The 54957-nt window shown below is 54.4% G+C and carries 67 protein-coding genes (2 of these 67 cut by a window edge); 10 read left to right on the forward strand and 57 right to left on the reverse strand.

The features are described 5' to 3' along the window. Positions 1-736, reverse strand: partial view of a peptidase U32 family protein gene (locus tag KNP60_RS07595; RefSeq protein ID WP_084592826.1) — the 5' portion only. Its footprint begins 167 nt before the window's first position; the window shows 736 of its 903 coding nt (coding positions 1-736); the start codon lies at positions 734-736; the stop codon falls past the left edge of the window. Between the two features lie 150 nt (positions 737-886). On the opposite strand from KNP60_RS07595, the gene KNP60_RS07600 reads away from it, so the two are divergent. Next, entirely contained in the window at positions 887-1681 is a 795-nt protein-coding gene (locus tag KNP60_RS07600; RefSeq protein ID WP_235420203.1) for an SDR family NAD(P)-dependent oxidoreductase, read from the forward strand. Positions 1682-1749: 68 nt separating this feature from the next. On the opposite strand, the gene KNP60_RS07605 is transcribed toward KNP60_RS07600, so the two are convergent. The 7 genes from KNP60_RS07605 to rnz are packed head-to-tail and all read right to left on the reverse strand — an operon-like array spanning position 1750 to position 6405. After that, positions 1750-2070 (reverse strand): hypothetical protein, encoded by a 321-nt coding sequence (locus KNP60_RS07605; protein ID WP_214797235.1) that lies wholly within the window; start codon positions 2068-2070, stop codon positions 1750-1752. A 35-nt stretch (positions 2071-2105) separates the two neighbouring features. Next, complete coding sequence (locus KNP60_RS07610) at positions 2106-2651, reverse strand: hypothetical protein (RefSeq protein WP_214797236.1); 546 nt, start codon at positions 2649-2651, stop codon at positions 2106-2108. Next, a complete protein-coding gene (locus tag KNP60_RS07615; RefSeq protein WP_214797237.1) occupies positions 2624-3586 on the reverse strand; it encodes an ATP-binding cassette domain-containing protein in 963 nt (320 codons plus the stop codon). Before KNP60_RS07615 ends, KNP60_RS07610 begins: the two co-directional genes overlap by 28 nt. After that, complete coding sequence (locus KNP60_RS07620) at positions 3555-4223, reverse strand: hypothetical protein (RefSeq protein ID WP_214797238.1); 669 nt, start codon at positions 4221-4223, stop codon at positions 3555-3557. The genes KNP60_RS07615 and KNP60_RS07620 overlap by 32 nt, the downstream gene beginning before the upstream one ends. After that, the gene (locus KNP60_RS07625) at positions 4201-4611 is read right to left on the reverse strand and encodes a DUF4430 domain-containing protein (protein ID WP_138859296.1); all 411 of its coding nucleotides are present in this window, start codon (positions 4609-4611) and stop codon (positions 4201-4203) included. The genes KNP60_RS07620 and KNP60_RS07625 overlap by 23 nt, the downstream gene beginning before the upstream one ends. Next, complete coding sequence (locus KNP60_RS07630; protein WP_214797239.1) at positions 4608-5498, reverse strand: hypothetical protein; 891 nt, start codon at positions 5496-5498, stop codon at positions 4608-4610. Before KNP60_RS07630 ends, KNP60_RS07625 begins: the two co-directional genes overlap by 4 nt. A gap of 1 nt (position 5499) precedes the next feature. Then, positions 5500-6405 (reverse strand): ribonuclease Z, encoded by a 906-nt coding sequence (gene rnz, locus KNP60_RS07635; RefSeq protein ID WP_214797240.1) that lies wholly within the window; start codon positions 6403-6405, stop codon positions 5500-5502. 75 nt (positions 6406-6480) lie between these two features. Between rnz and KNP60_RS07640 the strand changes: the two genes are divergently transcribed. Then, a complete protein-coding gene (locus KNP60_RS07640) occupies positions 6481-6654 on the forward strand; it encodes a hypothetical protein (RefSeq protein ID WP_167491781.1) in 174 nt (57 codons plus the stop codon). Between the two features lie 44 nt (positions 6655-6698). Here KNP60_RS07640 and KNP60_RS07645 read toward each other — a convergent pair whose 3' ends face one another. Next, entirely contained in the window at positions 6699-7829 is a 1131-nt protein-coding gene (locus tag KNP60_RS07645; protein WP_214753147.1) for a M20/M25/M40 family metallo-hydrolase, read from the reverse strand. Between the two features lie 179 nt (positions 7830-8008). Continuing rightward, on the reverse strand, positions 8009-8998 hold the full coding sequence (locus KNP60_RS07650) for an aromatic acid exporter family protein (protein ID WP_034777929.1): 990 nt from the start codon (positions 8996-8998) through the stop codon (positions 8009-8011). A gap of 67 nt (positions 8999-9065) precedes the next feature. Between KNP60_RS07650 and KNP60_RS07655 the strand changes: the two genes are divergently transcribed. Further along, a complete protein-coding gene (locus KNP60_RS07655; RefSeq protein ID WP_353048643.1) occupies positions 9066-10145 on the forward strand; it encodes an N-acetylglucosaminidase in 1080 nt (359 codons plus the stop codon). 93 nt (positions 10146-10238) lie between these two features. After that, a complete protein-coding gene (fadH, locus tag KNP60_RS07660) occupies positions 10239-11003 on the forward strand; it encodes a 2,4-dienoyl-CoA reductase (RefSeq protein WP_034777934.1) in 765 nt (254 codons plus the stop codon). A gap of 32 nt (positions 11004-11035) precedes the next feature. Here the strand turns inward: fadH and KNP60_RS07665 are convergent, their stop codons facing one another. From KNP60_RS07665 to KNP60_RS07700, 8 genes are all read right to left on the reverse strand, one after another. Next, on the reverse strand, positions 11036-11623 hold the full coding sequence (locus KNP60_RS07665) for an HD domain-containing protein (RefSeq protein ID WP_214797242.1): 588 nt from the start codon (positions 11621-11623) through the stop codon (positions 11036-11038). Continuing rightward, complete coding sequence (locus tag KNP60_RS07670; protein WP_214797243.1) at positions 11623-12297, reverse strand: metal-dependent hydrolase; 675 nt, start codon at positions 12295-12297, stop codon at positions 11623-11625. The genes KNP60_RS07665 and KNP60_RS07670 overlap by 1 nt, the downstream gene beginning before the upstream one ends. A 39-nt stretch (positions 12298-12336) precedes the next feature. Next, positions 12337-13059, reverse strand: a complete 723-nt coding sequence (locus KNP60_RS07675; RefSeq protein WP_214797244.1) for an amino acid ABC transporter ATP-binding protein — start codon at positions 13057-13059, stop codon at positions 12337-12339. After that, on the reverse strand, positions 13056-13715 hold the full coding sequence (locus KNP60_RS07680; protein WP_034777942.1) for an amino acid ABC transporter permease: 660 nt from the start codon (positions 13713-13715) through the stop codon (positions 13056-13058). Before KNP60_RS07680 ends, KNP60_RS07675 begins: the two co-directional genes overlap by 4 nt. A gap of 57 nt (positions 13716-13772) precedes the next feature. After that, positions 13773-14561, reverse strand: coding sequence for a transporter substrate-binding domain-containing protein (locus tag KNP60_RS07685; RefSeq protein WP_034777944.1), 789 nt, complete (start codon positions 14559-14561; stop codon positions 13773-13775). 184 nt (positions 14562-14745) lie between these two features. Beyond that, positions 14746-15087, reverse strand: a complete 342-nt coding sequence (locus KNP60_RS07690; protein ID WP_021067681.1) for a DUF952 domain-containing protein — start codon at positions 15085-15087, stop codon at positions 14746-14748. Between the two features lie 55 nt (positions 15088-15142). Next, positions 15143-15571, reverse strand: a complete 429-nt coding sequence (locus KNP60_RS07695) for a BrxA/BrxB family bacilliredoxin (RefSeq protein WP_034777946.1) — start codon at positions 15569-15571, stop codon at positions 15143-15145. Positions 15572-15605: 34 nt separating this feature from the next. After that, positions 15606-16790: a class I SAM-dependent methyltransferase gene (locus KNP60_RS07700; RefSeq protein ID WP_214753141.1), complete on the reverse strand. Its 1185-nt coding sequence runs from the start codon at positions 16788-16790 to the stop codon at positions 15606-15608. Positions 16791-16889: 99 nt separating this feature from the next. On the opposite strand from KNP60_RS07700, the gene KNP60_RS07705 reads away from it, so the two are divergent. Beyond that, entirely contained in the window at positions 16890-17666 is a 777-nt protein-coding gene (locus KNP60_RS07705) for a sporulation protein (RefSeq protein ID WP_214753139.1), read from the forward strand. 83 nt (positions 17667-17749) lie between these two features. Here the strand turns inward: KNP60_RS07705 and KNP60_RS07710 are convergent, their stop codons facing one another. The 8 genes from KNP60_RS07710 to KNP60_RS07745 all read right to left on the reverse strand — a co-directional run bounded on the left by KNP60_RS07710 (position 17750) and on the right by KNP60_RS07745 (position 27369). Beyond that, the gene (locus KNP60_RS07710) at positions 17750-19072 is read right to left on the reverse strand and encodes a dihydrolipoamide acetyltransferase family protein (protein WP_214797245.1); all 1323 of its coding nucleotides are present in this window, start codon (positions 19070-19072) and stop codon (positions 17750-17752) included. A gap of 11 nt (positions 19073-19083) precedes the next feature. Next, entirely contained in the window at positions 19084-20061 is a 978-nt protein-coding gene (locus tag KNP60_RS07715) for an alpha-ketoacid dehydrogenase subunit beta (RefSeq protein ID WP_034777955.1), read from the reverse strand. After that, the gene (locus tag KNP60_RS07720; RefSeq protein WP_034779950.1) at positions 20061-21059 is read right to left on the reverse strand and encodes a thiamine pyrophosphate-dependent dehydrogenase E1 component subunit alpha; all 999 of its coding nucleotides are present in this window, start codon (positions 21057-21059) and stop codon (positions 20061-20063) included. The genes KNP60_RS07715 and KNP60_RS07720 overlap by 1 nt, the downstream gene beginning before the upstream one ends. A 21-nt stretch (positions 21060-21080) precedes the next feature. Then, entirely contained in the window at positions 21081-22490 is a 1410-nt protein-coding gene (gene lpdA, locus KNP60_RS07725) for a dihydrolipoyl dehydrogenase (RefSeq protein WP_214797246.1), read from the reverse strand. Further along, positions 22474-23565: a butyrate kinase gene (gene buk / locus KNP60_RS07730; protein WP_214797247.1), complete on the reverse strand. Its 1092-nt coding sequence runs from the start codon at positions 23563-23565 to the stop codon at positions 22474-22476. The genes lpdA and buk overlap by 17 nt, the downstream gene beginning before the upstream one ends. A 1-nt stretch (position 23566) precedes the next feature. Beyond that, on the reverse strand, positions 23567-24688 hold the full coding sequence (locus tag KNP60_RS07735) for a Glu/Leu/Phe/Val family dehydrogenase (protein ID WP_214753129.1): 1122 nt from the start codon (positions 24686-24688) through the stop codon (positions 23567-23569). 24 nt (positions 24689-24712) lie between these two features. Beyond that, positions 24713-25609: a phosphate butyryltransferase gene (yqiS, locus tag KNP60_RS07740; RefSeq protein ID WP_138859278.1), complete on the reverse strand. Its 897-nt coding sequence runs from the start codon at positions 25607-25609 to the stop codon at positions 24713-24715. Positions 25610-25731: 122 nt separating this feature from the next. Beyond that, positions 25732-27369, reverse strand: coding sequence for a sigma 54-interacting transcriptional regulator (locus KNP60_RS07745; RefSeq protein ID WP_138859277.1), 1638 nt, complete (start codon positions 27367-27369; stop codon positions 25732-25734). A gap of 130 nt (positions 27370-27499) precedes the next feature. On the opposite strand from KNP60_RS07745, the gene KNP60_RS07750 reads away from it, so the two are divergent. Beyond that, positions 27500-27748, forward strand: a complete 249-nt coding sequence (locus tag KNP60_RS07750; protein ID WP_034777970.1) for a DUF2627 family protein — start codon at positions 27500-27502, stop codon at positions 27746-27748. A 613-nt stretch (positions 27749-28361) separates the two neighbouring features. Here KNP60_RS07750 and spo0A read toward each other — a convergent pair. From spo0A to aroQ, 15 genes are all read right to left on the reverse strand, one after another. Next, positions 28362-29093 (reverse strand): sporulation transcription factor Spo0A, encoded by a 732-nt coding sequence (spo0A, locus tag KNP60_RS07755; protein WP_034777972.1) that lies wholly within the window; start codon positions 29091-29093, stop codon positions 28362-28364. After that, positions 29094-30791: a DNA repair protein RecN gene (gene recN / locus KNP60_RS07760; protein ID WP_214797248.1), complete on the reverse strand. Its 1698-nt coding sequence runs from the start codon at positions 30789-30791 to the stop codon at positions 29094-29096. A 13-nt stretch (positions 30792-30804) separates the two neighbouring features. Beyond that, a complete protein-coding gene (gene ahrC / locus KNP60_RS07765) occupies positions 30805-31254 on the reverse strand; it encodes a transcriptional regulator AhrC/ArgR (protein WP_021067696.1) in 450 nt (149 codons plus the stop codon). Between the two features lie 139 nt (positions 31255-31393). After that, complete coding sequence (locus tag KNP60_RS07770) at positions 31394-32215, reverse strand: TlyA family RNA methyltransferase (RefSeq protein ID WP_214797249.1); 822 nt, start codon at positions 32213-32215, stop codon at positions 31394-31396. A 6-nt stretch (positions 32216-32221) separates the two neighbouring features. Further along, positions 32222-34114, reverse strand: coding sequence for a 1-deoxy-D-xylulose-5-phosphate synthase (gene dxs, locus KNP60_RS07775; protein WP_214797250.1), 1893 nt, complete (start codon positions 34112-34114; stop codon positions 32222-32224). Between the two features lie 123 nt (positions 34115-34237). Continuing rightward, positions 34238-35116, reverse strand: a complete 879-nt coding sequence (locus KNP60_RS07780; RefSeq protein WP_214797251.1) for a polyprenyl synthetase family protein — start codon at positions 35114-35116, stop codon at positions 34238-34240. Further along, positions 35113-35343 carry an exodeoxyribonuclease VII small subunit gene (xseB, locus tag KNP60_RS07785; protein ID WP_034777980.1) on the reverse strand — a complete coding sequence of 77 codons (231 nt, stop codon included), beginning with the start codon at positions 35341-35343 and terminating at the stop codon, positions 35113-35115. Before xseB ends, KNP60_RS07780 begins: the two co-directional genes overlap by 4 nt. Continuing rightward, positions 35312-36661: an exodeoxyribonuclease VII large subunit gene (gene xseA / locus KNP60_RS07790; RefSeq protein WP_214797252.1), complete on the reverse strand. Its 1350-nt coding sequence runs from the start codon at positions 36659-36661 to the stop codon at positions 35312-35314. The genes xseB and xseA overlap by 32 nt, the downstream gene beginning before the upstream one ends. Beyond that, positions 36654-37490, reverse strand: a complete 837-nt coding sequence (gene folD / locus KNP60_RS07795; RefSeq protein WP_138859271.1) for a bifunctional methylenetetrahydrofolate dehydrogenase/methenyltetrahydrofolate cyclohydrolase FolD — start codon at positions 37488-37490, stop codon at positions 36654-36656. Before folD ends, xseA begins: the two co-directional genes overlap by 8 nt. Before the next feature lie 84 nt (positions 37491-37574). Continuing rightward, positions 37575-37958 carry a transcription antitermination factor NusB gene (gene nusB, locus KNP60_RS07800; protein WP_138859270.1) on the reverse strand — a complete coding sequence of 128 codons (384 nt, stop codon included), beginning with the start codon at positions 37956-37958 and terminating at the stop codon, positions 37575-37577. Positions 37959-38070: 112 nt separating this feature from the next. Further along, positions 38071-39414, reverse strand: a complete 1344-nt coding sequence (gene accC, locus KNP60_RS07805) for an acetyl-CoA carboxylase biotin carboxylase subunit (protein WP_034777987.1) — start codon at positions 39412-39414, stop codon at positions 38071-38073. A gap of 7 nt (positions 39415-39421) precedes the next feature. Further along, positions 39422-39877 (reverse strand): acetyl-CoA carboxylase biotin carboxyl carrier protein, encoded by a 456-nt coding sequence (accB, locus tag KNP60_RS07810; protein ID WP_214706139.1) that lies wholly within the window; start codon positions 39875-39877, stop codon positions 39422-39424. A gap of 113 nt (positions 39878-39990) precedes the next feature. Then, positions 39991-40557: an elongation factor P gene (gene efp, locus KNP60_RS07815; RefSeq protein ID WP_021067706.1), complete on the reverse strand. Its 567-nt coding sequence runs from the start codon at positions 40555-40557 to the stop codon at positions 39991-39993. A gap of 29 nt (positions 40558-40586) precedes the next feature. Next, complete coding sequence (locus KNP60_RS07820; protein ID WP_353048644.1) at positions 40587-41654, reverse strand: M24 family metallopeptidase; 1068 nt, start codon at positions 41652-41654, stop codon at positions 40587-40589. Beyond that, positions 41650-42087 (reverse strand): type II 3-dehydroquinate dehydratase, encoded by a 438-nt coding sequence (gene aroQ / locus KNP60_RS07825; RefSeq protein WP_034777992.1) that lies wholly within the window; start codon positions 42085-42087, stop codon positions 41650-41652. The genes KNP60_RS07820 and aroQ overlap by 5 nt, the downstream gene beginning before the upstream one ends. Positions 42088-42229: 142 nt before the next feature. Between aroQ and KNP60_RS07830 the strand changes: the two genes are divergently transcribed. Together KNP60_RS07830 and KNP60_RS07835 are read left to right on the forward strand one after the other, a co-directional pair. Then, entirely contained in the window at positions 42230-43174 is a 945-nt protein-coding gene (locus tag KNP60_RS07830; protein WP_214711441.1) for a DUF1385 domain-containing protein, read from the forward strand. Between the two features lie 16 nt (positions 43175-43190). Next, complete coding sequence (locus KNP60_RS07835) at positions 43191-43604, forward strand: SA1362 family protein (protein ID WP_034777995.1); 414 nt, start codon at positions 43191-43193, stop codon at positions 43602-43604. Between the two features lie 55 nt (positions 43605-43659). Here KNP60_RS07835 and hpt read toward each other — a convergent pair whose 3' ends face one another. Then, complete coding sequence (gene hpt / locus KNP60_RS07840) at positions 43660-44187, reverse strand: hypoxanthine phosphoribosyltransferase (protein WP_034777998.1); 528 nt, start codon at positions 44185-44187, stop codon at positions 43660-43662. Positions 44188-44365: 178 nt separating this feature from the next. Beyond that, complete coding sequence (mntR, locus tag KNP60_RS07845) at positions 44366-44794, reverse strand: transcriptional regulator MntR (protein ID WP_034778001.1); 429 nt, start codon at positions 44792-44794, stop codon at positions 44366-44368. Positions 44795-44958: 164 nt separating this feature from the next. On the opposite strand from mntR, the gene KNP60_RS07850 reads away from it, so the two are divergent. Further along, positions 44959-45339: a rhodanese-like domain-containing protein gene (locus tag KNP60_RS07850; RefSeq protein WP_034778003.1), complete on the forward strand. Its 381-nt coding sequence runs from the start codon at positions 44959-44961 to the stop codon at positions 45337-45339. A gap of 91 nt (positions 45340-45430) precedes the next feature. Here the strand turns inward: KNP60_RS07850 and gcvPB are convergent, their stop codons facing one another. From gcvPB to KNP60_RS07915, 13 genes are all read right to left on the reverse strand, one after another. Beyond that, positions 45431-46906 (reverse strand): aminomethyl-transferring glycine dehydrogenase subunit GcvPB, encoded by a 1476-nt coding sequence (gene gcvPB, locus KNP60_RS07855; protein ID WP_214753118.1) that lies wholly within the window; start codon positions 46904-46906, stop codon positions 45431-45433. Further along, positions 46906-48243: an aminomethyl-transferring glycine dehydrogenase subunit GcvPA gene (gcvPA, locus tag KNP60_RS07860; RefSeq protein WP_214797323.1), complete on the reverse strand. Its 1338-nt coding sequence runs from the start codon at positions 48241-48243 to the stop codon at positions 46906-46908. The genes gcvPB and gcvPA overlap by 1 nt, the downstream gene beginning before the upstream one ends. A gap of 25 nt (positions 48244-48268) precedes the next feature. Then, positions 48269-49342, reverse strand: a complete 1074-nt coding sequence (gene gcvT, locus KNP60_RS07865; protein ID WP_214797254.1) for a glycine cleavage system aminomethyltransferase GcvT — start codon at positions 49340-49342, stop codon at positions 48269-48271. A gap of 147 nt (positions 49343-49489) precedes the next feature. After that, entirely contained in the window at positions 49490-49828 is a 339-nt protein-coding gene (locus KNP60_RS07870; RefSeq protein WP_034778008.1) for a hypothetical protein, read from the reverse strand. After that, entirely contained in the window at positions 49825-50310 is a 486-nt protein-coding gene (locus KNP60_RS07875; protein ID WP_034778010.1) for a shikimate kinase, read from the reverse strand. The genes KNP60_RS07870 and KNP60_RS07875 overlap by 4 nt, the downstream gene beginning before the upstream one ends. Then, positions 50303-50581 carry a hypothetical protein gene (locus KNP60_RS07880; RefSeq protein WP_034778012.1) on the reverse strand — a complete coding sequence of 93 codons (279 nt, stop codon included), beginning with the start codon at positions 50579-50581 and terminating at the stop codon, positions 50303-50305. The genes KNP60_RS07875 and KNP60_RS07880 overlap by 8 nt, the downstream gene beginning before the upstream one ends. Then, positions 50581-51063: a prepilin-type N-terminal cleavage/methylation domain-containing protein gene (locus tag KNP60_RS07885; protein WP_161787545.1), complete on the reverse strand. Its 483-nt coding sequence runs from the start codon at positions 51061-51063 to the stop codon at positions 50581-50583. Before KNP60_RS07885 ends, KNP60_RS07880 begins: the two co-directional genes overlap by 1 nt. After that, positions 50999-51235 carry a hypothetical protein gene (locus KNP60_RS07890; RefSeq protein WP_152567771.1) on the reverse strand — a complete coding sequence of 79 codons (237 nt, stop codon included), beginning with the start codon at positions 51233-51235 and terminating at the stop codon, positions 50999-51001. Before KNP60_RS07890 ends, KNP60_RS07885 begins: the two co-directional genes overlap by 65 nt. Further along, positions 51222-51659: a hypothetical protein gene (locus tag KNP60_RS07895; RefSeq protein WP_034778019.1), complete on the reverse strand. Its 438-nt coding sequence runs from the start codon at positions 51657-51659 to the stop codon at positions 51222-51224. Before KNP60_RS07895 ends, KNP60_RS07890 begins: the two co-directional genes overlap by 14 nt. Further along, positions 51656-51967: a prepilin-type N-terminal cleavage/methylation domain-containing protein gene (locus KNP60_RS07900; RefSeq protein WP_034778021.1), complete on the reverse strand. Its 312-nt coding sequence runs from the start codon at positions 51965-51967 to the stop codon at positions 51656-51658. Before KNP60_RS07900 ends, KNP60_RS07895 begins: the two co-directional genes overlap by 4 nt. Positions 51968-51984: 17 nt before the next feature. After that, complete coding sequence (locus KNP60_RS07905; protein ID WP_214797255.1) at positions 51985-52962, reverse strand: type II secretion system F family protein; 978 nt, start codon at positions 52960-52962, stop codon at positions 51985-51987. Next, positions 52944-53750, reverse strand: coding sequence for an ATPase, T2SS/T4P/T4SS family (locus KNP60_RS07910; RefSeq protein WP_214706164.1), 807 nt, complete (start codon positions 53748-53750; stop codon positions 52944-52946). Before KNP60_RS07910 ends, KNP60_RS07905 begins: the two co-directional genes overlap by 19 nt. 58 nt (positions 53751-53808) lie before the next feature. Further along, complete coding sequence (locus tag KNP60_RS07915; protein WP_052090134.1) at positions 53809-54195, reverse strand: Spx/MgsR family RNA polymerase-binding regulatory protein; 387 nt, start codon at positions 54193-54195, stop codon at positions 53809-53811. Positions 54196-54444: 249 nt separating this feature from the next. On the opposite strand from KNP60_RS07915, the gene KNP60_RS07920 reads away from it, so the two are divergent. After that, positions 54445-54708 carry a DUF2626 domain-containing protein gene (locus KNP60_RS07920; RefSeq protein ID WP_021067727.1) on the forward strand — a complete coding sequence of 88 codons (264 nt, stop codon included), beginning with the start codon at positions 54445-54447 and terminating at the stop codon, positions 54706-54708. 38 nt (positions 54709-54746) lie between these two features. Here KNP60_RS07920 and KNP60_RS07925 read toward each other — a convergent pair whose 3' ends face one another. Then, on the reverse strand, positions 54747-54957 hold the 3' end of the coding sequence (locus KNP60_RS07925) for an MBL fold metallo-hydrolase (RefSeq protein WP_034778027.1). 410 nt of this gene lie beyond the right edge of the window; 211 of the gene's 621 nt are visible here — the last part of the coding sequence; its start codon lies off the right edge, out of view — the gene reads right to left on this strand; its stop codon occupies positions 54747-54749.

Genomic DNA, 54957 nt, shown 5'->3' on the forward strand with positions numbered 1-54957 from the left:
CCGCATGCCAGCCTTCGAGTTTCCACGTGTGCAACCCGCCCTTCAAGAGCGTGGGCAATTGTCCCATGAGTGTCAAATCTTCAGAGAAGACGTGCGTACCGTTGTCGTCTTGATAGACGGGATAGCGACTGTCCGCATCCGACGGTTCGCTCACATAATACTCTCGTGCTTCTGCCAATGTGTTCGACCGGCCGATCTCGTTGAAGTAGTTCGTCAAGAGCGGACGTTTCGAATGATGGATGCACGTCGGGCCATACACTTGCACTTCGACCGGCAAACCAATCTGTTGTTGGATCATCCCGAGTTCGGTCAACGTCACTTCACGGGCTGCGATCGCCCCGATGGCGTCACGCTTCCCCCAAAACTGAATGTGTCTCGCCGACGTGACGAGCGTTTGAGCATCATACCAATAGGGGATATTGGCATTACGGATCAGGCGGATGGCGCCAGGGTCGCCTGCCGTCACACTGTCGATCCCGATCGCTTTGAGTTCCTGCAAATATTCAGGGAGCGTCTCGATTTGCTCGTTATGCATCAAGTTATTGACGGCGACCGTCACTTCTTTGCCGTATCGGTGGGCGACTGCTGTGACTTCTCGCACAGCCGGAAGTGACCAGTCACCTTTGTGGCGTAACCCGTATTTTGAATCTCCGATATAGATGCGGTCGGAGCCCGCCATGATTAGCGCCTCTGCTTGCTCGACGCTTTGTGCCGTAGTCACTAGCTGAATCATCATTTGCTTTCTTCTCCTCACTTTGTGAGTCTAATCACATATTCTTGCTATACTCTAGCACACGTTTTGATGTGGTGGCCGTGCAGGAATTTAACAACTCGTGAAGAAATCAGTAACAATGTATGACTTTTTACATCGAAGGAGTGGACGATTTTGACAAAAACCGCCTTAATTACTGGAGCCTCGACCGGAATTGGCCTCGATCTTGCCGTTTTAGCGGCCCGGGACGGGTTTGACTGTATCCTCGTGTCTCGCAACGAGCCCCGTTTGCACGAATTGAAAAAAGTACTTGAGAAGCGGTACCGTGTCCACGTGCACGTATTCGCCCTCGACTTGTCTGAACATCAGGCCGCAAAACGGCTGACAAACGCGATTGAAGACGCCGGACTGACGGTCGACTTTTTAATCAACAATGCCGGTTTCGGGACGGCCGGCGAGTTCATCGACCTCGACGCCGAGATCGAGGCCGAAGAGGTCCGCTTGAACGTCAACGCCTTGACTGAACTGACGAAAGCCTACTTACCTGGCATGGTCGAGCGAAATCATGGTTATGTCTTAAATGTCGCCTCGGTCGCCGCCTTCCAACCCGGCCCTTACATGGCGGTCTATTATGCGACGAAAGCGTACGTGTTATCACTCACCGAGGCGCTCCATGCCGAAGTGAAAGGGACAGGTGTGAACGTGAGCGTCCTGTGCCCGGGACCGACCGATACCGGTTTCTTCAATCGTGCCGGCAGCGAAATGATGGTGTCGAAAATGCCGTCCCACCTCGTCGCCTTCTTCGGCTATAAAGGCGTCATGAACAACAAACGCGTGGTCGTTCCCGGCGTCTCGAACCAGTTGCTCGTGGCCGCGGCCAAACTCATGCCTAGGGCGGTCAGCCTCGAAATCTTGCGCCGGTTCCAAAAACCGTCAGATGCCGGAACGGAAGATGTGCCGATGACCTGACAATCATAATCAATAAAAAGGAGGAGGTTCCCGTTGTGGGACCTCCTCCTTTTACGTATAGTGATTGTTCAATGTCGAGCCAACTGCACCATGCGCCGAATCAGTGAAACACCCGGAATACACACCATCAGAGCCGTCGCCACGACGACTGCCCAGGCCAACACGCTCTCGAGCGTGACCGCTCGCTCGGCCAGTCTGTCAAGGACGCGTCCCCCTTGTACAGACAGGACGATCATTAGTGCAGGCCATACACTCGCGCCGAGAATACTGAGCATCCCATAGCGCGTTCGAATGAGACGACGAGACATCAACAATAAATTGAGTCCCATAAACAACAGTCCAATGAAAAGAAACCAACCGATTTCAACTAGATTGACGTATCCGCTCATGCACGCGTCACCTCACTCGGTGTGATATCTACTTGTTACCCGTCTTCTCGTACAAATATGCGAACGAACAGATCGTGCAATAAGACGAGAAAGACGGTATTCCCGATGCCATGGGCCATATCGAACGGCAAACTGAGCACGAGCAATTTGACGAAGTCAACCCCGATCACCTCGGCGAAGGACAGGTTGGCCGTCCATCCGAATAAAAAGCCGGCCCCGAGACCGACGGCGGCAAGGAACAACCGGGAGCGACGGAGCAATGGCTTCAAGAACGAGACCACGGCGACGACAAGGAGCCACCCTAAAAATTGAAACAGAACGAACGGGCCGATCCCGAGCAACAGGCCTGATAAAATCGGAACGAACAATGCCAACATGGCCCCACTCGTGAATCCAAAATAAAGGGTCGTCAGCATGAGCAGCGCTGTCGAAGGTTGGACATTCGGGATGGCCACGAACAGCCAACGTCCGATGACCGCGAGAGCGAGAATTTGCGTCAAGACGGCAATCGGGGCGTCACTCCGTTCGAACCTCGACATGACCCCCGCTGCAATCAAGAGGATGAGGACATATGTGACCATAGCGCACTCCGTTTCATATAGTCGCTGCGATCCCCATCAAAGACGAGCATCCCGTTCGACAGGCAAATGATGCGGTCTGCCGCCTGAATCAGTTGCTCGTCATGGGTGGCACACATGATGTGCGCCGTCCCAGCCTTCTCGATTAACGCCCGTTCAAACTGAGAGCGCTCTTGCTCGGTCAAGCCCACGCTTGGCTCGTCCAACAAGAACAGAGATGCCTCAGAATCGAATATGGCTTGCAGTTGAGCGAGGCGACGATTCGTCGCATGCGGGAACGGACCATACTCTTGCTCGGCCGGTAAATAAACCGGCCGCTCGGTCCATTTGACCTTCCCATACAACGGGCGCACGCTTTTGGCAATCAATTCGAGCAACGTCGACTTCCCGCTGCCATTCGTACCGATACAGACGGTCAGACCCGGGCCCTTCATTTCGTAAGACACATGCTCGACCGCATAGGACGCCTGTAACGGGTGGCGATAGGACACGTCCGTAACGACAAGTTGAGGCTGATTCATGGTCGGATTGACGTGAAACGCGCCGGACGGACTATGTTCGCGCGCCCTATCCGTGTAAGCAATCCGAACGCCAAGCCCGGTCAGTCTGCTGAGCAACATCGTTAAATGCTCGACCCGAAACCGATCCAAATGTCGAAACGGTTCAATCAAGACGAGCGCCTCGGCTGAATCGGCGAGGGCGTGAGCGATGCGGACGAGTTGCCGTTCTCCGCTTGAGCACTCATCGAATCGCTTATGAAATAGATGATCGATTTGAAGAATGGCAGCCAGTTCGGCTCCTCGCAGGGCGTCACTCCCAGAAATGAGCGATGAAACCTTCCCGGCAAGCGGGGTATCAAGGCGGATGACTCGCGCTCGTTCTTCCCTCACCCACTCATCGAATTCATCATGTCCGTCTGCCAAGGATAACCAACGCATCGCGCAACCCTCCTTTCGTCAAATATGGATACAGTAACCACACGACCGGCACTCCCATCGAGGCGATCGCCACGAAACCGAGCAAGACGAGGCATTGAACGGTGTCATGCCGTTCGAAACGTCGCATTCGATTCGTCACATACACCGGTTCAAGGCGTTGACTGTCGATACCGACGACGATCGCCTCTTGCCACTCGCGCCTCGGATGGCTCGCAATGGATAATCGCACCGCCCGCTCCATCGACGGGACGAGGGCCCATCCCCCATAGAGCAACCGGGTCGAACGCGGCCATCTGTTCAAGAACGGAAGCAATCGTTCGAGTCGCATGAACCGGTTCATCCAGATCATACCGAACAAAAATGTAGCTAATGGAATCAATTGATTCGTGATGCCCATGAGAGAGACGTTCCACCCAAAAACAATCGGTGCAAACGAGATCAGCATGAACGCGGCCAAAACACCGAGCATCGCCAGCGGAAATCGTCGTTCGAGGAGCAACAGGCCGACAAGTCCAAGAAGGAACCAAACCGAATCATTTAAATAAGTCAGGATGAACAAATGGGCCACTAAGAAGAAAAGGAGCGTGACCGGATGTCTGCGCTCCCAATCTGCCTCATTCGAAGAAAGAAATCGCATCTTCTTCGAAACGCCATTGAATAATATCGGTCGATTCGACTTCTTTGGCCCCAGCGCCTTCGTCGCCTGGGCTTCCATTAAAGGCGTAGACCCAGCCCGACGATTGACCGGCCGACTTCTCTTGAATGCCGTCGATCGCCGTCACGTATGTCATCTCTCCGCTACCGACCGATTCGATGTCGAGTTCAGTCGCTTCAAGGGCATCGAGCACTGTCGCCCCGTCCTCTAAACAGACGCTCTTCTCATGGAACAACGTCTCCTCGGTCGCAGCATCATAAACGGAAATCGTCGGTTCGACGTCACAGGCCGCATCTCCGTTCGTCGTTTCTTCCCCGCCGCATGCGGTCAAAAGTGGGACGAGTAAACTCATCAGGAGCAGTTTTTTCATTGGTCGGTCAAATCCTCTCGTTGATGGATAGAATAATTGTATAGAATCGTATATTTTTCACCAGTCGTCCGGCCTTCTTGACTGAGCCCAGACAATTGGATGCTGTTGGCGAGCACAGGTTCTCGTTGCAACCAGAACTTGACGAGCCGGCGATCACGATTGATCATGAGCATCGACTCGTTCTCGAACGTGTACATGTCGTACAGGCCGTCAAACGAGAACTGGAGAAGCGGCGCGTCGACTCGGTCCGCAAATTCAGACCAAGGCGTGTCGCGTACGGCATCGAGCATATGTTCAAAGTCGACGAGCTTCTCGAAAAACGCACTTCCCGAATCTATGTTCAGTTCGTCGACTTGGCGATACGACAACTCACCGGACTCGTCATAGTTGATTCGAATCTGTTGAAACGAGTTCGAGCGCTCGACCATGAGCAAATATTCGAGCGAGCGGAGTTCCCCGTCCTCGGTGAACACCATCTTGCTTCGGTCGAGTTTAATCGAGTCACTATTGATGCGACGTAAGATATTGTCCGTCATCCGGTCAAATGTCTCGTCTTGAATCGACACCGCCCCGATTTGTTGCGACTCGGCCCGGAACTCAGATTGATCAAACAACGGGACGAACAACAAGACGATGAAGAAAAAGAAGCCGACGAGCGCACCGTACCATTTATAGCGGCTATTTCGTTTCGGAAAAAACAAGAATGACATGAGAAAACCGATGGGGATATGGAACCCGCCAATCGGGAACGACACGATTCCGAGCAAAGAGAAAAATAAAAATTTAAAGAAAAAGTTCGGTTCGGGTTCTTTCAGTTGATTCAAGCGCAAACCTAGCAACGTACTGATGACAAAAAATCCAAGCCATACGTATAGTTGTACTGTCACGTTAATCCCCCACTGTAAACTCGAAGAAGTCGCTGGCGACAAAACTGTCTTTGAAGACGGCTCGGACTTCGTCTAAAAATTCATCATCTCGACCTTGATAGCGGGCCGAGATATGGGTGACAATCAAGCGTCCGGCTTGAACCGTCTTCGCGAGCGTCGCCGCCTCGACCGTCGTCGAGTGACCATATTGACGGGCGAGCTTTGCCTCTTCGTCCATGAACGTCGCCTCGTGGACGAGCACATCGACGCCTTCGGCGAGGACGACCGCGTTCGGACAAGGAATCGTATCCCCCAGAATCGCCACGATCGGTCCACGGACCGCGTCAGTGACGTATTCTTTAGAGAGATAGGTTTCTCCTTCAAACTCGAACGTCTCCTCTTGCTTGATCGTCCGATAAATCGGCCCGCTCGGAATCCCGAGCGCCTTCACTTTATCAACGAGGAGCGCACCGGGCTTTTCGGGTGCCTCAATTCGAAATCCGTACGATGGAAAACGATGATCCAATCGTTTGACCGTGACGAGATGGCCGTCCTGTTCGAACGTATCCCCGTCCTCATACTCGACAATCGTCAAGTCATAACCGAGATATGATCCAGTCACTTTCATCGTCAACTCGAGCCATTTCTTGATGCCTTTCGGTCCGTAAAGCGTAAGCGGACTCGACCCATCGAGCGCTGAACGCGTCGACAAGAAACCGGGCAGGCCGAACACGTGGTCACCGTGCAGGTGGGTCACCCAGACGGCCGAGACTTTACGCGGTTTGACTTTCGTATGAAGCATTTGGTGCTGGGTCGCTTCACCGCAATCGATGAGCCACGTCTGTTTCGAAAGCGTGAGCGCCAGACCGGAAACGTTCCGTTGTTTCGAGGGCATGCCGGAGCCAGTTCCTAAAAATTGTAACTTCATAAATAATTTTGTCCTTTCTTCTAGTGCATTCCATGCTATACTGTAGGCAATCGTTGATAAAGGATGTGATCCGTGATGAATAAAGTTGAACATTCCGACTCGATCTATGAACTGATCCGGGAACGGGCGACTTCAATGAATCGCAAACACCAACAAGAACTAGGCACCTCAATCCACATTCACGACATAGCGATGGAACTTCACTGTTCAGACGAACTCGTCTTGGAATCATTGGAATTCGCCGCATAATCACTCGAACACATAGGAAGAGCCGACATCGCGTCGGCTCTTTTTCACTTCGTTTTCGGTGTCGCGACGTGCTCGACAATTTGAACGACATATTCAACCAACTTGTATAGCTCGACGAGCGGCATGCGCTCGTTCGTCGTATGAATCTCTTCATAACCGACAGCGAGGTTAACGGTCGGAATCCCGCCCCCAGCGATGACGTTCGCATCTGACCCTCCACCTGAATGTAAGATTCGTGTCGGGCGTCCGATGGCCGCTGCCGCCGCTTTCGCGACTTCGACGACTTCGTCGCCTTCTTCGAACTTGAACCCCGGGTACATGATGTCGATGTCGACTTCGGCTCGGCCACCATGTGCCGCTGCCGCCTCGACGTAAGCTTGTTTCATCGACTCGGCTTGGGCTTCCATCTTCTCGTGGATGAGCGAGCGCGCTTCGGCGAGCACCTCGACGTAATCGCAGACGATGTTCGTGGCACGTCCGCCTTCGAACCGTCCGATATTCGCTGTCGTCTCGTCATCGATTCGTCCAAGCTTCATCTTCGCGATCGCTTTCGCCGCGATTTGAATGGCCGAGACCCCTTTCTCAGGCGCGACACCGGCATGCGCCGTCTTACCGTAAATTCTAGCGTTCACTTTCGCTTGTGTCGGGGCAGCGACGATGATATCGCCGACCGGGCCGTCCGAGTCGAGCGCGAAACCGAACTTCGCATCAATTTTCGACAAGTCGAGTACTTTCGCCCCGACGAGACCTGACTCTTCGCCGACCGTGATGACGAATTGGATTTGACCGTGCGGAATCGCTTGTTCCGTCAAAACACGGACCAGCTCAATCATCGCCGTCAAACCAGTTTTATCATCAGCGCCAAGGATGGTCGTCCCATCCGTCACGACGTAGCCATCTTGAATACTCGTCTTGATCGCTTTACCTGGTGTGACCGTATCCATATGCGCCGTGAAATAAATCGGGTCGACGCCTTGTTTCGTCGCAGGTAGCGTGATGATGAGGTTGTTACCTGAATGAGCCGTTTTCGTCGATGCGTCGTCCTCGTAGACGTCACATCCGAGCTCAGTGAAGACCGCCTTTAAATGCTCACAGATGACTGCCTCTTCTTTCGTCTCCGAATCGATGCCGACCAACTGTAAAAATGTGTCAAGCACCCGTTTCTCGTTTACCATGAAAACATCCCTCCATCCAAACATTTCTAGGTTATTATAACAAACTCGTGCCGTTTGCACGAACCTTTTCCATTCTGTACAATGAGGACAAACACATTTGGAGGAACGTCATGAGTAAGAAACAGAAAAAGCGGCAACGCATCATTCAAATCGGTGTCGTCGTCATCGTATCCATCTTTTTATTGAGCACGTTTTTGTCGGGGATGGCCATGTTCCTGTAACAATAGGATATAGCGCTCTTTCAAAATCAAGTAGCTCTTCACATCAGACAAAATATTGAGCAACGATGAACGTACCTCAAATTCCTCACGTGACGTGGGGAGGGGTACGTTTTTTCGATAATGCTCAATCGTCTCCTCGAGCTCCCGCAAGAACGTCGAGGCGTCGGCTTGTTGGTTGACGTTGTCGCCGACGAGTCGAAGGAATGTCGCGACCGGTTTGGCTTCATTGACGACGAGTGTGATTTCCCGTGAGTTCTCGGCGATGCGTTTCAAGATGTCATATTGCCGCTCCCGCATTCGGAAGTACAAGTAATCCATGTCCTCGTTCCGCTTCCCGATCGAATTCCCCATCCGGCGGAGCGCAAGATCTTTTCCTTGCTTCAAATAATCGCGTGTCTTCAACAGCATCATCGAATGGTCGTTATAGACACCGGTCTCGACACATGCGGCCACATCATAAAAATGTACGGCGAGCGCCCGGTCGATATTGTCCTTGATGCGTTCGATCTCTTTATCGAGCGTCGGCATATACATGTTGACGACGAGCCCGACCCCGACCCCGATGGCGATCAACAACAACTCGTTCACGAACAAATCGAGTGAGAACTGTCCTTCCGTATACAGATGTGTCAGGATGACGACACTTGTGATCATGCCATCTTGCAGTTTGAGCTGTTGTACGAGCGGGATGAACATGACAAAATAAAGTGTGAGCGTCGCTGGCGAATAGCCGAGCAAGGTGAACATCAACGCACCCATGCCGATGGCAATCAAGCTGGCCATGACTCGTTCATAGGAGGCCCGAAACGACTTTTTCCGCGTCTCCTGAATACTGAGGATGGCGATGATGGCCGCGAAGACGTAATAGTCGAGATGGATCGTCTCCGAGATGAGCATGGCAATCCCGGCGGCTGCCGCCGTCTTGAGCGTACGTGATCCGATTTTCATAATATCTCCTCCTCTCTCACAAAATTGTTCACTAGTTTCTTCCGTTTGGCAATCCATATGTTTGGAAGTGATCGTATTGAAAAGAAAGAAACGCGGCGTGATCCCGACGATTCTCACGCTCGCTCTCGCCATATCCGGTTTCTTTTGGCTCCAAGATCGTCCGAGCGGGTCGTATACCGTTCAGACCTATGACAACGGGGATGTCTCGACCCGGGCGTTCGAGTCGCTCGATGAGGCGCGCGCCTACATGGAACGCGGGGGCAATCGCGCCCTACTCGATGCGTCGGGAGACGTCATCGATTTCACAGGTACTGGAATCGCGGTCACCCCGACCGACCGAATCACAAACCTATATCAGGACGCCGAGTTTAAGAAACGGCAGTCCTATGTCGCCGGTGGAACACGTCTCCGTCTCATGCAAACGGGCGACAAGCATTTGTTGGTAAATATCTCTGGGGCCGATGTCTACGTGAAGCCGGCCGACATGACGCTTTACCCGGACGCCGTCGTCGAGCGGCGCGGCTTCTATCAGATGCAGGACGGACAAGTGTTCCATACCGTCGAGGCGAACGGCAATTTGGCCGGGACGTTTCTCGTCGGACCGGCGCCACAACAGTCGTCCGATCGATATTACACGGAGGACGTACGCGACGTGTTCGATTCGCCCTACCAATTCGCTTCAATCGCGTCGAAGGCACCGTATTCGGCTCGCGAGCTCGACGAGTTCCTCGAATCACTCGACGATAGCCCGCTCGCTGGGAAAGGCGACGCCTTCAAGGACGCCGAGGCCGAATTCGGCATCAACGCCTTGTTCCTCATGGCTGTAGCCGGACACGAGTCCGGTTTCGGTACGTCTGCCATCGCCCGTGAAAAAAATAACTTGTTCGGCTTCCAAGCGACCGACAACGATCCGAGCGGAAATGCGGCCTCTTATCCATCTGTCGAGGCGAGCATCGATGCGGCGGCTCGTTTATTCGCCGAGAAGTACGTGACCGGAGATTACGACCGCGGTCCGTTTCCGGGCAATAAACAAGAAGGCGTCAACGTCTTTTACGCCTCGGACCCATATTGGGGCGAGAAAGTCGCCGGGACGATGTATCGCATCGATCGTGAACTCGGATTGACCTATTTCAAACAGCTAAAATGACGGCCACGGCGGCCGTCATTTTTTTTGCAGGAATCCCCCCTTCGCTGAGCGAATACCTAAATGAACGACCATTCATTCCAAAGGGGGATTTGTATGAAAACGATTTGGATCACAGGTGGCTCATCGGGGATGGGCAAGGCGATGGCGCTAAAATTCAAAACCGAGGGTTGGAACGTCGCCATCAGCGGCCGCAACGAAGAGCGGCTACAAGAAGCGATGGGCGAACTGGAGGCCATCGGGGCCGGAGCAGCGATGGCCGTGCAACACGATGTGCGTGACTACGAGGCGTGTTCACAAGCACTCGATCAAATCAGCGAACGGTTCGGACCGGTGCATGCGCTCGTCAATAACGCAGCCGGCAACTTCGTCTGTCCGACGCTCGACTTGACGCCGAACGGCTGGACGAGCGTCATCGACATCGTCTTGAACGGGACGTTCAATTGTACCCACGTCCTCGGCAAACATTGGGAACGGGAGCAACTGCGGGACGGCTCCATCATCAACATGGTCGCCTCCTACGCCTGGCAAGCGGGCGCCGGTGTCGCCCCGAGCGCCGCCGCCAAGGCCGGGGTGCTCAATTTGACGCGGACGCTCGCCGTCGAATGGGGGTATCAGTTCGGGGCACGCGTGAACGCGATCAGCCCGGGCCCAATCGAGCGGACCGGTGGTGCCGACAAACTCGCCGTCCACGTCAAAGAAGTCGAGCGCATCCGTCGTAACGTGCCGCTCGGACGGTTCGGCACACCCGAAGAGATTGCCGACCTCGCCTATTGGATGGCGTCGGACGAGATGCGCTATTTGAACGGAGAATGTATCTCGCTCGACGGCGGCCATTGGCTCAATAAACATCCGTTCTAACCTAAAACGGCCGAGGAGATTCCTCGGCCGTTTCATATGTCTTGTCCCGTCCATTCCGCTTCGAACCTGTCCAAAAATGAGACCATGAATGCGTGGCGTTCCCGGGCAATCTGTCGTGCCCGTTCCGTATGCATCCCATCCGCGAGCCGGAGCAACTTATCATCGAAGTGGGCGACCGCACTTGTCGCATCGTTCGGGTCATATAAAGCCGTTCCGCGTGACCCCGCGAATTGGAACGTGCGGGCGATGCCGATCGCCCCAATCGCGTCGAGTCGATCCGCATCTTGCAGGATGGCACTTTCCAACGTCGATGGACTTCTATGTTTCGAGAACGATGTCTCACCGATGATCGTCAGGACGTGCGCCCGTCGATTCGGATCGAGCGCTAACGTGTCCAAGTGACGCGCGACGAGCCCCGCCTCGCGACCAAGCTTCTCATCCTCGACGTCGTGCAAGAGCGCCGCAAGCGTCAAGACAAGCCGATCGACGTCTCCCCCTTCGGCGAGATGCATGGCTAAGCGGCGCACCCGCTCGAGGTGGGCCATGTCATGACCGGTACAGTCCCCGGAATGCAGCGCCGCCACGTACCGTTCGGTCTCGAGTACTGCTGGTTGCGTCATCAAATCTCGATTGTCGTGTTCGGCTCGATCAAGAGGCCGCGTTGGTGCAGTTGATCGCAGAAAGCCTGTGCGTCTTGTTTGATGGGTGGGAACGTATCAAAGTGAATTGGTACGACCCGTTTCGCTTGGAGCCAGTGCGCGGCATCGAGTGCGTCGACCGGTCCCATCGTGAAGTTGTCACCGATCGGGAGGAACGCGACGTCGATATCGAACCGCTCCCCGTACAGTTTCATGTCCGAGAACAGGGCCGTGTCCCCGGCGTGATACACCGTGAGCGCCTCTGTCTCGATGATGAACCCGCCCGGCATACCCATGTAGACCGGGACGTCCCCCATATCAAGACTCGAGCTATGGAACGCCTGCGTCATCGTGACGCGACCGAACGAAAACGAATGGCCGCCCCCGATGTTCATCCCGTGGACCGAATAGCCTTTTTTCTCATAATACGTCGCCAGTTCGTGCGTCGCGACGATTGTCGCGCCCGTCTGTTTCGCGATCAGTTCCACGTCTTCGATATGGTCGAAATGAGCGTGGGTGAGCAGGATATAGTCTGCTTTGACGCTCGCCGGGTCGACGTCCGTATGCGGGTTGCTCGTCAGGAACGGGTCGATCAAGACGGATGTCCCGTCGATATCGAGTTGTACGGTCGCATGGCCATAGTAGGTGATCTTCATAGAAATCCTCCCTTTCTGTTATCAGATGGAATCTTTCACTTATAATACTTTTTCTAAGAAGCGTTTTGCGCGGTCGGTCTGCGGGTTGAGGAGCAGGTCGGCCGGTTTGCCTTCCTCCATCAAGATGCCTTCGTCGAGGAAGAGGACACGGTCCGCCACTTCACGGGCAAAGCCCATCTCGTGCGTGACGACGACCATCGTCATCCCAGACTCGGCGAGCCCTTTCATGACATCGAGCACTTCGTTGACCATCTCTGGGTCGAGCGCTGACGTCGGCTCATCGAACAACATGACGTTCGGCTCCATGGCGAGCGCCCGGGCGATCGCGACCCGTTGCTTCTGTCCACCTGACAGTTGACTCGGGTAAGCGTCAATCTTCTCCGATAATCCGACGCGTTCGAGGAGCTTTTTCGCCCGTTCGATCGCTTCGGCCTTGCTCACTTTCAAGACGTTGATCGGCGCGTACGTCAAATTGTCGAGCACGCTCATATGCGGGAACAAGTTGAACTGTTGGAACACCATGCCGATGTTTTGACGAGCCTTCGAGACGTTCGCCCCTTTTTTCGTGAGCTCATAGCCGGCGACGCTGACCGTGCCGGACGTCGGCACTTCAAGCATGTTCAAGCAACGGAGGAACGTCGATTTCCCGGAACCGGACGGACCGATGACGGCGACGACTTCCCCTTTCTCAATCGATGTCGTAATGCCTTTGAGGACCTCGAGGTCACCAAATTGTTTGTATAAATCCTTTACTTGTATCATCTGCCATCACTCTTTCTAAGCCGTTTTTCTAGACGTTGACCAAGATACGTCAACACCATCACTATTGTAAAGTATATCACACCGGCAAACAGGAGCGGTTCAAAGTAGATCGCCTTTTGCCCACCGACGATTTGCGCCCGACGCATGATGTCGAGCACACCGACCGTCGAGACGAGCGCCGATTCTTTCGTGAGCGTGATCATCTCATTGACGAGGGCCGGCAAGATGTTTTTGAACGCCTGCGGCAAGATGATTGACCGCAGTTGTTTGACGTACGGGACGCCGAGGGCATCCGACGCTTCCCACTGGCCTTTATCGACCGCTTGAATCCCGGCCCGAATGATTTCCGAGATATACGCCGCCGAGTTGAGTGAGAAGGCGATGACGGCCGACTGATACGGCGTCGTGATATAACCGGTCAATTGCGGTAACCCGAAGTGGATGATCGCGAGTTGCAAGATGAGCGGTGTCCCGCGGAACACGGCCGTGTAGGCGTGCCCGATGAAGTTGACGAGACGGTTTGGGACGATCTTGAATGTGGCGACGACGACCCCGAGCGTGATCCCGAGCAAGGCCGAGACGAGCACGACTTGAAACATGACCGGGATCCCTTCGAGAATATACGGGATAGAATCATAAATCCGACTAAAATCCATTGTGAGTTCCTCCTAAAAAAAGGCTGACTGATATTTTCAGTCAGCCTTCTTCAATCTTTATTCAGCTGGTGCTGCTTCTTGTTCGAACCATTTTTGTGCCAACTTCTCGATGTCTCCTGAATCGATCATCTTGTTCAATTCTTCATTGAATTGATCGCGAAGCTCATCGTCCTTACGGAAGGCGGCGGCAGAACCGGCCTCTTCTTCATCGACGATTTCAAACGTTGAAAGTTCGCTGTCTTGGTCGAGATATTTCTTCGCGACCGTGTCCTCGATGACCATCGCATCGATGCGGCCTGTCTTGATTTCCTGGATGATCTCCGGAATCTTGTTCAAGGCGACGATTTCAGCGCCCGGGATTTGCTCTTTGGCAATCCCTTCTTGAATCGAACCGAGCTGGACCCCGACTTGTTTTCCGTCCAAGTCTTCAAGCGATTGGATGGCATCCCCTTTTGACAAAATCAAGTTCTTCGCCGTGAAGTAGATGTCTGAGAAATCAGCGTTCTCTTTCCGCTCTTCCGTCGGCGTCATCCCTGCCATGACGAAATCGACACGACCGGCGTTGAGCGCTCCGAGCAGGCTCCCGAAGTCCATGTCTTCAATTTTCAATTCGTAGCCCATGTTCTCGGCCACTTGCTTGGCGATGTCGATATCGAAACCGACGATCTCGTCGCCGTTCGCCGTATCGACGAACTCATATGGGAAGTAGTCCGCACTCGTCCCCATGACGATGACTTTATCCTCCTCATCGGTCGACGTCGAACCTCCTTCGTTCACGTCTGCCCCACAAGCTACCGTGAAAGCGGCAAGACTTGCGATACATAATGCTAGAAAACCTTTTTTCATATTCATCGTCCCTTTCTTCATATAGGATGAAATTATCAGAACTTTAACAAAATTATGACATATACGTGAATAGTGCTCAACTGTTCTTCAACTCATCATATGTCCGACTTGTTCTTCAACCACTATATACACATAATTATTACTTGTAAAGTATATTCATGCATAAAATATAAAAAAAATACGGTCACATTCGCTCGTAAGCAAAATAAGTGACCGTACCGTTGTCGCGAGAGCCGTAGGGCTGCACCCGTTTGACCGACGCGATCGGGATGGCGCTATACACGTGGGGATAGCGTTCCCCGTCCTCGTCAAACTCGTAGTGGAGCAGGCTGCCGAGACGTCCGACATGGAACGAGACGAGCACGACTCGCTCCCCATGATAATGTCGACGCACGAATTTGCCGATCTGTTGCGGGGTGCAACAACGAATATAACCTTCCGTCTGGAGGGTCGGCTCGTTGATCTCGCCGCGCGACAAAGCAATCGTATATTCGGCCTCGCTCATGATTTTGACGACTGGTTCCATCTCATCGATCCCTTCTTAAGGAAAAGCGCAAAGGCAATGCCTCTGCGCTCACTTCTTAGGCGTAGTAAATATCGAACAACGTCTGTAACTGCTCGACGAGCTCTTCGGCCGTCGATGACTCGATCGTGCTCCGTTCGACCATCGTGACGATATTGCCGTCTTCTAACAGCGCGATCGATGGTGACGACGGGGCGTAACCTTCGAAGTATTCACGGGCCCGGTCCGTCGCTTCACGGTCTTGACCCGCGAACACAGTCACGAACTGGTCCGGTTTGACGCCTTCCATCTTGTTCACGTACGCTGCTGCCGGACGAGCGATGCCACCAGCACAGCCACATACCGAGTTGACGAGCACGAGCGTTTTGCCTTCTTTTGTTAACGCCGCGTCGACTTCTTCCGGTGTCGTGAGTTCTGTGTACCCTGCAGCGCGTACCTCATTGCGAGCTTGTTCGACTACATCTTGAAAGTATAATTGAAAATCCATATTGTTTCCCCTTTCGACTTACGTCTGTTCTTTCTTATTTTACGTCTAGTGGATCGGTTAGGACAAGTCTATCGCTCAATTGTCCTTCGAGGAACGGTGTCGCGTTCAACAGCGTCTTGAAGGCCACATAGCGGGCCCGCGCTTCAGCGGTCGCTTCCCGGTTCGTCAAATAGGCCCGGATGAGGATGTTCTTCGGCGTGTGCTCCATGTCGATGAACTCGAGCAGTTGCGCCTCATAGCCGACGAGTCCAAGTAATTCGGCCCGAATCGAATCGGTGGCGAGCGCCGCGAACCGTTCTTTGATGAGCCCATGCTGCAACATGACGTCGAGGCTCGGCGCCTCGAGTTGACGATTCAATTCTTTTTGACAACAAGGGACGCTCAAGATGACTTTAGCTCCCCAGCGAACGGCCCGGGCGAGCGCCATGTCCGTCGCGACGTCACAGGCATGAAGCGTGACGACCATATCGACCGCCGTCTCGCCTTCGAACTCGTTGATGTCCCCGACGAGAAACTCGAGGCGCTCATAGCCGAGGTCACGGGCAATCCCGGCACATTCTTCGATGACTTCTTTCTTCAAATCGAGCCCTGTGATATGGACGTCATAGCCTTTCATTTCATGCAAGAAGTGATAGAGGGCGAACGTCAAATATGACTTCCCTGAGCCGAAATCGAGAATCCGGACGGTCCGGTCGGTCGGTAAATGTTTGATTGAGTCTTCGATAAACTCGAGGAAGCGGTTGATTTGTTTGAACTTGTCGTATTTTTGACGCTTCACTTTTCCGTCCTCGGACTGGACGCCGAGGCGGATGAGGAACGGTACCGGTTCATCGAGCGGTAACAAATACTGCTTCTCGCGGTTATGGCTCAGCTTCACTTGTTTGACGGCCGTCTCACGTTCTTTGAACGTCACTTTGAACTTTTTAGACAGTTGAAAGTGGACCTCGGACGCCGTCAACTGGAACTGACCTTGGCGGAACGTCTCGAGCAATTCATCGAGCTCGATGACCGCCTCGTCCGGTGTGAGATTTTTATGTTTCATCACCCGTTCAAATTGGTATTCGAACTGTATATGGTACTCGCCTTTCAACAGGACCGGCTTCAATTTGACCCGGCGCAAATCGTTCGACTTTTGACGTGGTTGGCTGACTGTCGCCGTCACGAGCTCGTTCTGGCGAATCACATCAGCGAGTCGCTGTTTTAACTCTGTATATTCCACTGCGTTCATCCTTTTTTCAATAGTTTCGAAACTTTTAGTCACGTGTATTCGTACATACTATTACACGAACACGTGCAAACGTCAAAGGAGGATTATTGTATGTTCAAAAAGTTATTATCATCGATTGGAATCGGCGCCGCGACGGTCGATACACGGCTCGCGGAGAACGCCTGTGTGCCAGGCGGGACGCTCGATGGTGTCGTCCATATCAAGGGCGGCAGTACCGAGCAATCGGTCGACCGGATTTACATCTTCTTCAACACGCTCTATAAACATGAGGTGAATGACAAGACGACGTACTCGACGTTCACGATTGAGAAGATCTTGTTGAACGAGGCGCCGTTCATGATTGGTCCCGAAGAAGTGAAGGAAATCCCGTTCACGATCGACGTGCCGTTCAACACGCCGATTTCGGTCAGCCAATCGAAATCGTGGATTGAGACCGGTCTCGATATCGCCCAGGCCGTCGACCCGAAAGACGAGGACTCGATTCTCGTCAAACCGAACCACGCTCAACAGGTCGTCCTCGACGTGCTCGATGACATCGGTTTCCGCTTGAAAAAAGCTGATACGGAGATGCTCCCGGCCCGCCATCGTTCGGGCCGTCTCCCGATCGCCCAAGAGCTCGAATACTCGCCGAACGGGACGAGCTATGGACGCAAACTCGATGAGCTTGAAGTCGTCATGCTTCAAACGGAGTCGTCTCTAGACTTATTGATTCAAGTCGACAAGAGCGTCCATAATCTAGGCAGCCTGTTCGCCGACTTGACGGGGACCGACGAGTCGACGCACCGACTCAGCTATACGAACACCGAGCTCGCCTCGCCCGAACGGATTCGCCGCGATCTCGAGGCATTGATTGAACGTTCCATCTGAACCATGTTGCCACGGACAATTCCCGTGGCTTTTTTTATTTTTCATATAAAAAGTCCTGCCTTCGACTGAAGGCAGGACGTGAATCAATAGAGCGTATACGTGTCTGGATCGATCGATTCGAGCGACTGCTTGATCGCCTGCAAGAATTGACCGGCGACGAGACCGTCGAGGACGCGGTGGTCGACCGACATACACAAGTTGACCATGTCACGCGCCGCGAACATCCCATTCACCCAAACCGGACGTTTCACGATCGACTCGACCGACAGGATGGCCGCTTGCGGATAGTTCAAGATCGGTGCCGATTGAATCGAACCGAACGCACCCGTGTTGTTGATCGTGAACGTGCCGCCGCGCATCTCGTCCGCTTTCAAACGGTTGCCGCGGGCACGGGCCGCCACGTCTTGAAGGGCGACGGCGAGCCCTTTGATGTTCTTCTCGTCCGCATGTTTGATGACCGGGACGTAGAGGGCGTCGTTCGCTGCGACGGCGACCGACAGATGGATATCTTGATGGACTTTGATGTGATCGCCCGCCCATTCCGAGTTCATCATCGGATGTTTTTTCAACGCCTCGATCGCCGCCTTCATGAAGAACGGCATGAATGTCAGTTTGACACCTTCGCGCTTGAAGAACTCGTCTTTCAACTTGGCCCGGGCTGAGACGAGGTTCGTCACATCGACCTCGATCATGAGCCACGCATGCGGGGCCTCATGTTTCGAGCGGACCATGTTGTTGGCGATCGCTTGACGGACACCGGCTGTCGGAATCAATTCGACGCGGTCCGTTGAGACGTCAGCAGAAGTCGTAGCAGCTGGCGTTACAGCCGGGGCAGCAACTGTTTCAGGCACTTCGAGCTTCACTTGGGTCATCGTCTCTTGGACTGGCGCCTGCGTCGCTGCTTCCGGTTTGACCGGACGGCCTTCTGACAAGTAGCGGAGGACATCTTTGCGCGTGATGCGACCACCGAGGCCGCTGCCGTTGAGCTCGTTCAAGTCGATCGCATTCTCATTGGCGAGTCGGATGACCGCCGGCGAGAAACGTCCATTATTCTGTTTTCGCGGGGCGGACGACGAGGCAGTGACCGCTTGTTTCGTCTCGACCGGGGCCGATTCGACTTGTGCCGGTTCTGCTTTCGGTTCTGCTTTTGCCGGTGTAGACTCGGCACCTTCGACTTCCATGATGAGGACTGGCGTGCCGACGGCGACCGTGTCCCCTTCACTGATTAACATTTCTTTCACGACGCCGGCACTCGTCGCCGGGATCTCAGCCGTCACTTTATCGGTCATGACCTCGGCGAGCGGCTCATACTCCTCGACGCGGTCACCTGGTTTGACGAGAAACGTCGTGATCGTCCCCTCGGTGACACTTTCCCCGAGCTGTGGCATTTTAATTGTCTGTTCCATATGACCCCTCCTTAAAAGGCGGCGAGCTGACGTGCCCGCTCCGCGATTTTTTCAGGGGAGACGATGAAGAACTTCTCCATCGGTGGTGCGTACGGCATCGACGGAACGTCCGGTCCCGCCAGACGTTCGATCGGCGCATCGAGTTCAAATAGTGCTTTCTCAGCGATGATGGCCGCGACTTCCCCGATGATGCTGCCTTCTTTATTGTCCTCGGTGACGAGGAGCACTTTCCCGGTTTTCTTGACGGCTTCAACGATGGCGTCTTGGTCGAGCGGATAAATTGTGCGCAAATCGAGGATGTGCGTGCTGACCCCTTCGGCTTCAAGCGTCTTCGCCGCTTCCTGGGCCATGTGGACGCACAGACCGTACGTGATGATCGTGATGTCGTCACCTTCCCGCTTGACGGCGGCCTTGCCGATCTCGACCGTATACTCTTCGGTCGGGAGTTCCGACTTCAATAGACGATACGCCCGTTTGTGCTCAAAGAAGAGGACCGGGTCGTTCGAACGAATGGCTGCCTTGAGCAATCCTTTCGCATCGACCGGATCGGACGGGATGACGACCTTGAGTCCAGGCGTCGAGTTGAACATCGCCTCGACCGATTGAGAGTGATAGAGCGCACCATGGATTCCGCCGCCGAACGGTGCACGGATGACCATCGGGCACGTCCAATCGTTATTTGAACGATAGCGGATTTTCGCCGCTTCCGAGACGATTTGGTTGACCGCCGGCATGATGAAGTCGGCGAATTGCATTTCGGCAATCGGACGCATGCCATACATTGCCGCCCCGATTCCGACACCTGCGATCGCGCTCTCGGCGAGCGGCGCATCGATGACGCGGTCCTCGCCGTACTTCTCAATCAAGCCTTGGGTCGCGCGGAACACACCGCCTCGGACGCCGACATCTTCCCCGAGCACGAAGACGTTCTCATCGCGTTCCATCTCTTCATGGATCGCTTCATTGATCGCTTCAATAAACGTTTTCATCACATTTCCTCCTCGTACACATGGTCCATCGTCGATTCAGGAGACGCATATGGTGCCTTGTCGGCGTACGCAGTCGCCTCATTGACTTCACGATCGACGTTCGCCTCGATCTCTGCGAGTTCTTCCTCGGTCATGACGCCATCCTCGATCAAACGCTTCCGGAACAATTGATTCCCGTCGCGATTTTTAAGGTCAGCCAACTCTTCGACCGAGCGGTACGCTTTGTCATCGTCATCCGACGAGTGCGGTACGAGACGTTCGACTTCGGCTTCGATGAGCGTCGGGCCTTCGCCGCGAAGAGCGCGGGCGCGGGCTTCTTTCACGGCGACATAGACGGCAATCGGATCTGTCCCATCGACCGTGACGCCCGGCATCCCGTAACCTTTGGCGCGGTCCGATACGCGCTCACAAGCGAGTTGCTTCGAGAGCGGTACCGAGATGGCGTATTTGTTGTTCTCACAGAACAAAATCACAGGCAACTTATGCACGCCCGCGAAGTTTGCACCTTCGTGGAAGTCGCCTTGGTTCGATGAGCCTTCTCCAAACGATACGAATGTGACGAGCTCTTCTTTTTTCAGTTTGGCGGCGAGCGCCACACCGACCGCATGCGGTACTTGCGTCGTCACCGGAGACGAACCCGTCACGATGCGGTGCTGTTTTGAACCGAAATGCCCTGGCATCTGACGACCGCCCGAGTTCGGGTCTTCCGCCTTGGCGAACGCCGACAACATCAAGTCGCGAGCCGTCTGTCCGAAGTGGAGGACAACGGCGACATCGCGGTAATACGGGAGAATATAGTCCGTCCCTTTTTCGAGCGCGAACGCTGCCCCGACTTGGGCCGCCTCTTGTCCTTGACACGAGACGACGAACGGGATTTTTCCGGCACGGTTCAATTTCCACATGCGCTCATCGATTTTACGGGCGCGGACCATCGTCTCGTACATCGCACCGAGGTCTTGTTTCGTCAATCCTAGTTCCTCATATGAATTCACAGTCATCTGTTCCATTCTGTTTCCTCCTTAGGCGTGAATCGGTAATCCGTCAACGGCCAGTGCCGCTTCTTGGAACGCTTCGCTCAGCGCCGGGTGAGGATGGACGAGTTGGCCCATTTCCCATGCCGTGGCGTTCAAGACGAGAGCGAGTCCGCCTTCTGTGATCAATTCTGTCGCTTTTGGCCCGACGATATGCACACCGAGCAGGTCGTCGGTCGACTTGTCGGACACGAGCTTGACGAATCCGTCCGCCTGTCCTTCGATGCGGGCCTTGCCGAGACCGTTGAAACGATACGTGCCCGTCTTCACTTCATGACCGGCCGCTTTGGCCGCTTCCTCGGTCATGCCGACCGATGCGACTTCCGGCACCCCGTAGACGCAACGCGGAATCAACACATAATCGAGCGGAGTCGGCTCGTGACCGAGAATCGTCTCGACCGCCTTGACACCTTCCGCTGAGGCGACATGGGCGAGCTGGAGCTTGCCGATGCAGTCCCCGATGGCGAAGATGTGACGTTCTTTCGTCCGATACTGCTCATCGACTTGGATGACACCGTTCTCGACGACAATCGATGTGTTCTGTAACCCGAGATGTTCCGTATGGGCGACCCGTCCGACCGAGACGAGCACACACTCGACCGAGATCGTCTCTTCGCCGACCGCGAGCGAGACGGCATCGGTTGCTACTTCTGTACGCTCCGGATTGACAGTGACGTTCTTCAACACACGGACGCCCCGTTTTTTCAGGAGTCGTTCGACTTCCCGTGACACCGCCTTGTCTTCGAGCGGCAACAGTCGCTCTCCGACTTCGATCAAGGTGACGTCAACGTCGAGGTCGATGAGCATCGAGGCCCATTCGACACCGATGACCCCACCGCCAACGATGGCGATCGATGCCGGCAACTGTTCGAATTGGAGCAGGTCGTCCGAGTTTAAAATCCGTGTATGGTCAAACGGCAGACCAGGCAGTTCGCGCGGAATCGACCCCGTCGCGATGATGAGCTGGTTCGGCAAGATGAGCTCAGACTCGCCCGAGCTGTCCTCGACCGCGACCGTTCCCGGCTGCGGCGAGAAGATGCTCGGCCCTAAAATCGAGGCCTTGCCGCGGAATACCTCAATCTTGCCTTGTTTCATCAAGTGCTCGATGCCTTTCTCAAGCCCTGCGACCAAATCGCGTTTGAACGACTGGGCGCGTTCCATGTTGAACGTGACCGTTCCCGTCTCGACGCCGTAGGCGCTCCCATGTTTCGCCGTCTGATAGACGTGGGCCGCTTTCAACAACGCCTTCGTCGGGATGCATCCTTTATGTAGACATGTCCCGCCGAGTTTCTCGGCCTCCACGATTGCGACAGTTTTACCGGCTTGGGCCGCCTTGATGGCCGCGACATATCCGCCAGGACCGCCGCCGATGACGACGATCTCAAATTCTCGTGCCATGTGTATCCCCCTCATATTCTCGAACTGCTTCTTCTTGTCGGATGGCCCGGAGTGCGCCTTCGGCGAGTGCCTTCAACTCATCTTCACCAGGATAGATGTGGACCGGCGCCAAATAGCCGACGCGCGCACTGATTTGCTCGGTCAGCCAAGTCGAATAGGCGATGCCGCCCGTCAATAGAATCGCGTCGACGTCACCAAATAAGGTGGCGCCATGTTTGGCGATCTCTTGGGCGACCCGGTACGCCATCGTCTCGTAAAGGAGTGCGGCTTGCTCATCACCGTCTGCCATCCGCTGTTCGATTTCGATCGCGTCGAACGTCCCGAGGTGGGCAAACAGACCTCCGCGTCCGACGATTTTCTGTTTCATTTCCGACTCTTTATACCTGGTACTATAACATAGTTCTACTACCTGTCCAACAGGAATCGAACCGGCTCGTTCCGGCGCGAGCGGTCCGTCGCCATCGAGTCCGTTGTTCACATCGATGACTGTCCCTTTGGCATGGGCACCGACCGTGATGCCGCCTCCGAGGTGAGCGATGATCAGGTTAAGCTCTTTGTAATCGCTTCCATTTTCGGCGGCAAAACGCTTCGCGACCGCCTTTTGGTTCAAGGCGTGGAAGATGCTGCGTCGGTTGATTTCAGGCATTCCCGTTGGTCGCGCGAGCGGTCCGAGCTCGTCGACGACTACTGGATCAACGATAAAATTCGGTACTTGAAATAATTCGCCGAGCTTGTGGGCGAGCAAACCGCCTAAGTTCGAGGCGTGCATGCCGAAACGTCCGCTCGCCAAGTCTTCCCGCATGAGCGGATTGACGGCGTACGTCCCCGACGTCATCGGGGCAAGCAAGCCACCGCGACCGACGATCGCGGACAAGTCCTCGCCCGCGATGCCCGTCTCGGCCAACAAGGCCCGTACTTCCCGTTCCCGATGCGACAGTTGCTCCGGAATTGACAATCCTGTGACGTCGGCCCCATGACGGACGGTCCGAGACATGATCTCGACCGCTCCGTCAAACAAGCCGACCTTCGTCGAAGTCGAACCAGGGTTGATGGCAAGAATGAGCTGTCTTGTCATTTTAGCGACCACCTAACAGACTCTTTTCGACTTTCAAGAACTGGCTGCGTGAACGTGCCATCATCTGAATGCGCTCTTCAGCCATCTTCTCGGCCGCGACGTGGGTCGGGACACCGTCCCGTTCGGCAATCTCGAAGACGCGCTGCATGTTGTCGTAAATGAGCTCGACTTTCTTCATCGCCCGCTCGCGGTTATAGCCTTCGAGCTCGTCGGCCACGTTGATGACACCGCCCGCGTTGATGACGAAGTCTGGGGCGTAAAGGATACCGCGCTCCTCGAGCACGTCCCCGTGACGATCCTCAGCGAGCTGGTTGTTGGCCGCTCCGGCGACGATTTGGGCTTTGAGCATCGGAATCGTCTTGTCATTGATGACCGCACCGAGCGCACACGGGGCGAAGATGTCACAATCGACCGCATAAATCTCGTCCGGCTTGACGACCGTCGCGCCGAAGTCCGTCTCGGCCCGTTTGAGCGCCTCTTCGTTGATGTCGGTGACGACCAAGTGTGCCCCTTCCTCGTGCAAGTGGCGGCACAAGTTATAGGCGACGTTCCCGACCCCTTGGACGGCGACCGTCTTGCCAGCAAGTGAGTCCGAGCCGAATTTCCATTTGGCTGCCGCCTTCATGCCGCGGTATACGCCATACGCCGTCACCGGTGACGGGTTGCCGCTCGATCCGAACGCCGGGCTGACACCGGTCACGTAATCAGTCTCCATGTGGATGAAGTCCATATCGGCGACCGTCGTATTGACGTCCTCGGCCGTGATATAACGGCCGCTGAGCGATTGGACGTAACGGCCGAATGCACGGAACAACGCCTCTGATTTATCCGTCTTCGCATTGCCGATGATGACGGCCTTCCCGCCACCAAGGTTGAGTCCCGCCGCCGCGTTCTTGTACGTCATCCCTTTGGCGAGACGGAGAACGTCCGTGAGCGCCTCTTCTTCTGAAGCGTAGTTCCACATCCGTAGCCCCCCGAGAGCCGGTCCGAGCGTCGTATCATGAATCGCGATAATCGCCTTCAATCCCGACGCCTGATCTTGACAGAAGACGATCTGCTCATAGTCTTCAGCCTGTAAGACGTCGAAAATACGAAAGCGTGGTTCCATGTTAGTTTCCATCATTGATGATTCCTCCATATGCGTAGTTTATTTTTTGGCGTGCAGTAATGCGAACGCGAGTGAGTACAGCTTGGCCTCGGCCGTATCGGCCCGACTCGTCAAGACGACCGGGGCGGCCGCGCCGACGACGATGGCCGCCACACTTGCTCCGGCAAAGTACATCATCGACTTATAAAGGACGTTGCCGACCTCTATGTATGGGACGAGCAATAGGTCGGCTTGTCCGGCGACGTCGCTGGCGATGCCTTTCTGTTTGGCCGCGACCATGTCGACGGCGTTATCGAGCGCGAGCGGCCCGTCGACGATACAACCTTTGATTTGTCCGCGCCGGTTCATCTGACTGAGCAGTGCGGCGTCCAGTGTCGCCGTCATCTGCGGATTGACGACTTCGACCGCCGCGATGGCGGCCACTTTCGGCGACGCGTAACCGATGTCATGCATCGCCGCCACGGCGTTATGAATGATGTCGACTTTTTCATCGAGCGTCGGCGCGATATGGATCGCCGCGTCGGTCACCCCGATCAGCCGGTCCCGATTCGGGATTTGGAACAGGGCGATATGGCTGAGCGTCCGGTTCGTCCTCAGCCCCGTCTCCCGGCTGAGCACGGCTTTCATGAACGTCGACGTCGCGACCATTCCTTTCATGAGCACATCGGCTTCCCCCGTTTTGACGGCGAGTGTGGCCCGTTTGGCAATCTCTTTGTCGCCTTTGACGTGGATGATGTCGACCGCGTCCTCGTCGATGCCGTGATCATCACACAATCGTTTAATCTCTCGGGCCTCCCCGATCAGTTTGAACCGAGATAATCCGTGATCGGTCGCGAGCTTGACGGCGCGGATGACTTCTACGTCGGCCGCCCCGGCGATCGAGACGGTGCGCCCGTTCAGTTGTTTCGCTTGTTCGAGCATCCGTTCAAAATTCATGCGTGTCCCCCCTTGCCTGTCTTCACTTACTATCATGCAAGATTGTTTCCATTTTTGAAAGCGCTTTAATCAGTTGCGCATTACGCACATTATTGCATGGTATGAAAAAAAGTGCAGGTAATTTATTGCAGACGTTCAAGTTTATTATACAGCGTTCGGATCGAGATGTGTAATCGACGAGCCGCTTCCGACTTGTTGCCGTCCGCTTCCTCGATCGCCCGTTCAATCAAATCTCGTTCGTAACGTGCGACGGCGTCTTGCAAGGAAAGCGCGTCGGTCGGTCGTGTCGACGGGACACGGGCCGAGAGTTGAAGATGGTGCGGGGCGATCCACTGTTCGCTGCTCGCCATATAGATCATCGCCCGGCCGAGCACGTTCTCGAGTTCACGGACGTTGCCTTTCCAGTATTGGCTCTTCAGCAGTTCGGTCGCCTCACGGTTCACACCGCGCACACTGCGGCCGTACTCTTGATTCAATTTACGGACGATGCGCTCACAGAGCGGCTCGACTTCTTCAAGCCGGTCCCGGAGCGGCGGGATATGAATCGGCATCCGATTGATCCGATAGTACAAGTCTTCACGGAACGTGCCGTCCGCCACTTTCTGTTCGAGGTCGGCGTTCGTCGCCGCGATGATGCGGACGTCGACCGGAATCGCATTCGTGCCCCCGACCCGGACGATCTCATGTTCCTGCAGGACACGGAGGAGTTTGACTTGGACGTCGACCGGCAGTTCGCCAATTTCGTCTAAGAAGAGTGAGCCGCCATCGGCCTCTTCGAAATAGCCGACCTTCCCACCACGTTTCGCCCCACTGAAGGCACCGTCCTCATAACCGAACAACTCACTCTCGAGGAGCGTCGGGGAGATGGCCGCGCAATTGACGCGGACGAATTTCTTATATTTACGCGGGGACTCACCGTGGATGGCGTGGGCGAACAGTTCCTTGCCCGTCCCCGACTCCCCGCGAATGAGGACGGTGACCGGCGTGACCGCGGCGAGGCGGGCCTGTTCGATGACGAAGCGCATCGCGTCGCTCGACGCGATGATGTCGGCGAACTGGTATTTCGCCTCAAGGTTGCGGATTCGTGTCTTTGCTTCTTGCAACTCGTCCCGGAGCGCCCGAATTTGGGAGACGTCGCGAATGACGCCGACCGAGCCGCGCAGTTTCCCTTCAACGATGATCGGCTCGGCGTTGACGAGAATGTCACGCCGCGTCGCGCCGATTTGCATCCGGATGTCACGGACACCTTGGCCTGTCGAGAGCACTTTCAAATGGACGCTCTCCTGCATGCCGATATCGGCCGTCGCCGGCTTATCGACCACGTCTTCTTTTTTGAATCCCGTCAATCGGGTATAAGAAGGGTTGATTAAAATCGTATTCCCGTTATGGTCGGCGACGGAGATCGCCTCGCTCGTACAGTCGATGATTGCCTCGAGCATCTGTTGGTTCTGTTTCAAGCGTTCGACGACGATACGGATGAACTCCCCGGGCAAGACGACCGCGTCCGCAAAATGTTCTTTCAACTCATCAAACGTCTCAGAGCGTCCGGTCGTCTCAATCACGAAATCGAGACGTGTTGCAGCACATACCCGCCAATCCCCCGCCGTCATAATCCCGTGGTTGCGCGCGAGCTGCACGCCTTCGGCCATCGCTTCCGGGTCGATGACGGCGACGACGGTGACGAGCGGCGAGTCGAGCAACATCTTCAACACCTCGGTCCCGCCTTTCCCCGCACCGACAATCATCAATCGTTTATTCATTCTAATATCCCCCATTTTACCGTTCTGCATCCATGCTACTGAACCTGAACTGATTTCGCAACCTCGCAAAAAAGGCCGTGTCGAGCTATGTATTTTCTGTTAAAATAATGAGTGTTAAGGAGGAGATCCTATGCGTATCATCGCACTGCTGATCTTGATCATCCCTGGCCTACTTGGTGTCTATGGCATCAAGTTGCTTCGCGACAGTTTCTTCCTCAAGACGAGCGTCCCATTCTCTTGGATCGAGTCGGTGGCAGCCGCCTCCATGCTCCAAGGAACGTTCGGGCTGTTGATCGCGATGGGCGGGATCGGTTTTGTGGCAGGTTATATCTTCAATCGTGACAAGAAAACAGGCAAAGTCCCGCGAATAGATTCTTGAACACAAAAAAAGGTTCCCTAACTTGACTTCATTTCAAGTGCGGAACCTTTTTATTCGTATTGAATTGTGATCACTACGGATGATCTCCTCTCCTACTTGCTACAATCTTGTGACATGAGGTCCAATGGTCTTCTTAATGAAGAAGTTTGAAAGAAATTAGTAACTGCCGTCTTGCGTGAACGGAAACGTACCCATTCGAGTTACTAACAAATAGTCATCGGGTCATGTCGAACCATCCATCGTGAAGTCGAACGCTTGCCATAAACTGTTCAACGGTTGACAACACTCCTTTTGGTCAACTGAACGATTCGTTTTCCCCGAACACGGTCCCTAGCTTCGAACCGATGCCGGAATCGCCTCGCGAATGAGCGTACGTCGCGACCTCTCGTCGGGACGATGACGATTTGAGATGTCGTTCCCACCTCTGAGCTATTGACGGATAGCGGTCCGAGATGATTTCTTGCTCTAACCTGTTCCGGAACACGTTAGAAAGCGTTCATCTGACGCTCGTCCAAGTAACTTGGTACACCTTTATTATAACAAGTTCCGGTAATTTTGCAAGCGCTTTCTTTCACAATATTAAAGAAAATCAGGAGGAGAACCCCCTGATCGGTCATTGCTGTTTAAACGATTGATACGTGACGAAATAAGAAATGAATTCAGAGTTTTTCGGACTGCGCTCGCGCTCAGGCCGGCCATCGAACATCTCATGGTCGCGCATCCCGTTCTCCCATGCCGTCTTGATGGCATGGCGCATCGCTCGCTCGACACGGGACGACGTCGTCTCATGCTCTTTCGCGATCATCGGATACAGTTCCTTCGTGATCAATCCGAGCAGCTCTTGACGCTCCCGGACGTAGACGACGGCTTGACGAATATATTTGAACCCTTTGATGCGCGGTGAAATCCCGAGTTGTTGCAATAACAGCGAGATGTCGAGTTCTTCCGGCGACATCGCCTCGAATTCTCGGCTCGAACCAGCGGCGAGTTCGCGGATTTTCGTGATCAATTGTTGAATGTTGAACGGCTTGACCAAAAAGTAAGAAGCGCCGAGTTGAACGGCCTGTTTCGTCACTTCATCTTTCCCGAACGCACTGAGCATGATCACTTCCGGTTTGGCGTGAGCCAATTCCGTCTGTAACCGTTCGAGGACGCCGATGCCGTCCAGGTGCGGCATGATGATGTCGAGCAGCAGCACGTCCGGCTGGTGTGTCTTGACGACGTCTAAGCATGCCTCGCCGTCGTAGGCGGTCCCGACGACTTTTAAGTCGTCCTCGGACTCGAGTTGGCGGGTCAACAAGTCGACGATTTCTCGATTGTCGTCCGCGATGCATAATGTGATCAATTAAGACACCCCTTCGATAAACTTCCGTTTTAATTGGAGAGACATAGTGAGCAGTTCCTCCACATGTTGTTTCGTCAAATCCGTCATCTGCGCCCCGGCGATCATGCGCCCGAGCTCATCGACTCGTTCGGCATGACCGAGCGTGGAGACGTTCGTCTTCGTGCGATCATCCGTCTCCGTCTTCGTGATGTACAAGTGCTGATCCGCCATGGCGGCCACTTGAGCCAAATGGGTGATACAGAGCACTTGTGAGCCGACCGACAGACGGAAGATCTTCTCACCCATCGCTTGGGCGACCCGTCCTGAGACACCCGTGTCCACTTCATCGAAAATGATTGACGCGACGCCGACCGTTCGCGAGAAAATCGACTTCAAGGCGAGCATGACGCGGGACAATTCTCCGCCGGAGGCCACTTTGGCGAGCGGCTTGAAAGGCTCCCCGACGTTCGTCATCATATAGAATTCGACTTGATCGAGCCCGTCCGCCTTGAACGGTCCTTCTTTGAACCGAACTTCGAACTGGGTCTTCTCCATATATAATTCTTTCAATTCACGCTGAATCGCCTTCTCGAGCTCGGTAGCCGCTTGTTTACGGGCCGCCGATAGCGCCAGCCCGGACGTACGTACTTTTTGTTCGAGCTGGGCGAGCCGGTCCGATAGTTCTTGCAAATGTTCTTCCCGATTCGTCATCGATTTTAACTCATCAGCAATTTTTTCCCCGTACGTGATGACCTCGTCGATCGTGGCCCCGTATTTCCGCTTCAGCTGTTGGAACAAAGCGAGCCGCGTCTCGATCTCATCGAGCCGGATCGGGTCGAATTCGAGCGAGTCGAGCTGGTCACGCAACTGAAATTTCGCGTCTTCGAGCAAGAAGTAAGCGTTCGAGATCGTCTCGGCCATCGGCGCGAGCGATGTCGACAACGCGGAGGCTTCCTCCATCTCGCGCATGGCGATGCCGATCTGGTCGAGCCCTTTCGCCTCATCCGCGACCGCCTCATACGATAACCGGACGTGCTGATGAATCCGCTCGAAGTTGGCGAGCTCGTTCCGTTCCTCCGTGAGCGCCTGTTCTTCACCGACTTTCAACTCGGCCGCCTCGATCTCATTCGTCTGGAACGCGAGCAAGTCCATGCGTTGGGCCAACTCTTGTTCACTTTGACTCAACCGTTTCAACTCATCGGCGACGTTTTTCCAATCGACGTAAGCCTCGCGATATCGCTCGAGGAGCGGGGCGAGCTCGGCTTCGGCAAAGCTGTCCAAAATACCGAGATGGTACTCGGCATCCATCAAGTGCTGATGCTCGTGCTGGCCATGGATATCGACGAGCAGTCGGCCGAGTTCGCGTAGCGTCGACAACGGCATCATCTTGCCGTTGACACGGCAAACGCTCTTTCCGCTGCTATGTAAGTCGCGGCGTAAAATGACGGTCCCTTCTTCGATCTCGATCCCGTATTGGGTCGCCGCCTCGAGGATCGGGTGGTCCGGTTCGACGATGAACAGCCCTTCGATCTCCGCCTTGTCTTGACCGTAACGGACGAACTCGCTCGAGCCGCGTCCCCCGACGAGCAAACCGATGGCGTCGAGCAAGATTGACTTCCCGGCCCCGGTCTCCCCTGTCAATACGGTCATCCCACGTTTGAACGTGATATTCAGTTCATCGATGATCGCAAATTGTTTGATCGATAGTTCTGCTAACATACGATAATTCACCTCATAACATTCCGAGTAGTCGTTCGATGATTCGTTTCGCCTGGTCTTCGTCACGGGCGATCATCAAAATCGTGTCGTCTCCACATACCGTTCCGATCAGCTCGTCCCATGACAAATGATCGATCAAGACACCGATCGCATCCGCATTGCCCGGCAACACTTTCATGACGACCAAGTTTTGAGCCGAGTCGACCGAGACGAAGCTGTCACCGAGGATCCGCTTCATCTTGCCGTACGGATTGAAGCGTTGATCGGCCGGGAGACTATACTTATAGCGACCGTCGTTGAGCGGCACTTTCACGAGATGAAGTTCTTTGATATCCCGCGAAACTGTCGCTTGCGTCACCGGATAGCCGGAGCGGTGGAGCTCATCGACGAGCTCGTCTTGTGTCTCGATTTCACGATTGGTCACGATTTCTCGAATTTTAATCAAGCGCTGTCCTTTGTTCATACTCGCTGACACCTCATTTTATGTTTCGCATACTCAGTATCATTCTAAAGTATTGTAGAAAAAAGGTCTAGCTTTCGCGGGATGAATTCCCTGGATCGGCGAGCGGACACAAAAAAACTGCAGACAAAACGTCTGCAGTTCAAGCGTTCTTCTTCAATTGCGCGTGGGCGGCGTCGATGACCGCGTCCACGTCGATGGCTGGGTCGACACTGCCGACGCCGGTGAAACGGGCGAACAATAAGAATTCGATATTCCCATCCCCACCGGTGATCGGCGAGAAGTCGAGTCCCGCAACTTCGAACCCTTCCGAGGCGAAGTAACGGACCATGTCGTCGACGACCCGTTCATGGATGGCACGGTCCCGGACGATGCCTTTCTTGCCGACATCGGCCTTCCCGGCCTCAAATTGCGGTTTGACGAGCACCATGACGATGCCGTTAGGCTTCAAAATCGTCTTCAACGGCGGAATCATGAGCCGAAGCGAGATAAATGAGACATCAATCGTCGCAAAGTCCGGCGCCACCGGAAACTGGTCCGCGGTCGCATGGCGGAAGTTCATCCGCTCCATGACGACGACACGGTCATCGCTCCGCAGCTTCCATGCCAATTGGTTATAACCGACGTCGACGGCATACATCTGCGCAGCGCCGTTTTGGAGCGCGCAATCAGTAAACCCGCCTGTCGATGAACCGATATCGATGCCGATGTTACCAGCCACATCGAACGGGAAGACTTGGAGCGCTTTTTCAAGCTTCAGTCCCCCCCGTCCGACGTATGGCAACACTTGGCCTTTCACTTCGAGCGGGATGTCGTCAAACACTTTGTCCCCCGCCTTATCAAGCCGTTCGGTCCCACTATAGACGAGACCGGCCATGACGGCCCGTTTCGCTTTCTCTCTCGTCTCCGCTAACCCGCGGTCGACGAGGAGTACATCTAATCTAGTTTTCTTTCGTTTTTCCATAGTTCCTCACACATTCTGTCGATTTGTCACTTGAACGAACTGCTGAACCGAGTCAGCGATTTGCGTCGGACGGAGCCCGATTTCTTCGAGCAATTGATTGACGCCGCCGTGTTCGATATAGCGGTCCGGAATGCCAAGTCGGAGCACACGCGGGAACTGCCCGGCATCGCTCGCATGTTCGAGCACACTGCTGCCGAAACCTCCGGCGAGCGCCGCTTCCTCTAACGTGACGAGCGGGATGCCTTCCGCGTATAAAGCGGAGAGCATGACGTCGTCGAGCGGTTTGATCGTCCGAGCGTTGATGACACGGACGCTCACTTGTCCTTCAAGCAGTGCACGCACTTCAAGCGCGTCTTGCACTTGTGGACCGAACGTCAAGATGGCGACATCCGTTCCGTCCGCGACCGTCTCCCAGACGTCGAGTGGCAATTCGCGGAGCGTCTCGCTCATCGGTGTCCCGATTCCTTCGCCGCGCGGGAAACGGACGGCGATTGGACCCTCATCATACTTCAGCGCCGAATAGACGAGATGTTGCAATTCCTCTTCGTCTTTCGCCATCAAGATGCGAATGTTCGGCACGTGGCGCATAAAGGCGATATCGAACACGCCTTGGTGCGTCTCCCCGTCCGCTCCGACTAGACCAGAACGATCGATCGTGAAGACGACGTTCAAGTTTTGACGGCAAATGTCGTGCACGAGCTGATCATAGGCGCGTTGGAAGAACGTCGAATAAATCGAGACGACCGGCTTCAAGCCTTGTGTCGCCTGTCCTCCGGCCAATGTGACCGCATGTTGCTCGGCGATGCCGACGTCAAACATCCGCTCCGGGAATTGCTTGTTGAAGCAATCGAGTTTCGAGCCGACGCTCATCGCTGGTGTGATGAGTGTCACGCGCTCGTCCGTCTCGGCGACTTTCGTGATCGTCTCAGCGACGACCTTCGAATAGCTCGGTCCTTTGACCTTGCCTTTGATGACTTCTCCCGACTCGATTTTATACGGTCCGAGACCGTGCCACGTGCCGACACCATCGAGTTCGGCCGGACGATAGCCCTTGCCTTTTTTCGTGATGACGTGAACGATGACCGGTCCATCGATTTTCTTGGCGTACTCGAGCGTCTCGAGCAGGTCGCGTAAATCGTGCCCGTCCGTCGGTCCAAAGTACGTGAACCCGAGCTCTTCGAAGAACGTCCCTGGGATGAGCGCTGATTTCAGCATATCCTTCACGCGTTCCCCGCTCCGTTCGAGCGAGTTGCCGACAATCGGGATATGTTTGATGAGCGTCTCGACTTCCTCACGGGCGTGTTTCAGTTTACGTGACGACCGCATCCGGCCGAGCATGTTGTGCATCGCGCCGACGTTCGGCGCGATCGACATCTCGTTATCGTTCAAGATGACGATGACGTTTTGTTTCTCGGCGCCAATATGGTTGAGCGCTTCGAGCGCCATTCCCCCAGTGAGCGCCCCGTCCCCGATGATGGCGATGGCCCGGTCGTTCGAGCGTCCTTTCAACTCGTTCGCGATGGCGATTCCCATCGCGGCCGATAAGGACGTCGAGCTGTGCCCCGTCTCCCAGACGTCATGATCGCTCTCACAACGCTTCGGGAAGCCGCATAAGCCGTTGTATTGACGGAGCGTATCGAACTGACTCGTTCGTCCTGTCAAAATTTTGTGGACGTACGCTTGATGCCCTACGTCCCATACGAGTTGGTCTTTCGGACTGTCAAATACACGGTGCAAGGCAAGCGTCAATTCGACAACCCCTAGGTTTGGTCCCAAGTGCCCTCCCGTTTCAGCCAATTTTTCAATCAAAAACCGTCTAATGTCTGCGCCGAGCGCTTCTAACTCGGGTACCGACATCTTTTTTAAGAATGACGGGTCTTGAATGGATGTCAAGTCCATGATGACCATCCTTTCTCCTGTCTTATTACTGATTCGTACCTTACATTTTACAAGAATGTGTCCATAGATGCTATACATTCACAAAAACAAAGGTGACACGATGTGCTCATCGTGTCACCGAGATTAATGATTGCGTCGTACGACGAAGTCGAGAAGCTCCCGTAAAAGCGGGGCCTCGACCGAAAGTTCGGCCAGTGCGGCCTCACTTTCCGTGACTTCTTGTTCCAGCGCTTTTTTCGCTCCATCGAGACCGAGCAGTTTCGGATACGTCGCTTTATCGTTTCCTTCGTCCGAACCGACTCGTTTCCCGATGAGCGCCTCGTCTCCTTCGACGTCTAAAATATCGTCTTGGATTTGGAAGGCGACACCGAGATGTTTCCCGAAGCGAACGAGCGCCTGTCGGTCCGCCAATGGGGCGTCCGCCAAAATCGCGCCTGCTTCGAGGGCGTATACGAGCAGTGCCCCCGTCTTTCGCTCATGAATCGATTGCAAGGTCGACAGCGACACGCCGGCGCGTTTTTCGGCGAGCATGTCATCGAGCTGACCGCCGACCATGCCGGCGCTACCTGCCGCTTCACTGAACCGTGTCATGAGGGCGACGACTTTCGTCGCTTCCAAATCAGCCCGTGCGATGAGATGAAACGCATCCGTCAGCAAGGCGTCGCCTGCGAGAATCGCGGTCGCCTCATCGAACTGACGATGGTTCGTCGGACGCCCGCGACGGACGTCATCGTCATCCATCGCCGGAAGGTCATCATGGATGAGCGAGTACGTGTGAACCATCTCGAGGGCGACGGCCGCTTCATGCCCGAGCGCCCGCGGACGGCCATATGTATCGAGGACGGCATAAAGAAGGGCCGGACGAATCCGTTTCCCCCCCGCCTCGAGGGAGTATGTCATCGATTGAAACAAGCGCTCCGGCATCAAAGACGAATCGAGCAAGCGACGCGTCGCCTGTTCGACCTCTTCTTTCCATGCCTGTAGATGGACCTGCACGCTCATACGGTCCCTCCTTTTTCACGGAGCGTCCCGTCAAGTTCAAGAATTTCATCCATTTTTTGTTCTGCCGCCGTCAATTTGGTCTGACAGAGGGCAGACAATCGTACGCCTTCCTCGTAAAGGGTCATCGCTTCTTCAAGGGCGACTTCTCCCGTCTCGAGTTGTGTCACGATTTCCTCGAGCCGGGCGAGCGCCGCTTCAAACGTCAGTTCTTCTTGTTTCTTCGCCATCGTGTCTCTCCTTCACTTCCGCGACGGCATGGCCATCCCGAAATCGGATCGTCACCAGGCCGTCATGTAGTTGTTTGACATCTTTCACGTACGTCCCGTCCTGTTCGACGAACGTGTATCCTCTCGCGAGCACGGCGAGCGGGCTGACAGATTGCAATCGTCCTGCCAACTGTGCGAATTGACCCGCCGGTCTCTCGAGAGGTCGAATGCGTTCTAACCGTCCTTCATATTGCCGGAAACGGTCGTCTTGCGTTCGGAACACTTGCATCAGATTGCGGACGTCGAGGCGTTGGGACGACGCTGCGAAACGGTGCCGCGCGTGCGTCACTTGTTTCGTGGCACTCTGTTCGAGCCGAATCTCGGCCTGGGCGAACCGCTCTCGCTTTTGACTGATCGTATAGCGGGGCGACTTGAGGCCGTAACTGTTTTTCATGCGCTCGACACGTTCGCGAAGCGAGGCCATTTGCGTCGTCACGACCCGCGTGAGTGCGCGACTTAAGCGCTCCACATCTTTTCGTTGCGCTTCGATCGTTGCCGTCGCGAGCTCCGCCGCCGCTGTCGGAGTGGCAGCCCGTACGTCGGCGACGAAATCAGCCAACGTAAAATCTGTCTCGTGACCGACGGCCGAAATGACAGGAATCTCGGAATCGTAGATTGCTTCGACGACGACATCCTCGTTGAACGCCCACAATTCCTCGATCGATCCACCTCCGCGTCCGACGATCAATACATCGCAGTCGGTGCGTTCATTCATCCACCGAATCGCACTCGCCACTTGCGGAGCGGCTTGTTCACCTTGGACTGCGACAGGAGCGAACGTGATGGCCACGTGCGGTGCCCGCCGTCTAAGCGTCGTCGCGATATCGTGCAAGGCTGCGCCTTTCGGAGACGTGATAATCCCGATGCGCTCAGGGAACGCCGGTAGCGGACGTTTCCGTTCCGCCGCGAACCAGCCCTTCGCCTCGAGCTCACGTTTTCGTGCCTCATAGCGTTCGAACAAGATGCCGATGCCGTCTTGCCGCATGAGCTCGACGTACAATTGAACATCACCGGTCGACTCATACATCGTCACTCGAGCGACGACGACCACGTTCATCCCGTCCGTAGGTTCAAAGTTGAGCGTGCGGGCATCTCGTGAGAACATGACCGCCTTCATGCGGGACGATTCGTCTTTCAGTGTGAAATAGCAGTGCCCTGAGGCGTACCGTTTAAAGTTCGAGATTTCGCCGATGACGGCGACTTGTTGCAACACCGGGTCACCGTCGAGTTGACGTTTCACATAACGGACGACTTCAGAGACTTGAATCGGATTAGCCACGTGAGGCGACCTCGACCGTATTGTGCATGAGCATCGTGATCGTCATCGGACCGACACCACCCGGAACCGGGGTGATGGCACCAGCGACGTCGCGGACACCATCAAAGTCAACATCTCCGACGAGACGGCTGTCGACGCGGTTGACACCGACATCGATGACGATCGCTCCCGGTTTGACCATCTCGTTCGTGACGAGACCGGCCCGACCGACGGCGACGATCAAAATGTCGGCTTGACGCGTCATCGCACCGAGGTCGACCGTTTTCGAGTGACAGTATGTCACCGTGGCCGACTCGTTCAAGAACAGCATCCCGACAGGTTTCCCGACGATTTGGCTGCGACCGACGACGACGACGTGTTTACCGACGAGGTCAGTCTGTGTCTTGACGAGATGGAGAATTCCGTGCGGCGTGCACGGCAACAGTGTCTCGAGGCCGAGCATCATCTTCCCGACGTTGGTCGGATGGAACCCATCCACATCCTTGTCTGGCGAGATGCGCATGATGACACGGTTCTCATCGATATGCTTCGGTAGCGGCAATTGAACGAGGATGCCATGGAGCTCGTCGTCCTCGTTCATCGAATCAATCAGTTCGAGCACTTCACGTTCCGAGATCGTCTCATCGAAACGAATCACTTGTGAATCGATCCCGATCTCAGCTGCTGCCCGTTCTTTACCCCGGACGTAGCTGTGGCTCGCCGGATCATCCCCGATTAAAATGACTTTCAGTTTCGGAACGATGCCGCGCGCACGAAGCGCACTGACCCGTTCTTTCAACGTTTCCCGATATGATGCTGCGATTTGTTTCCCGTCGATCACTACTGCCATCTCTCTCATCCCCCGTTGTTTTAGGTTTCTCTGTAGTTGGTGTGGTGTCTTCTCTATTTGTATGACGCGTTTCTCTCTCTTCGTTTACGCTTTGATAATGTTGCCGAGGACGCCGTTGACGAGCTTGGCCGCTTCTTCGTCGGCGAACGACTTGGCGAGTTCGACCGCCTCGTTGATCGTCACTTTGTCCGGAATCGTCTCGACATAGAGCAACTCATACGTCGCCATGCGGAGAATCGTCCGCTCGACGTTGCCGAGGCGATCGAGCCTCCAGTTTTTCAAGTTTTCGACGAGCAGTTCGTCAATTTCGTCTTTCTTTTCTAACGTCTCGACGACGAGTTGTTCGTAGAATGGATCCGAATCCATACCGTCGAGGGCGAATTCGATGGCCTCGTCCACCTTAAGTTTTGATACTTCGATTTGAAAAAGCGTTTGAATCGCTTTTTCTCGTGCTTCATGACGTTTCATTCAGATACTCTCCTTTTGCATGCTTTCATTGTGATAGTTTAGCATAAAGCCTCCATAAATTCAGTACAAAAAACCAGGAAGCCCAAATAATGTTCGGGCTTCCTGGTATGGTTCATTTTGTGAGCGTCATTTCTTTTTCGACAAATTTCGTGTCGAACGCGCCCGCTCGGAAACGTTCGTGCGCCATGACTTGTTGATGGAATGGGATTGTCGTATGAATGCCCGATACCGTGAACTCATCGAGCGCGCGAAGCATCTTCGCGATCGCCTCTTCCCGCGTCGGGGCATGGACGATCAACTTCGCCACCATCGAATCATAGAACGGCGGGATGACCGCGCCTGCGAACAGGCCGCTGTCGACCCGGACACCCATACCGCCCGGCACGATGTACTGATCAATTTTCCCAGCCATCGGACGGAAGTCGGCAAACGGGTCCTCGGCGTTGATGCGGCACTCGATCGAGTGTCCGCTGAACGTGATGTCGGCTTGACTGATCGCGAGCGGATGACCGAGCGCGACCTCGAGTTGTGCTTGGACGAGGTCGAAGCCGGTGATCATCTCGGTGACCGGATGTTCGACTTGGATTCGCGTGTTCATTTCCATGAAATAGAACTCGTTCGACTCCGGGACGTAGATGAACTCGATCGTACCGGCACCAGAATAACGAATCGCTTTGGCCGCTTTCACGGCCGCATCTCCCATCGCTTGGCGCGTCGCCTCATCGATCGCCGGCGACGGTGCCTCCTCGATCAGCTTCTGCATCCGGCGCTGAATCGTGCAATCACGTTCTCCGAGATGGATGACGTTGCCGTACTGGTCGGCGAGCACTTGCACCTCGACGTGGCGGAACGACTCGATGTACTTCTCGAGATAGACGTCGCCGTTGCCGAACGCCTGCTTCGCTTCTTTACGAGTATCCGTGAGCCCTTTGACAAGCTCTGTCTCATCATAGGCGACACGGATTCCGCGTCCACCGCCTCCGGCCGTCGCTTTGATGATGACCGGATAACCGATTTCACGGGCGAGTTCTACCGCTTCCTCGTCGGTCACGACACCGCTCGATCCCGGGACGACCGGAACGCCCGACTCGATCATCGTTCGCTTCGCCTCGTCTTTAATGCCCATCTTCCGAATCGCATAACTGCTCGGTCCGACGAATTGGATGCCGCACGCCTCGCTCATCTCGGCGAATTCGGCGTTTTCGGCCAAAAAGCCGTACCCCGGATGAATCATCGTCGCATCGACCGCACAAGCGACCGATAGGATGTTCGGGATATTCAAGTATGAGTCTTTGGACGGGTTCGGTCCGATGCAGTACGCCTCGTCGGCGAGACGGACGTGCAACGCTTCACGGTCGGCCTCGGAGAAGACGGCGACCGTCGGAATGTTCAACTCTTTCGCGGCCCGGATGATCCGGACCGCAATTTCTCCACGGTTTGCAATGAGTAGTTTCATAGACACCTCACTTCACGCTGAAGAGCGCTTGACCGTATTCGACTAAATCGCCGTCAGCGACGAGCATCTCGACGATTTCTCCGCTGATTTCCGCCTCGACGTCATTGAACAGCTTCATCGCTTCTAAAATACAGACCACTTGTCCAGCTTCGACGCGATCGCCGACTTGGACGTAGGCATCCTTGTCCGGTGCCGGGCGCGAATAGAACGTCCCGACCATCGGCGACGTGATCGTCCGTAGGTTGCTCGGGGCCGCTTCCGGTGTGACTGCTTGCTCCGTCTGAGCGGCCGGTGTAGGTGCAGCGACCGGCGCCGCTTGGGCGACTGGTGTATGATGGGCGGCGAGTTGCGGGGCCGCTTCTTTTTTCAATGATAGTTTAAATTCAGACGTCTCGAGCTCCAGCTCGTGGACGGACGTCTGATCGAGCATTGTGATCAGCTCTTTAATATGTTCGATTTGCATGAAATAACCCCCTGTTTATACCTGGTACTAATCTCTACTCTACTATAACTGGTCAGACCAGTGAATGCAACGACAAAAAAAGGGCCCATTCCGAAGAATGGACACCCTTTGACTTACCCGTTATAGCGGCCCGTGAACTCGCCTGTGCGCGTGTCGACCGTTACTTTTTCGCCTGGCTCGATGAAGAGCGGCACTTGAATGATGTGGCCCGTTTCGACCGTCGCGTTTTTCTTCACGTTCGATGCCGTGTCACCTTTGACGCCTGGATCGGCCTCGACAATCGTCAAGACGACCGTCGTCGGGAGCTCGATGCCGAGAATCTCGCCATCGTAGTCAGCGATGCTCACTTCCATGTTTTCAAGCATGTACGGGAGCGCCGCTTTCACTTGCTCGCCCGTGAGTTCGAGCTGCTCATACGACTCTGTGTCCATGAACACGTACGTGTCGCCCATCGGGTAGAGGTACTGCATACGCTTACGTTCGATGTGGGCACGCTCGATGCGCTCGCCGCCACGGAACGTCGTCTCTTGAATCGCCCCCGTGCGCAAGTTACGCATCTTCGTACGAACGAAAGCCGCGCCTTTACCCGGCTTGACGTGTTGGAATTCGATGACTTGCCAAATCGATCCGTCCGACGTTTTGACCGTTAAGCCTGTTTTTAAATCGTTAACTGATACCATGTTGATTTCCTCCTAAGATGAGCTGAGACTCAAGCCTCAATCGTAATTAACTCTTTTGGCGACTGCGTGAGACGGAAATTGCCAGTCTCAGTGATGACGATATCGTCCTCGATGCGACATCCGCCGATTCCGGCGATGTAGATGCCTGGTTCGACCGTGACGACCATCCCCGGTTCGAGCACCGTCTCCGAACGGAATGACAACCCTGGCGCCTCATGGACTTCCATGCCGAGACCGTGTCCCGTCGAATGCCCAAAGTACTCACCATAACCGGCTTTTTTGATCACATCACGCGTCAACGCGTCCGCCTCGATTCCCGTGATCCCGGCTTTCGTGCCTTCGACACCCGCGAGTTGTGCGCGGAGTACCGTATCATAGATGTTGCGCAACTCGTCTGAGATCTCTCCGACGGCGAGCGTGCGCGTGATGTCCGAGCAGTACCCCTGATAGTAAGCCCCGAAGTCGAGTGTCACGAGTTCGCCTGCCTCGATGACCTTATCACTGGCCACACCGTGCGGCAATGCCGAGCGATGGCCCGATGCAACGATCATATCAAACGACGACGAGTCGGCTCCTTGAGCACGCATGAACATCTCGAGTTCATTCGCGACCTCTTTCTCTGTCCGGCCCGGGCGGATAAACGACTGGATATGGGTGAACGCCGCATCCGCAATCGCCGCAGCTTCCTTCATTATCTTAATCTCTGACTCATCCTTAATCAAGCGTAGCTTTTCGACGATGCCTGATGTCTCGACGAGTTCGGCGTTGACGTCTTTTTCATACGTCCGGAATTGCCCGACCGTCATGTCATCTTGCTCGATACCGAGGCGTGCGACCGCTTCCCGGTCCACGACTTCTGCGACCGACTTGATGAGCGATGTCTTGTGTTCAATGATGTCGAACCCTTTCACTTGGCTCGCGGCCTGTTCCGTGTAGCGGAAGTCGGTGATGAAGCTCGCCGACTTTGGCGTGATCACAAGGACGCCACTCGACCCGGTGAACCCCGACAAGTAGCGGATATTCTCCCGTTTCGTCACGAGCAATCCGTCAATTCCGTTCGCTTCTAGCTGAGCTTGCAGTTTGTTGACCCGTTCAATCATGTCGATTCCTCCAATGTTCGATCAGCGCCTGCAACGCGAGCGTGTAACTCGTCAACCCGAAGCCGCTGATGACGCCGAGACAGACGCCGGCGAGCTTGGATTCATGACGAAACGACTCTCGTGCATGCACGTTCGAGATATGTACTTCGACGACCGGGGCCTTGATGGCGGCGATGGCATCTCGGAGCGCGATTGACGTATGTGTATACGCCCCGGCGTTGAAGATGACCCCCGCATAATCGTACGCTTCGTGTAGCGCGTCGATCAGTTCGCCTTCATGGTTGGATTGGACGAACGTCAACTGGACGTCATCTGGTGCGGCGAGCAACAGCTCCGCTGTCAGTCCCTTCAACGAGACGTCACCATATACGTCCGGTTCACGTCTCCCGAGTAGATTCAAATTCGGCCCATTCAAGACGAGTATGTGCACAAGTCTTCCCCCCTGTTCGTCAAGTCGCCTCTATTGTAACAAATTTAACGGTTGTAGCGACAATTGACGTTCATGTGGTTTCGTTTTTTAGGTGAATCACGGTATAATTCAACTATATAACTGTAGGAATCGAGGAAATGTCATGAAAACTAAACCACTGATCCCCGTTGGAGGCCAAGCGCTTGTGGAAGGCGTCATGTTTCAAGGACGCGCCGAGAGTGCCTCGGCAATCCGCCGGAAGGACGGATCCATCGAGACGTTCGAGCAACCTCGCATCCTCGTCCCCTGGGTCCAATCGTTAAAGAAAGTCCCGTTCCTGCGCGGCGTGGTCGCCTTATACGAATCGCTCAAAAACGGTTCCGCCCACATGAACTTCGCCAGTGATCGCTATGACGTCGACCCGAGCGAGGACGAGGCGACGAAACCGGATGAGAAGAAACAGAACATCTTGATGGTCATCATGATCGCGGTCGTCGGGATCATCTCGTACGTGTTCGGCAAGCTGATTTTTAACGTCACACCGGCCCTGCTCGCCGCCATGTTCCAAAGCGTGCCCGCATTGTCCGGTCACGTGATTCAAAACCTCCTCGAAGGGGGAATAAAATTAGTATTGCTGCTCAGTTACCTCTATTTGATTTCCTTGACACCGCTCATTCGACGCGTGTTTCAATATCACGGCGCTGAACACAAGGTCATCAACTGTTATGAGTCCGGACGACCGATCACCGTCGACAACGTCCGCTCGAGCTCACGCCTCCACTATCGCTGTGGGTCAAGCTTCATCCTGTTCACCGTTTTCGTTGGCATCGGCGTCTATATGGTCGTCCCGATCGACCCGCTCTGGGTCCGACTCGTCAGCCGCATCGCCTTATTACCGGTGGTCATCGGCATCTCGTTCGAGGTGCTCCAATTCACAAACCGTTTTCGTGAACATCGCTTCCTATCCGTCCTCGGCAAGCCGGGACTATCGCTACAGCTGTTGACGACGCGTGAACCAAACGATGAGCAAATCCGCGTCGCCATCGAGGCTTTCGAAACATGGGAACGTTCAGAACTAGGTCAACCGGCCGCGCAAAGAGAGGGATAAAGAGGAGGAAAGCACCATGATCAGACAAAGAATCGGTACGACCGCTGCCACGATCGTGTTCATCTTAGGCTTCATCGGAGTCGGACATATGCTCGCGACCGACCCCGGTCGCTTGTTCAGACAGTTGCTCTTCATCGGTATTTTCGGGTTAATCTTCTATGTGATTTACCGTGTGTTCATGGCTCCTAAAATCTCAGCCGAGGATATGCGGTACCGGAAGACCGCTCAGGCTTCCAAAAAACGGATGCAACGTCCCGGTGCGAACCCTAAAGTGAAACCGTCCGCGACGACGAAAAAGAAAGCGAAACCTGGTTCAAACGTGACGAAACTCTCGAAGCGCCCGGCTCGTTCGACGCATCGTAGCGACGCCCCTCACCTCACCGTCATCGAGGGGAAGAAAGGCAAGAAGAAAAAGAAAGCGAACATGTGAAAACGAACCAGATCGCCACGGGCGACCTGGTTCGTTTTTTATCGTGATTCGGAAGTCAGTCCGTTTCAACGAAACCGATATACGGTAGATTGCGATACTGTTCGGCGTAGTCGATACCGTACCCGATGACGAACTCATCCGGGATCTCGAAGCCGACGTAATCGGCGTCGAGCGTGACGAGTCGGCGGGCCGGCTTGTCGAGAAGTGTACAAATCTTCAATTGCCCCGGTTGATGTAACGTCATATGCTGACACAAGAATTTGAGCGTCTGTCCCGTGTCGATGATGTCTTCGATGATGACGACGTACTTCCCTTCGACATCGAGGTCTAAATCTTTCCGGAGTTGGACGTTCCCGCTCGAAGTCGATTTCTTCCCATAAGAAGACGTCGCCACCGTATCAAGTTGGACACTGCCCGTCATCTGTCTCATCAAATCAGCCGCAAAGACGAGCGACCCTTTCAAGACGGCCACAAGGACGATTGGTGTCCCGGCCGCATCCCGTTCGATTTGTTCAGCGAGTTCCGCCACGCGCTGTTTGATTTGTGCTTCGTCAAACAGTTTCCCTTTGATTTGAATATCCATCATGTCGGCGATTGTTCGCCGTCACCCCCTTATCATTCTTACCAGCACCCATTCTATCACAAAAACAAACCAAAAACAGACTAAAATTCAATTAAAACGTTTCATTGTTCGGTTCTAGAGGCGTTTTGATAAAAAAAGACCGCTCCCGAATCGATTCATCGGTCGCGGTCATCTAGACTCACTCATCGTCGTTCGTATTCAGTTCTTGAAACGCGCGAAACTGGGCCATCAGTTCGGGCTTATCTTCAAAAAATTCGACGAACTGGGTCATGCAATCAAGCGTGTTCGAGCTCAAATGGTGCTCGATCCCTTCGACGTCTTCGTAGACATGGGCCTCGTCGACACCGATCAAACGTAAAAATGATTCGAGCATCGCATGACGCTCGACGAGTCGTTTCCCGATTTTTTGACCTTTTTTCGTCAACATGAGTCCTCTATATTTCTCATAAATCAAATAGTCTTCCCGGTCGAGCTTTTGCACCATTTTCGTGACAGAGGAGGGATGCACCCCTAAATGTTCGGCGATATCGGACACGCGGGCGTATCCTTTCTCGACCATTAGCAAATAAATTCGTTCTAAGTAATCTTCCATACTCGGTGTCGGCATGGGCGTAGCCTCCCCTTATGTTCCGTTCTGCAACCTCTATTTTAACGCAACCACCTAGAAACCGAAAGCAGAACGGGTAAATCCATCAGTCAATCATTGTCTCATGACCTTAAATTCTTTATAATGGATGTTGGTGAAACTTAATAGAGAAAGGGAGAACATCAATGGGAATCGAAACTATCCTCGTCATCATCCTATGGGCTGCGCTCATCGCATACATCGTCTGGCGTTTCTTGCCGGCACGCGGTTTGAAGAAAATGAAACAAGAAGAGTTTCGTGCGTCGCTCCGTAAAGGACAATTGATCGACGTCCGTGAACCGAACGAGTATAAGGGAGGCCACATCGTCGGCGCCCGTAACATCCCGGTCGGCCAATTAAAACTACGCATGAAAGAACTTCGCAAAGATCAGCCGATCCTCATGTATTGCCAAGGCAAGTCGCGTTCGAACCAGGCGGCCAAATTGCTTATGAAAAATGGTTATACCGACATTTACATGCTCGATGGCGGTTTCAAAAACTGGAAAGGGAAAGTCAAGAAAGACTGACCTGCCCACCACGTCCACTCCTCACTCCGAGGAGGGACGTTTTTTTATTTCCAGAAAAAAACCCGCTCACGAATAGTGAGCGGGTTCGGATTCAATTGATTGACGACGGTTGGCGTCGTTCGTATTTGAGCACCGGTTTCCGAGCCGCAAGCGTCTCGTCCAAGCGTTTGACGACCGTCGTATGCGGGGCCGTCTGAACGATTTCCGGATTCTCTTCCGCCTCTTTGACGATTTGGAGCATCGCATCGCAGAAGGCATCGAGCGTCTCTTTCGACTCCGTCTCCGTCGGTTCGACCATGATGCACTCCTCGACGTTGAGCGGGAAGTAAATCGTCGGTGGGTGGTAACCGAAATCGAGCAAGCGTTTGGCGATATCGAGCGTCCGAACGCCGAGTGCTTTCTGACGTTTTCCAGACAAGACGAACTCATGCTTGCAGAACGTGTCATACGGCACATCGAACGCATCTTTCAAGCGGGCGAACATATAGTTGGCGTTCAATACCGCTTCGCGTGAGACGCGCGTCAACCCTTCCGCACCCATCGTCTTGATGTAGCTATAAGCCCGGACGTTGATCCCGAAGTTGCCATAGAACGGTTTGATGCGACCGATCGATTGCGGACGATCATAATCGAGCGTGAAGCCAGACTCAGAGCGGCGCGCGATCGGCGTCGGCAAGTACGGAATCAAATCGCGTTTCACTCCGACCGGACCAGAACCCGGACCGCCACCGCCGTGCGGCCCTGTGAACGTTTTGTGCAAGTTCAAGTGGACGACGTCGAAGCCCATATCCCCAGGACGGGCGATGCCTAGAATCGCGTTCGAGTTAGCACCGTCGTAATACAGTTTGCCGCCGGCCTCGTGCACGACTTTGGCGATCTCTAAAATATCAGCCTCGAACAAACCGAGCGTGTTCGGGTTCGTCAGCATGAGCGCTGCCGTATCCGTCCCGACTTTCGCTTTCAAATCCTCCAAATCGACGAGCCCGCGCTCATCCGACTTGACCGTCACCGTCTCGAAACCGGCGACGACGGCCGAGGCCGGGTTCGTTCCGTGTGCCGAATCAGGCACGAGTACTTTCGTCCGTTCCATATCACCGTTGTGATGGTGGAACGCCTTGATGAGCATGAGACCGGTCCATTCCCCATGGGCCCCTGCTGCCGGTTGTAGGGTCACTTCATCCATGCCGGTGATCTCAGCAAGTTGTTCTTGCAGATCGACCATGAGCTCGAGCGCCCCTTGAATCGACTCGACCGGCTGCAGCGGGTGAATATGGGCGAAGCCAGGAAGTCGGGCCATGTCTTCATTCACTTTCGGGTTATATTTCATCGTGCACGAACCGAGCGGATAGAAACCGGAGTCGACTCCGTGGTTACGTGTCGAGAGCGACGTGTAATGGCGTACAACATCGAGTTCAGACACTTCTGGCAGTTCGGCCGCCTCTTGTCGAACCATCGAAGCCGGCAAGAGCGTCTCCAAATCGACTTCCGGTACCGTCGGCGTCGGCAAATTGTAGCCAGTCCGCCCCTCACGTGACACCTCAAAGATAAGCGTTTGTTCGTGTTGCATCACTTCATCCCCCCAACCACTTCAACAAATAAATCGATTTCTTCTTTCGTCCGCAGCTCCGTCGCGCAGAGCAACATCTGGGTCTGACGGTCCGTTTCATACGTCCCGAGCGGCAAACCGCCGATGATACCATTGTCGAGCAGGTGACGCGATACTTGCTCCGCATCGATTCCGAAGTCGACGACGAACTCGTTGAACATCGGTCCTTCATCGACTACTGTGTACCCAGCAGTCTTGAGTGCTTCTTTCATGTAATGGGCCGTTTGCATGTTACGGACGGCCATGTCACGAATCCCGTACTTCCCGAGCGCGGACATCGTGATCGATGCTGCGAGCGCATTGAGCGCCTGGTTCGAGCAAATGTTCGACGTCGCCTTGTCACGACGGATGTGCTGCTCTCGGGCCTGAAGCGTCAAGACGAAGCCGCGCTTGCCATCCTCATCGACCGTCTGTCCGACGAGACGACCCGGAAGTTTGCGCATGAGCGCTTTTTTGACGGCGAAGTATCCACATGACGGGCCGCCGAAGCTTTGCGGAATCCCGAACGGTTGGGCGTCACCGACCGTGATGTCGGCCCCGAGCGCACCCGGCGACTCCAAAATCCCGAGCGCGAGCGGATTGCTCGACACGACGAACAAGGCGCCGGCGTCGTGCGCTGCTTTCGCGAGGGCTGACAAGTCCTCGACGCGTCCATAAAAGTTCGGATATTGGACGACGAGACACGAGGCGTCCGTCAAATCGATGTCTGTCACGTCGGTCAATCCGGCGTTAACGTCCGTATATTCGACCGCGAGCCCTGGCCCACCGGCATACGTCCGGATGACGTCCTTCGCTTCCGGATGGACCGCTCCCGAGACGACGACACGTTTTTTCTTCGTATGGGCACTCGCGAGATACGTTGCTTCAGCGAGGGCTGTGATGCCGTCGTACATCGACGAGTTGGCCACGTCCATGCCCGTCAATTCGCAAATCATCGTTTGGAACTCGAACATCGCTTGGAGTTCACCTTGCGAGATTTCCGGCTGATACGGCGTATAGGCTGTATAGAACTCGGAACGGAGAAGCATGTGGTTCATGACGCTCGGAGAGAGGTGATCGTACATTCCGGCCCCGAGGAAACTCGGAGTCGATTTCGTGTGCACGTTCTTCTCGGCGAGCTTCGTCATATGACGAACGAGGTCAACTTCCGGAAGCGGCGCACCGATGGCCGCTAAAGAAGCCGTCTCCCGGAGCGATGCTGGAATATCTTCGAGTAGGTTTTCAATCGACTCGACGCCGATCGTCTGCAACATGTCACGCTCATCTTGCTCTGTCATCGGTAAATAACGAAACTCCATTCTGTTCATTCTGAATCCCCCTGTATCATTTACGTTTATAGAACGGTGTCGGCACTCGTTCGGCTTCTATTTTTTTCCCCCGAACTTCAACGATAAAGTGTGTCGCCTCCGCGAAACGGCGGTCGACACGCGCCCAGGCGATCGATTCGTTCACCGTCGGCGGCATCGTGCCGGTCGTGACGACACCGATCGTCTCCCCGTCAACTTCGACCGTCGCCCCTTGACGGGCGATGCCGCGCCCGAGCAAGCGTAAGCCGATTAAGCGGCGCGGGATGTCTTCTTTCTGCTTCACGAGGGCATCCTTGCCGACGAAATCGGTATCGAGTTTGACGGCAAAGTTCAAGTTCGCCTCGAACGGCGTGACCGTCTCATCGAGCTCGTGCCCGTATAATGGCAAGCATGCCTCGAAACGGAGCGTATCGCGGGCCCCGAGCCCGCATGGAGTGACGTTTTCTGCTTCTAACGCCGACCAGATTGCGGCCACGTCCTCGGCCCGGGCGTAGAGTTCAAATCCGTCCTCTCCCGTATAGCCACTGCGTGAGACGATGGTCGACACGCCGGCCACGTCGCCGGTCATGAACCGGAAAAATTTGATGTCTGCTAGCGGCAAGTCCGTCAAGCGAGCCAGCACATGTTCGGCCATCGGTCCTTGAATCGCGATTTGACCATAGGCGTCAGACTCATCGGTCACCGTGACGTCACCAGTCACATACTGACGAACGTGGGCCACGTCTTTTTCGATGTTCGAGGCGTTGACGACGAGCCAAAACGCATCTTCATCGAGTCGATAGACGAGCAAATCATCGACGACACCGCCGTCAGGCAAACAGAACAAGTTGTATTGGGCCTGACCAATCTGTAATTTCGAGACGTCATTCGTGACGAGACGTTGCACGCTCTCGAGCGCATCCGGACCTTCGACCCGAATCTCCCCCATATGCGACACATCGAACATGCCGACCTCGTTACGCACCGCCTGATGTTCTTCTTTAATCGATGAGAACATGATCGGCATCTCAAATCCCGCAAAATCCACCATCTTCGCCTTTACGGAAATCAAATCATACAAAGGCGTACGTTTTAACGATACTTTCTCCATATTATCCCCCAATCCCGAACGTAAATAATGTAATGCGTGAAATATTTCGTTTTCTATTCCACTTTATCAATTTTTCATGGCTATGCCTAGCTAAAATGGGCAAAAATAAAGAGGATGGAAAACGAAAACGTTTTCATCCTCATTATTTCATATTTTGGTCTCAGTGGAAACGTCTGGGCGTTCGATTCCAGCTGTCCGTTTAATTTCTTTCGTCAGTCCGATCGTCGCTTGCTTAAGCTCCATCGTCTCGTCTTTCACGTTAACGGAATAGGCCTTCATCTGCTTCACAGAGGCGTTGACCGTATCGACGTGTTGCTTGATTTCATTGACGAGACCTTGGATGACGTTCGCACGAATCTGGAAACGTTCCGTCAAACGGGTGACCCGCCGCACGTCCGTCTTCATCTTGTTACGGTACAATAAGAACCCATACAAACCGAGCCCGACTAGTGCGAGCACAATGATGCCGAGATTGATCCAAATCATGTATCTTCCTCCTTCAACCGATATAAGGTATGCGCGATTGCTTCTGTGCTGAGCGAGGCGTCAAGCACGTGATCGGCACGCGCGTAGAGCGGCCGCCGACGTTCGTACAACGCTTCGACGGCCGCCTTGCCGTGGCGCACGAGAGGCCGGTCCGAGTCTTTGATTCGGTCCCAACACATCTCATACGGTAGATCAAGTGCGATGACGACACCGTTTTCGCGCATCCAATCGAGATTTTCGTCTCGTTCGACGATTCCGCCGCCTGTCACGATATAGGCAGCGCTCGCCTGTCGCAAAATCTCACTTTCTTGCAGGCGAAACGCTTCCTCCCCGTAACGGTCAAAATATGCGGGGATGTCCATTTGGACGTCCATTTCGAACAGCTCATCCAAATCAACGACGTGATTCGATTTTTCAAGATATCGTTTTAAGCTTGATTTACCTGTACCCATAAACCCGATGATGTAAAACGGTTTAGTCATCGAAATAAATCACCTCTTTATGTCGTTCTCCGGTCTCAAGGCGAATCTCGACCTCGACCGTCCCGCTGCCGAGCGGTCGACAGTTAATCGTCCCGGTCGGTTTTGTCACCGTGACGGCGGACGGACCACAGGACCGTTTGGCGACCATGACGTGTGATTCGAAGCGGATCGCCAAAATATCGAGCGCCAGTCGGTCGGTCGTTCGTTCCATATCAGTATACCAAAACATCGCTCCGCCGAGTAACCACGTCAACACGATTAACGTCGACATCACAAAGTATCCGCGCGCATGCACATCACGCTCTTCTCGCGGGGGCCGGTCGCGTCGGTCCACCGGATGCGAAAACCCTCTCCTACCGGTTCGACCTGATACGTCTCGATTCCTCTTAAAAATAGTAAATTCCCTCCCTCGTCTCCGACCATGACCAAATTACGATTGATCTGTTTGAGCGTCCACGACCACGTTGTGTCGTCCGGGCGCACGTATGTGCCGACAAGACGTCCCGATTCGACAACGCAATCCCGGCTATCGAAAAGTTTTCGCACGATCAGTTGGGGCGTCGTCGGCACCATTTCACGTGGTTGCTCATAAAACGCCTGGCCGAGTGCCAACAAGTGAACCGTGAGTCCAACGAACAGCGGGATCAAGAGCAACGTGAAGCTCACTTCAAGTAACGTGAACCCCCGCTCAAAGCGTCGGCAGACATAGGTCACCATCACAGATTTCTGTGCGTCCGCTCGGTTCGACCGCATCGTGCAACACCTCCCCTTGAAGCCGCTCATAACGCCGAACGGTCGTTTCGAGACGGTCGACCCGTTCCGTCGCGCCCTCGACAAAAGGTGCCACGACCCCGACCCACGCCAGGAGGAGCGCCAGGCTAAGGCAGATTTCCCAAAACGTGATACCTTGCTCATCGCCCTTCAACGCGAAGCACCTCCGGCTCATACGTCCCCATTCTAAACTTTAACGTCACCATCGTCGGTCCCGTATAAAACTTCCACTGCCCTGCATACGTCGCCGCTGTACGTGAGAAGACGATCTCACTTGTGGCCGGGAGACTCATCTCGACCCCATCGGGTACAACGCGCGATGCGATCGGCGTCATCCCACAGGCGATTTGATAGCGCCGTTCTTTTATGTACCACCGTAGACGCGGCACACATGATTCATCGGCGGCAACGTATGGATATTGGCCAACCTCGTTGATATCGCTCACAAGTGCCTCGGTGAAATCAAACAAGGCCAATCGATCCATCGAACGGACGACCGGGGTCGTCATTAACAGCAGGAGCGACAAGATGACGAGGACGGATGCCATCTCGACGAACGTATATCCTTCTTGCCTCATTGTTTTGTCAACGTACCGGTCGTCGGGGCATACGTGTAGACCATCGATTGACAACTATACTCGAGCGGACTCTCCGTCGAGGCCCGTTCGATGACCGCCAACGTCTCCGGATAGGATTTGTGTTCCGCATAATACAAGTTGATTTCCGACTCGACAATGCGCACACTCCCTTCACAACTGACACTGTCTGCCCGGGATTTCCCGTCTGACATCGAGGGAACGAGCAGTAACAGTAAAACCGAGATGATGAGTAAGACGGCAGCCATTTCAACGAGCGTGAACCCTTGTTCTGATTTGAATCGTGTCATGTTGTTGTTCCTCCTTGTTATAGTTGGGCCATGATCAATTTGACCGGCAAATAAATCGTGTAAAAAATCATTGTCACCATCATCGTCAAAAATCCGTATAATACCGGCTCGGCCTTGGTGATCAGTTGTTTCCAATACAATTCCATCTCTTCAAACACGAGATCACGATGCAACGTCATGATTGACCCCAGCTCACCACTCACCGTACCGACGCCGAAGAGACTGACGACCTCATGCTCGAGCAACCGTTCTTGCCGGGCCGCCTCTTCGAGTTCAAGACCGTCCGACATGCGCTCATGGATCCGTCTCGCGATGGCCGCGACTTCCCCGTCGCCCCGAGACAAACGCTCGATGATATGACGGACCGAACCTTGCCCTTCACTTAAGAGCGAGAGCTCACTGACGAACAAATACGTGACGTACAGACGCCTGCCCCGTTCGACGACACGTAACGGCACGAGCCGACCGCGTCTCCCGTTCCAGTAGAGGGCCGCCCCGGTCACGAGCAAGCCGATGAATAGACCCGGGAAAAACCAACGGGACAACAGAATTGCGTTTACCCCATCTAGCGCCGCGACGTCCACCATCGACAGCAATTTCGGGAAAATATAGAGCGCATAAATCGCCCCGAGTCCGAGCAGCATCGTCAAAATCACGAGCGGATACCGCGCTAGCTGCTTGAGCTCTTGCTGCAGGTTCCGGCGCATCGTCGACAAGACGAGCACTTGCTCGAGTCCTTCTAAAAAGTGATGGCCCCGCTCCGCCGTGACGAGCATCTCGCGCATTCTTGGGTCGGTGACGAGTCCCGAGAACACCTCGGCGAGCGGCCGACCTTGCTCGAGTTGAAGCCGCATGTCCCGAATCACTTGTTTTGCTCTCCCTCGTTCATGAAGCTCAAGTGTTTCGAACGTCTTTTTCAATCCAACACCCCGGGCCTGCAGCCTGAGAAAGCGACGGATCGTGAACAAGTCTTTACTCATCTGGTCTCGGACCATGAACAGCTCACCTCCTCTTCGCGGTGCAAGATGCACCAATGACGGGCGACCTCCATCTTGCCGACGAGCTGTTCGAGCCGATGTTCGCCGTCCTCGACACTCGCCGTATGGAACGTCGCGATCGTCAAATGGCCACTGAGCGCCGCGTCGTGTGCCACCCGCAACTCCTCGCTCGTCCGGATCTCTCCGATGACGATGACGTCCGGGTCGGCCCGAAGTGTCTCTTTCAATAGACTGCGATGGTCAAGTCCCGCTTTCGGGTTGACCTCGAGTTGAATCACTCCCGGCACCTGCTTCTCCGGAGGGTTCTCGATCGTCACGATTCGGCGGCCGCCCAAACTTTGCAAAAATGCGTAGAGGACCGTCGTCTTACCTGCCCCCGTCGCGCCGCCAATCAATAACAATCCTTGCCGGAGCATAGCCAACTTCAAAAAGCGGTTCACATCCTCATCATCTAGCAACTCGGACAACTGAAACGAGGCGTTCGGAAGTCGCCACGACATAAGCGTATGGTCGAATGAAGGTAAAAACGTGACCCGGATCGCGTCCTCCGTCCCGACGTACATACCAGACTGAGGCACGCGATGATCCGTTTCCGTTAGCGAGCACCAATATTTCATATGTAACGTCAACCGTTCGTAGTCAAACCGTGTCATCGACTCCAGTCGATGCAAGAGCGTCCCGTGGCGAACTTGAATCATCACCTCGTCTCCGTATGGCATAAAATGGACATCGCTCGCATTCAAATTTCGCGCCGCTCCCACGACACGCTCGATCACTCGTTTCATCTCCACCACCTCAATAAGAGCATAAAAAAAAGCCCACTCCTTGGAAAGTGGACTTGTGTCAGGATACGTTTGCAGTTGTTGATTCGAAACGGCGGGCATACGCCTCGATTGTCGCTTTGTCATAGCCGACAATGACTTCGTTGCCATCCGTCAAGATTGGACGTTTCAATAGTTTCGGGTTGTCGCTCATCAATTTGAGCAGTTCACTTAGCTTCAAATCTTCGACGTCGATGTCGAGTTGTTTGAACGCCTGACTTCTCGTCGCGAGAAGCGAGTCGACACCGTTTTCACTGAGTGCTAACAGCGTCATCAACTCATCTACCGTCGGGGCGTTCCGGAAGATATGGCGCTCGCTCACCTCGAGGTGTTGCTCTTGTAAAAACGCTTTCGTCTTACGGCATGAGGTACAGCTCGGATACGTATAGAACATCAATTCATTTGCCATTTTAATACCTCCTTTGAAGTTGAGAACCAATTCGTTCGATGTGTGTAAGTCGATTATACAACCTTATACCCGTTTTGTACATAGTTTGTACAAGTTTTTTTATTTTTTTGTACAAGTTTGTACAACCTAATTATTTCACATATTTTTCACGATTATTTTGCTCAATTCACACGTTTCCATAGCATTTTTCTGAATGTGTTGGTAAAATAGTGAATGAGAATGGAATAATGCACGTATGGGGGGATTAACATGGCGAGAATGTTCCGTGTCCTAGGCTTTTGGACTGGGTTGATCGCGGCGCTTGCTTTCGTAGGCGCACTCGGTGGAGATCAAAGCAGTAGCGAACATAGTGGTGACTTCGTCGTAATGGGTCTTGTCTTTTTAGCTCAAACTATTTTCTTCGTCGCACTAGGCTACTTGAAACTCACTGAAAAAACGTATGTATACGTGTTCGGCGCGTATTTGACTGTCTTCTTCGTCGTCTTCACGTATTGGAGTAACTTCCAAATGTAAAAAAAGATTGTCTCCTCGTGAGACAATCTTTTTTTGATTCATCGCTCGAAAAATGGATTCGTCCGAATTTCGGCCTCGAGCGTCGTCTTCGGCCCATGTCCAGAATAGAGCACGGTCTCGCCTGGTAACAGCTGTCGCATCCGATCGATCGATCCGAGCAAAGTGGCCTGGTCGCCACCGTATAAATCGGTCCGTCCGACCGACTGTTTGAAAATCAAATCCCCACAGAAGGCGATGCGTTCAGTCGGG

Source organism: Exiguobacterium sp. s5, assembly GCF_018618075.1.
Taxonomy (GTDB): domain Bacteria; phylum Bacillota; class Bacilli; order Exiguobacteriales; family Exiguobacteriaceae; genus Exiguobacterium; species Exiguobacterium mexicanum_A.

What these genes read in the sequence shown, in the direction of transcription:
- KNP60_RS07650 (WP_034777929.1), bottom strand. Translation starts at nt 8,998, where the DNA reads ATGAAAATCGGATCACGTACGCTCAAGACGGCGGCAGCCGCCGGGATT.
- KNP60_RS07770 (WP_214797249.1), bottom strand. Translation starts at nt 32,215, where the DNA reads ATGGAAAAACGAAAGAAAACTAGATTAGATGTACTCCTCGTCGACCGC.
- KNP60_RS07905 (WP_214797255.1), bottom strand. Translation starts at nt 52,962, where the DNA reads ATGGTCCGAGACCAGATGAGTAAAGACTTGTTCACGATCCGTCGCTTT.
- KNP60_RS07895 (WP_034778019.1), bottom strand. Translation starts at nt 51,659, where the DNA reads ATGAGGCAAGAAGGATATACGTTCGTCGAGATGGCATCCGTCCTCGTC.
- hpt (WP_034777998.1), bottom strand. Translation starts at nt 44,187, where the DNA reads ATGGATATTCAAATCAAAGGGAAACTGTTTGACGAAGCACAAATCAAA.
- KNP60_RS07705 (WP_214753139.1), top strand. Translation starts at nt 16,890, where the DNA reads ATGTTCAAAAAGTTATTATCATCGATTGGAATCGGCGCCGCGACGGTC.
- KNP60_RS07615 (WP_214797237.1), bottom strand. Translation starts at nt 3,586, where the DNA reads ATGCGTTGGTTATCCTTGGCAGACGGACATGATGAATTCGATGAGTGG.
- recN (WP_214797248.1), bottom strand. Translation starts at nt 30,791, where the DNA reads ATGTTAGCAGAACTATCGATCAAACAATTTGCGATCATCGATGAACTG.
- KNP60_RS07680 (WP_034777942.1), bottom strand. Translation starts at nt 13,715, where the DNA reads ATGGATTTTAGTCGGATTTATGATTCTATCCCGTATATTCTCGAAGGG.
- KNP60_RS07625 (WP_138859296.1), bottom strand. Translation starts at nt 4,611, where the DNA reads ATGAAAAAACTGCTCCTGATGAGTTTACTCGTCCCACTTTTGACCGCA.
- xseB (WP_034777980.1), bottom strand. Translation starts at nt 35,343, where the DNA reads ATGGCGAAGAAACAAGAAGAACTGACGTTTGAAGCGGCGCTCGCCCGG.
- KNP60_RS07835 (WP_034777995.1), top strand. Translation starts at nt 43,191, where the DNA reads ATGATCAGACAAAGAATCGGTACGACCGCTGCCACGATCGTGTTCATC.
- KNP60_RS07610 (WP_214797236.1), bottom strand. Translation starts at nt 2,651, where the DNA reads ATGGTCACATATGTCCTCATCCTCTTGATTGCAGCGGGGGTCATGTCG.
- efp (WP_021067706.1), bottom strand. Translation starts at nt 40,557, where the DNA reads ATGGTATCAGTTAACGATTTAAAAACAGGCTTAACGGTCAAAACGTCG.
- KNP60_RS07915 (WP_052090134.1), bottom strand. Translation starts at nt 54,195, where the DNA reads ATGGCAAATGAATTGATGTTCTATACGTATCCGAGCTGTACCTCATGC.
- KNP60_RS07665 (WP_214797242.1), bottom strand. Translation starts at nt 11,623, where the DNA reads ATGACGCAACCAGCAGTACTCGAGACCGAACGGTACGTGGCGGCGCTG.
- KNP60_RS07690 (WP_021067681.1), bottom strand. Translation starts at nt 15,087, where the DNA reads ATGGAACCAGTCGTCAAAATCATGAGCGAGGCCGAATATACGATTGCT.
- KNP60_RS07920 (WP_021067727.1), top strand. Translation starts at nt 54,445, where the DNA reads ATGGCGAGAATGTTCCGTGTCCTAGGCTTTTGGACTGGGTTGATCGCG.
- KNP60_RS07750 (WP_034777970.1), top strand. Translation starts at nt 27,500, where the DNA reads ATGCGTATCATCGCACTGCTGATCTTGATCATCCCTGGCCTACTTGGT.
- KNP60_RS07620 (WP_214797238.1), bottom strand. Translation starts at nt 4,223, where the DNA reads ATGCGATTTCTTTCTTCGAATGAGGCAGATTGGGAGCGCAGACATCCG.
- KNP60_RS07900 (WP_034778021.1), bottom strand. Translation starts at nt 51,967, where the DNA reads ATGACACGATTCAAATCAGAACAAGGGTTCACGCTCGTTGAAATGGCT.
- KNP60_RS07605 (WP_214797235.1), bottom strand. Translation starts at nt 2,070, where the DNA reads ATGAGCGGATACGTCAATCTAGTTGAAATCGGTTGGTTTCTTTTCATT.
- yqiS (WP_138859278.1), bottom strand. Translation starts at nt 25,609, where the DNA reads ATGAATTTTGAACGGATGCTCGAACAAGCGAAACAACTGAACGGGCGC.
- lpdA (WP_214797246.1), bottom strand. Translation starts at nt 22,490, where the DNA reads ATGGCACGAGAATTTGAGATCGTCGTCATCGGCGGCGGTCCTGGCGGA.
- KNP60_RS07715 (WP_034777955.1), bottom strand. Translation starts at nt 20,061, where the DNA reads ATGAAAACGTTTATTGAAGCGATCAATGAAGCGATCCATGAAGAGATG.
- KNP60_RS07885 (WP_161787545.1), bottom strand. Translation starts at nt 51,063, where the DNA reads ATGCGGTCGAACCGAGCGGACGCACAGAAATCTGTGATGGTGACCTAT.
- accC (WP_034777987.1), bottom strand. Translation starts at nt 39,414, where the DNA reads ATGAAACTACTCATTGCAAACCGTGGAGAAATTGCGGTCCGGATCATC.
- KNP60_RS07670 (WP_214797243.1), bottom strand. Translation starts at nt 12,297, where the DNA reads ATGAAGATCACCTACTATGGCCATGCGACCGTACAACTCGATATCGAC.
- KNP60_RS07675 (WP_214797244.1), bottom strand. Translation starts at nt 13,059, where the DNA reads ATGATACAAGTAAAGGATTTATACAAACAATTTGGTGACCTCGAGGTC.
- KNP60_RS07910 (WP_214706164.1), bottom strand. Translation starts at nt 53,750, where the DNA reads ATGAAACGAGTGATCGAGCGTGTCGTGGGAGCGGCGCGAAATTTGAAT.
- KNP60_RS07880 (WP_034778012.1), bottom strand. Translation starts at nt 50,581, where the DNA reads ATGTCGACGTTAATCGTGTTGACGTGGTTACTCGGCGGAGCGATGTTT.
- KNP60_RS07780 (WP_214797251.1), bottom strand. Translation starts at nt 35,116, where the DNA reads ATGAGCGTGCAGGTCCATCTACAGGCATGGAAAGAAGAGGTCGAACAG.
- buk (WP_214797247.1), bottom strand. Translation starts at nt 23,565, where the DNA reads ATGACAAGACAGCTCATTCTTGCCATCAACCCTGGTTCGACTTCGACG.
- KNP60_RS07645 (WP_214753147.1), bottom strand. Translation starts at nt 7,829, where the DNA reads ATGGTAAACGAGAAACGGGTGCTTGACACATTTTTACAGTTGGTCGGC.
- ahrC (WP_021067696.1), bottom strand. Translation starts at nt 31,254, where the DNA reads ATGAACAAAGGACAGCGCTTGATTAAAATTCGAGAAATCGTGACCAAT.
- KNP60_RS07695 (WP_034777946.1), bottom strand. Translation starts at nt 15,571, where the DNA reads ATGGATTTTCAATTATACTTTCAAGATGTAGTCGAACAAGCTCGCAAT.
- KNP60_RS07640 (WP_167491781.1), top strand. Translation starts at nt 6,481, where the DNA reads ATGAATAAAGTTGAACATTCCGACTCGATCTATGAACTGATCCGGGAA.
- gcvT (WP_214797254.1), bottom strand. Translation starts at nt 49,342, where the DNA reads ATGGAGAAAGTATCGTTAAAACGTACGCCTTTGTATGATTTGATTTCC.
- KNP60_RS07735 (WP_214753129.1), bottom strand. Translation starts at nt 24,688, where the DNA reads ATGATGGAAACTAACATGGAACCACGCTTTCGTATTTTCGACGTCTTA.
- KNP60_RS07710 (WP_214797245.1), bottom strand. Translation starts at nt 19,072, where the DNA reads ATGGAACAGACAATTAAAATGCCACAGCTCGGGGAAAGTGTCACCGAG.
- KNP60_RS07830 (WP_214711441.1), top strand. Translation starts at nt 42,230, where the DNA reads ATGAAAACTAAACCACTGATCCCCGTTGGAGGCCAAGCGCTTGTGGAA.
- KNP60_RS07870 (WP_034778008.1), bottom strand. Translation starts at nt 49,828, where the DNA reads ATGATTTGGATCAATCTCGGCATCATTGTGCTCGCACTAGTCGGGCTC.
- KNP60_RS07685 (WP_034777944.1), bottom strand. Translation starts at nt 14,561, where the DNA reads ATGAAAAAAGGTTTTCTAGCATTATGTATCGCAAGTCTTGCCGCTTTC.
- dxs (WP_214797250.1), bottom strand. Translation starts at nt 34,114, where the DNA reads ATGGACTTGACATCCATTCAAGACCCGTCATTCTTAAAAAAGATGTCG.
- gcvPB (WP_214753118.1), bottom strand. Translation starts at nt 46,906, where the DNA reads ATGCAACACGAACAAACGCTTATCTTTGAGGTGTCACGTGAGGGGCGG.
- accB (WP_214706139.1), bottom strand. Translation starts at nt 39,877, where the DNA reads ATGCAAATCGAACATATTAAAGAGCTGATCACAATGCTCGATCAGACG.
- KNP60_RS07745 (WP_138859277.1), bottom strand. Translation starts at nt 27,369, where the DNA reads ATGAATAAACGATTGATGATTGTCGGTGCGGGGAAAGGCGGGACCGAG.
- mntR (WP_034778001.1), bottom strand. Translation starts at nt 44,794, where the DNA reads ATGCCGACACCGAGTATGGAAGATTACTTAGAACGAATTTATTTGCTA.
- KNP60_RS07720 (WP_034779950.1), bottom strand. Translation starts at nt 21,059, where the DNA reads ATGACTGTGAATTCATATGAGGAACTAGGATTGACGAAACAAGACCTC.
- KNP60_RS07875 (WP_034778010.1), bottom strand. Translation starts at nt 50,310, where the DNA reads ATGACTAAACCGTTTTACATCATCGGGTTTATGGGTACAGGTAAATCA.
- KNP60_RS07850 (WP_034778003.1), top strand. Translation starts at nt 44,959, where the DNA reads ATGGGAATCGAAACTATCCTCGTCATCATCCTATGGGCTGCGCTCATC.
- folD (WP_138859271.1), bottom strand. Translation starts at nt 37,490, where the DNA reads ATGGCAGTAGTGATCGACGGGAAACAAATCGCAGCATCATATCGGGAA.
- rnz (WP_214797240.1), bottom strand. Translation starts at nt 6,405, where the DNA reads ATGAAGTTACAATTTTTAGGAACTGGCTCCGGCATGCCCTCGAAACAA.
- fadH (WP_034777934.1), top strand. Translation starts at nt 10,239, where the DNA reads ATGAAAACGATTTGGATCACAGGTGGCTCATCGGGGATGGGCAAGGCG.
- gcvPA (WP_214797323.1), bottom strand. Translation starts at nt 48,243, where the DNA reads ATGGAGTTTCGTTATTTACCGATGACAGAGCAAGATGAGCGTGACATG.
- nusB (WP_138859270.1), bottom strand. Translation starts at nt 37,958, where the DNA reads ATGAAACGTCATGAAGCACGAGAAAAAGCGATTCAAACGCTTTTTCAA.